This is a genomic window from Bacillus sp. EB V-12, assembly GCF_056158125.1.
Window position 1 is genome coordinate 1 of record NZ_JBUXJL010000018.1, and the last position, 56732, is coordinate 56732.

Here is a 56732-nt window from a genome sequence, read left to right on the forward strand (position 1 = left end):
ACTTGGTCGCTCGTTTGCGACTTCCTTATGTTAACATCTTCGTTAGTTAATGTCAACTAAGTTTTTCAATTTCTTTTTGTCGTTTTCTGCGTTTCCGCATCAGCGACGGTTATTAATTTAACATATACAAACTATTAACGTCAACACTTTTTAATAAAAAATTCTTTTTCTTACATAACGAATACATTCTTCTGTGTTAGCTACTCTCCGGAATAAACAGAAAATGATTTTATATCTTTCTTCCATGGCTTTTTTTACAACTTCATGAATACGCTCATCTTCAAAATCAAATAAAAGTTCCTCTAATTCTCTCTTCAATATGTATTCCATTTCTTTTCTCTCTTCTTTTGTCAACATCAGCCCAAGCAAACAATCACCTCAATAATTCCTTACGCAACAATAAACGTTCCGCTCATTTTCAATTATCACAATCCTATCATCCATTATATCCACTACTTACGATATTAATCCTTTGTTCTCTTTTTTATATTTCCAGCATATATGTAACTGAAAAGGATTGGACAAAGGGGCGTAATATTATGTTTTTCTTTTTTATTACGAGTAAGAGAAATTTTAAACACATTAGCTTAATAGTGATACTTTCCTTATTTACAGCATGGCTACTCTTTTTAAAAACATATTCACATGAATCTGCTTTTTCAACTGCTACAGGCCCTAAAGTAATTTACAAAGGAGACACCGCTAAAAAGCAAGTTGCATTTACGTTTGATATTAGTTGGGGAGACAAAAAAGCAATTCCAATCCTAGATACTCTTAAAGAAAAAGAAATTAAGAATGCAACCTTCTTCCTTTCTGCTGCATGGGCCGAAAGACACCCCGATATTGTAGAGCGAATCATGAAAGATGGACACGAAATCGGTAGTATGGGGTACAATTACACATCCTATACTTCTCTAGAGACAAATGAAATAAGACGAGACCTTTTACGAGCACAAGATGTTTTTACAAAACTTGGTGTAAAACAAGTCAAGCTGTTACGTCCACCTAGTGGCGAATTTAACAAAGCAACCCTTAAAATCGCAGAATCACTTGGATACACCGTCGTGCATTGGAGTAATAATTCAAACGATTGGAAAAACCCAGGTGTAAATAACATCGTTTCCACTGTCTCTAATAATTTGAAAGGTGGAGATATCGTCTTATTACACGCATCCGATTCTGCCCTTCAAACAAATAGAGCTTTACCGCTGCTCCTGCAAAAAATAAAAAGTGATGGATATGAGCAAATATCCGTTTCACAACTTATTTCCAACACAAGTACGAAAAGTGAGGATGTGAAGTAGCTTCTTCCCTACTACTCTTCACGCATAAAAAGCTCTACTACCTTTCAAGAAGGTGGTAGAGCTTTTTTAATCATACCATTTACAACATTATAACTGCTGTTTTATAAAACCTCTCTATTAAGCTGATTTACTTGTTTTTCCGATTAAACGATGTAATACAAGTAATTGATATGCATTACATAACAATAGCGGTATAACCATTAAATATAACCAATCTGTATCATTAATCCGAAGCGCCGGTACCCATTCAAGGATCGTTACAACAACCATAAAGAACAGAGCTGGCACAAATGCTTTTTTATTTGTTTCTTTACTTTTTACATAAGCAACAATTGCTCCAAACACAAATAACATTCCAGCAACAAGTATATTATTCCCTAACGAGACTTCCCCATTTGCAATAAGTACAGATCTTAAATACACAAAATCAAATAATACGAATGCAATAAAGAAGAGCTGGACTGCATTCCATAAAGAAGATGAGCGAAACATCCCTAGTCCAAAACGGTGGATTGTTAAATATGCAAAGAATCCCATTTGACTTATAACACTAAAAATAAATCCTACACCCATCAGCCAGAAAGATACTGCTAAAATCTCCTTACCGTCGAAATTTTGAAAAAATTTATTGTACTTGTCCCACTCCAAAACAAAACCAATAATAACTGTGCTAATCCCACCAAGAAACAACGTCGTTAAAAATAGTCGTACCCACTTGCGGCTATTCACAACACATCCCCCATTATCCTTATATTTCTAATTAAATTGTATCAATGACAATTTCAAAAAGCTAGCCATGTTCATGTATAAATTCCTTAAAGATATTTATATTAAAAAGAGAGAACTGTGCTGAAAGGAGTTCCAACTTATGAAACGGATGCTATTCATTTTCGTTTCTTCTTTTCTACTTATCGCACTTGCAGCATGCGCACAAGGAAAAGAAACGAAATCCGAACTAGATTACGATCAAACAAAGAAAATGATTGTTGATATTTTAAAAACAGATCAAGGTAAGAAAGCTATTCAAGATGTATTAACTGATGAAAAAATGAAACAAGCACTCATACTAGATGAAACAGTAGTAAAGAAAACGATTGAAGATGCCATGGTATCCGATAAAGGGCAACAATTCTGGGAAAAGCTCTTTAAAGATCCTGAGTTCTCATCAAAATTTGCTAAAAGTATGGGGAAAGAACAAACTCAATTAATGAAAACCTTATTAAAAGACCCTGAATACCAAGCAGGCGTTATAGAAATTATGAAAAATCCTGAAGTAGAAAAAATGATGTTACAAACAATGAAGAGTAAAGAATACCGTCAATATCTACAACAAGTACTAACAGAAACTGCTGAAAGTCCACTCTTCCAAGCCAAGATGATTGATATCATTAGTAAAGGTGTGCAAAAAGCTGAAAAAGGCGGATCTGGCAAGAAAGAAGCAGGCGGTGACGGTGGTTCTCAAGGCGAGAAGAAGGAAGAACAGTAAAAAATAATAACTATAATAACGAGTGGACAATTTATATATTGTTCACTCGTTATTACTTTATCTTGCTATTAACAGACAAAATGGACCCCTCTAATTAAGCGAAAGGTTTACTAGCAACAAAAGCCTTATTGTTGTCAGTAACAGGTGAACCCCACTGATTAAAGTTTCACTTTATTTTTGTGTAACAGCTGTTTTATCAATTACTGTTTCAGCTATTTTACTATAAATAATGCCCGTTGTATGTGTATCTTCATATACTGAAGGAGCAAAGTCTTCTTTATTCCAATCGGGTTGTTGCAGTGGAATACGACCAAGAACATTCGTTTGTAATTCGGTAGCTAACTTATCTCCCCCACCTTTTCCAAATACATATTCTTTCTCACCAGTTACCTTACTTTCAAAATATGCCATATTCTCAACAACACCAAGAATACTATGTTCAGTGCGCAATGCCATCGCTCCAGCACGCGCTGCTACAAACGCAGCTGTTGGATGAGGCGTCGTTACAATAATCTCTTTGCAAGATGGCAACATTGAGTGCACATCTAACGCAACATCACCTGTGCCTGGTGGCAAATCTAGTACTAAATAATCTAAATCGCCCCATTCTACTTCTGTGAAGAAGTGGTTTAACATTTTCCCAAGCATAGGTCCTCTCCAAATAACTGGTGCATTATCCTCTACAAAGAAGCCCATTGAGATTACCTTTACACCTAAACGTTCCACCGGAATTATCTTGTCACCTCTTACGATAGGACGTTTTTCTATCCCCATCATGTCTGGCACACTAAAACCGTAAATGTCCGCATCAATAATACCAACTTTTTTTCCTAAACGAGCTAAAGCAACTGCAAGGTTAACGGAAACAGTTGATTTTCCCACGCCACCTTTTCCACTCGCTACTGCTAAGAATGTTGTTTTTGAATTAGGTGACAATAAAGATTCACTTTGCTCTTCTTCTTGTTCCGGTGCAAACTGAGCTAATTCCTCTTCTGTAAATTCTGCAAAACGAAGTCCAACTGTTGCTGCCCCAAGTTCTTTTACTAACTTTACAATTCCAGACTGCAACTGCATTTGTTCCGCTGTACCGGTTTTTACGATTGCAATTTTGACACTCACATGTTCCTTCTCTGGCTTGACTGTTACCTCTTTAATTGCACTTGTTTCTTTTAATGTTTTATGTAAAAACGGATCTACAATCCCTTCTAACGCTTCAACCACTTGCTCTTTCGTTACCATAATTAGCCCAGCCCCCTGTATGAAAAATAACGTAATGTTAATTGAATTTATCTCTGCTTATCCTTGAAATAAATGCGTTTACATTTCCAGTATAACATATTTTCCGAAAACTTCGTTAACGAGAGAAGCTCAAAAAAATCCTCCTTATTCTGGAGGATTTCCTTTTTCCGTGAAATAACGTAATATACCACGGTATATTGCAGCTGCTACCTTTTGCTGATATTTCTCCGAATTTAACATATACCTTTCGTTCACATTCGATAAAAAGCCAGCTTCAATTAAAGCACCTGGTGTTTTAGAATACTTTAATAAATATACATGCGAAATTGTCTTAGCAGAACGATTCGTGTTCTCTAAACTTGTTCTCAATTCAGCCTGTATAAATTTTGCAGCACGTTCATTTTCAATCGAAGAGCGGTAATAGAACGTTTGTGCGCCTTTCGATCCACTACTAGTTAAAGCATTTAAATGAATACTTGCAAAAAAGTCTACATCAGGTTTATTGATGATTTCTACACGTTTTTTTAAATCCTCTGCTTTACGTCTACTATATGACTTTGTATCTTTGTTAGCTAAATCATAATCTCCCTCACGCGTTAAAATAACTAGTGCACCTTGTTCTTGTAAATAGTCTTGTACCTTTTTTGTAATTTCAAGCGTAATATCCTTTTCTATAATATCCTTTCCACCAACAGCCCCTCCATCTGGTCCACCATGCCCAGCATCTAACACAATTACTTTCCCTGATAAGGGTAAATTCCAAGCTCGCCACGATTTTGTAATTTGAAATTCTTGCTTGACTAAAAAAAACAATACAACCGCAGCGAGTGCAAAAGAGATAATTCGAATTCTCTTCATACCTTTCCTCCTCCAGCTAGTCCCTCTAATTACTTATATGGGACAAGAGGAAAGTTTATGCTTGTCTTAATGAAGCTTTAATCGATATCTTCTTTCACCTTTTTCATACCCTTCTTGCCACCACAATCCTATAAACTGCTGACAAGATTCAAAAAGTAACTCCTCATCTTTCAACTTTATTTCTCGCATAGTCATACTCGTTAAAAATTGAAATAGCGTTTCAGTTAATTGTTGTTCTTCTTCTAAAGCTCTATATTTCACATCAAAAAACGATTCACCATAATAACCAAATTTACTGTATCTCGCTCCTAATAAATAAGATTCTATCCCTAATTCAATACAGTAATCTTCATACTGACGATGAAGCTCTTGCATTTGAAAGGCATCACGAATATTTGAACGCAATGTTTTTAATGATAATTCCCGCAACATCTTCCGCTCGTATTTTAACTGCTTTTCTTTTTGTTTTTCTTGTAAGCTGACAATGACATTCATAGTACATATAAACCTCCCTAATACGTATTAGTCTAAACTTCTAAAGAAGAAGCATACGCGTGGCGGGAGCACTAAAATATTCCAAGCTATAAAAATTGCAAAAGAGGAATGAAACATAAAAAACCCCAACCAAAATGGTTGGGGTTTGTAGTTCGCAAAAATTAACGTTTTGAGAACTGAGGTGCACGACGTGCGCCTTTAAGACCGTATTTTTTACGCTCTTTCATACGTGCGTCACGAGTTAATAGACCTGCACGTTTTAATGTTAGACGGTATTCTGGATCAGCTTTTAATAAAGCGCGAGAAATACCGTGACGAATAGCACCAGCTTGACCAGTGTATCCACCACCATTTACGTTTACAAGTACATCGTAGTTACCTAAAGTTTCTGTTGCAACTAGAGGTTGTTTCACTACTTCACGTAATGCAGCAAATGGGATATAGTTTTCAAAATCACGACCGTTAATGATAACGCGTCCTTCGCCTGGAACTAGGCGTACGCGCGCTACTGAACTCTTACGACGTCCAGTGCCATAGTATTGAACCTGTGCCAAAGTAAGCCCTCCTTTAATTAATTATCCGCGAAGTTCGTAAACTTCTGGTTTTTGTGCTTGGTGTGGATGCTCTGCTCCAGCATACACGTTAAGTTTCTTAGAAACTTGACGGCCTAAGCGTCCTTTTGGAAGCATGCCTTTAATTGCAAGCTCTAACATTTGTACAGGGTAGTTTGTACGCATTTCAAGAGCTGTTCTTTGCTTAAGTCCACCTGGGTGGTTAGTGTGACGGTAGTAAATTTTATCGTTTAATTTATTACCTGTTAAATGAATTTTCTCAGCGTTAATAATAATTACATGATCACCCGTGTCAACGTGTGGTGTAAATGTAGGTTTGTTTTTACCACGTAAAATGGATGCTACTTCACTAGCAAGGCGACCTAAAGTTTGACCTTCAGCATCAACCACATACCATTTACGCTCAACTTCGTTAGCTTTTGCCATAAAAGTCGTACGCATGTGTTTCCCTCCTCGTTATCTTTTCCATAGAAAAAATCTATTGTTTATCTTAAACACGATTTCCTTCCGGGGCTAATCGTGGTTTTAGAAACAATACCATATGTTATGATATACTTTTGAGTTTCTAATGTCAAGCAAATGTTACACCAGGATTAGTTGTTATAGTTTACCTCCCATAAGTAAAGCCCATGACCTGGAGCCATCTTTCCAGCAAACTGACGATTTTGTTTCGCTAAAATCTCTGGAATGCTATCAGGATCAAGCTTTCCTTGCCCTACGCTAAGTAACGTACCAACAATAATTCTGACCATATTATATAAAAATCCATTACCTACAAAACGAAAAATTATTTCATCATTTTGTTCAATTAACTCGATTTCATAAATTGTTCGCACTTTATCTTTTTTGTCAGTTTTTGCCGAACAAAAAGAAGTGAAATCATGTGTTCCAATAAAATAAGGAATTGCTTTTCTTATAGAGTTGATTTCGAGCGGGTATGGATATTGATATACGTAATTTCTACGGAATACATCCGCAGTCTTTGATAATAATACACGATAACGATATTCTTTTTTCTCAACACCGTAACGTGCATGAAATTCTTCTGTTTTTTTCTCTACTTGCCTAATAACAATATCATCTGGCAACATTGTGTTTAAAGCATTAATCCATTGCCATTCTTCAAGAGACAAAGGAGTATCAAAGTGTATTACTTGTCCTTTTGCATGAACTGTAGAATCTGTTCTACCAGATGCCTGAACACGAACAAGTTCTCCCTTATGCAATTTCTGCAATGCTTTTTCTATCTCCTGTTGAACAGTACGATGGTTCGGCTGAATTTGATAACCACAAAAATGCATGCCATCATATGCAACCGTACATTTTATTCTATCCATTTCTCTATTCTCCATTACGATCGCACCCATGCCAAAATACAAGCTAAACAAAATAAGCTGACAATCGTTACTGTATCGCTTGTTTTCCAGCGTAGTTGCCTAAATTTAGTACGTCCTTCACCACTTTGATATCCACGAGCTTCCATCGCAATGGCTAAGTCCTCTGCACGCTTAAAAGCACTGATAAACAGAGGAACGAGCAGTGAAATAATAGCTTTCATTCTATCTTTTATCGGTCCCCCGGCAAAATCAATACCACGTGACGCTTGTGCTTTCATTATTTTACTCGTTTCATCCATTAATGTCGGGATAAAACGAAGAGAAATTGACATCATTAATGCGATTTCATGAACAGGAACCTTTATACGCTTCAACGGCTTTAATAACGTCTCCAAACCATCTGTAATTTCAATAGGTGTCGTCGTTAACGTTAATAATGTCGTCATTAAAATAATAACGAAGAATCGTACAGAAATGTATATCCCTTGCTCTAATCCTTTTTCATATATCGAAAACCAACCAAGCTGGAATAGTACATCCCCCTCTTTATTTGTAAAAATATGCAGGAAAAATGTAAAAAGAAAAATCCATAAAATTGGTTTTAAGCCCGAAAGTACATAACGAATCGGCACTTTTGCAAAAAATAAAGCAATGAGTGCATATAAAAATAAAAATCCATATGAAATCGCATTATTTGCTAAGAAAACAACAAATACATATAAAAAGACAATCAGCAGCTTCGTACGTGGATCAAGTTGATGAATAAGTGAATTCCCCGGGATATATCTCCCAATAATCAACTGCTGCATGATTCATGACCACCTTTTCGTAACACCTGCACAACTTCATGAGTAAGATCCTCTAAAGATAAGGTAGCCTTTGGAATTGAAATACCAAACTTCTCTTCAATTGCACGTTTATACTTTAATGACATAGGAAGATCCACACCAATTTTCTCTAGTTCATCAGCATGTGAAAATACTTCCTCTGCACTTCCTTGCAAAAAGACCGTTCCTTTATGCATAACTACAATCTGCTCCGCATACTGAGCAGCATCCTCCATATTATGCGTTACAAGGATGACTGTAAGACCCTTCTCCTTGTGCAGCTTATAAAACATCTCCATAAGTTCGTTCTGCCCTTTTGGATCTAGTCCTGCTGTAGGTTCATCTAATACAAGCACTTCAGGTTCCATTGCCAGTACACCCGCTATAGCAACACGTCTCATTTGTCCACCACTTAATTCGAACGGAGAACGTGCTAACAGTTCTGGTTCTAGCCCTACAAGTTCAATTGCCTTTCTAGCCTTTTGCCTTGCTTCGTCTACAGATACTCCAAAATTAGTAGGGCCGAAACAAATATCTTTCTCCACAGTCTCTTCAAACAACTGATGTTCTGGGAATTGAAAGACAACCCCTACTTTCTTACGTAGTGGCTTTAGCTTTTTTTCTTTCTTTCCTGCCGAAATCAAATGTTCACCAATTTGAACTGTACCATTTGTCGGCTGCAATAAACCATTTAAATGTTGAATCATCGTCGACTTTCCTGAACCAGTATGACCGATAATGGCATAATAGCCCCCACTTGGAAACGACACGTCTACATCATAAAGTGCGCGTCTTTCAAATGGAGTTTTATATTGATAACGATGTTCTACTTTTTGGAATGTAATCTCCAAAGTTCGTTCACCAAGCTTTCCATTGTAAGATGCGTATTTTGCAAGAGAATTTCATTTCTTTTTAATAATTCTGCTATTTTCACCGAAAACGGTACATCTAAGCCAATTTCTTGGAGCATATGAGAGGATTTGAAAATTTTTTCTGGAGTCCCTTCCTCTAATATTTCTCCCTTATTTAAAATAATGACACGATCTGACTGTGCCGCTTCTTCTAAATCGTGCGTAATTGATAACACGGTAATACCTTTTTGAGTAACAAGTTGTCTAACCGTTTCTACTACTTCACGTCTCCCTTGAGGGTCTAACATTGACGTTGCTTCATCTAATATTAAAATAGATGGTTGAAGTGCTAAAACGCCTGCTATTGCCACTCGCTGCTTTTGCCCACCAGATAAGGAATGAGGCTCATCATTAAGAAAATCTTCCATACGGACAAGTTGCAAGGCCTGTTCTAATCTTTCAATCATTTGTTCTCTTGGCATTCCGATATTCTCCAAGCCAAATACAACATCATCTTGCACTGTCGTTCCAACAAATTGATTATCTGGATTTTGAAATACCATTCCAATTTGTTTTCGAACATCCCATACCGTTTCCTCTGATAAAACCATTGTATCATTTACTGTAATAGTCCCTGCTTCTGGCAAAAACAAACCATTCAATAATTTTGCAAGTGTAGACTTTCCTGAACCGTTTTGACCAATAATAGATACCCATTCTCCCTCATATAAGGAAAATGAAACATCTTTTAATGCATAAGTGGCTGCCCCAGGATATTGAAATGATATATTTTCTATCCGAAGTTTCTCTTTTTTCAATAGAAGGCACCCTTTCCTTCGCCAAGTTAGCCTATTTTTATATTTAAAAAAAAGGGCCATGACCAGTTTCTTGAAAAGAACTGTCCTGCCCTTTTAATTATCATTATACTAACTCGATAATTACCATTGGTGCTGCGTCTCCGCGACGTGGACCAATTTTTGCAATACGAGTGTATCCGCCTTGGCGCTCAGCATAGCGTGGAGCTACATCAGCGAATAGTTTTTGAAGTGCATCTTGACCAGTCTCAGCGTTAGCTACTTCATTGCGAATGAAAGCTGCTGCTTGACGACGAGCATGAAGATCTCCGCGTTTACCTAAAGTGATCATTTTTTCCACTACAGAACGAAGTTCTTTTGCACGAGTTTCTGTCGTTTGGATGCGCTCGTTGATAATTAAATCAGTAGCTAAATCACGTAACATAGCTTTACGTTGCGCACTTGTACGGCCTAATTTTCTGTATGCCATTCGTAGTTCCCTCCTTTGTTGATGGGTTTAAATCCTCAGTCGTCTTTACGTAAACCTAAACCTAATTCCTCAAGTTTATGTTTAACTTCTTCTAAGGATTTACGTCCTAAGTTACGAACTTTCATCATATCTTCTTCTGTTTTGTTCGCAAGCTCTTGTACAGTATTAATTCCTGCACGTTTTAGGCAATTATAAGAACGAACAGAAAGGTCTAGTTCTTCGATAGTCATCTCAAGAACTTTCTCTTTTTGATCTTCTTCCTTCTCGACCATAATCTCAGCATTTTGTGCTTCATCAGTTAAACCAACAAAGATATTTAAATGCTCAGTTAAGATTTTGGCACCTAAAGAGATAGCTTCTTTTGGCCCGATGCTTCCATCCGTCCATACATCAAGCGTAAGCTTATCATAATTAGCCACTTGTCCGACACGTGTCTTTTCCACTTGGTAAGTCACACGTGATACTGGAGTATAAATAGAATCAATAGGAATTACTCCTATTGGTTGATCTTCGCTTTTATTTGCATCAGCTGGCGTATACCCACGGCCACGCTTTGCAGTTAAACGCACGCGGAAATGCGCATCTTTTGCTAACGTTGCAATGTGTAAATCTGGATTTAAGATTTCTACATCACTATCGTGAGTAATATCAGCAGCTGTGACAATACCTTCGCCCTGTACATCAATTTCCAACGTCTTCTCTTCTTCAGAGTAGATTTTAAGAGCTAACTTTTTCAAGTTTAAGATGATCGTCGTAACGTCTTCTACTACGCCCTCAACTGTTGAAAATTCATGTAATACGCCATCGATTTGGATAGCAGTAACAGCGGCACCAGGGAGTGAGGATAAAAGAATACGACGTAAGGAGTTACCCAAAGTAGTACCATATCCACGCTCAAGCGGTTCAATTACGAATTTACCATATTTAGCATCTTCGTTAAGTTCAACCGTTTCGATTTTCGGCTTTTCGATTTCAATCATTAACTAAACCCTCCTTCAAAACGTCGAAACCCCGGTTAAACAAAGGTATAACCCCTGTCTAACCGAAAGTCCCCCTTAGGCAGTTCCCGATTGTGCACAACAAGCGATGTTTCTGTACGAAATTTCTCGATAATGCATCATATCCATTATAGACAAAAGGGAAAATTCTATACAGAAAAATTACACACGACGACGTTTTGGTGGACGACATCCATTATGAGGAACTGGAGTAACATCTCTAATTGCTGTTACTTCTAGACCTGCAGCTTGAAGAGCACGAATTGCAGCTTCACGACCAGCACCAGGACCTTTAACAGTAACCTCTAAAGTTTTTAAACCGTGTTCCATTGCAGCTTTAGCAGCAGTTTCAGCAGCCATTTGCGCAGCGAATGGAGTAGATTTACGAGATCCACGGAAACCAAGTGCACCAGCACTAGACCAAGAAAGTGCGTTACCGTGAGTATCTGTAAGTGTTACGATTGTGTTGTTGAAAGTAGAACGAATATGAGCTATACCAGCTTCAATATTCTTTTTCACACGTTTTTTACGAGTGTTTGTTTTACGTGCCATTGTTAGTTCAACCTCCTTTACTTATTATTTCTTTTTATTTGCTACTGTACGACGTGGACCTTTACGTGTACGAGCATTGTTTTTAGAGTTTTGACCACGAACTGGTAAACCACGACGGTGACGAAGACCACGGTAAGAACCGATCTCCATTAGACGTTTGATGTTAAGAGATACTTCACGACGAAGGTCTCCCTCAACTTTAATACGATCGATGATATCACGGATACGTCCTAATTCGTCTTCCGTTAAATCACGAACTCGTGTTTCTTCAGAAATACCTGCTTCAGCAAGAATTTTTTCAGCAGTTGTGCGACCAATGCCGAATACGTAAGTTAAAGAAATAACAACGCGTTTGTCTCGAGGAATATCTACACCTGCGATACGTGCCATTACGAATGCACCTCCTTCTGATTAACCTTGTTTTTGTTTATGTTTAGGGTTTTCACAAATAACCATTACTTTTCCACGTCTACGAATAACTTTACATTTTTCGCAGATTGGTTTAACTGACGGTCTTACTTTCATGTCTCGAACCTCCTTAAAGATTACGGAGTGCTATATTATTTAAAACGGTACGTAATACGACCACGATTTAAATCGTACGGAGATAATTCTACCGTAACTTTGTCTCCTGGTAAAATACGAATGAAGTTCATACGGATTTTACCAGAAACGTGAGCCAATACGACATGCCCATTCTCTAATTCTACTTTGAACATAGCATTTGGCAACGTTTCAAGAACGGTACCTTCGACTTCAATTACATCATCTTTAGCCATTCAATAGTTCTCCCTTCTTCAAATCAGTAACATTTTACACTGCTCTGAAATCCCGGAGAGCCAGCTACTTATAAAGTGGTAAGGATTTCGTATCCTGCTTCTGTAAGAGCAATCGTGTGCTCAAAATGGGCACACCATTTACCATCTACCGTTACCACTGTCCAGTCATCAGATAGTGTTTTTACATATCGTCTTCCTTGATTCACCATCGGCTCAACACAGATGACCATTCCCGGCTTTAATCTAGGGCCTCTATTTGGTGGACCATAGTGCGGGATTTGAGGGTCCTCATGTAAGTCTTGCCCGATTCCGTGACCAACATACTCCCTAACGATCGAGAATCCATTCTCTTCAGCATGGGTTTGAACCGCATGTGAGATATTTGATAATCTCTCGCCTGGTTTTACTTGTTCTAGACCAAGATACAACGATTTTTCTGTGACATCAAGTAGCTTTTGAACAGATTCAGAAATGTTTCCAACTGGATACGTCCATGCAGAATCTCCATGGTACCCATTGTATTTCGCACCAATATCGATACTGATGATATCGCCCTCTTTGAGCTTGCGCTTCCCTGGAATTCCGTGTACAAGCTCTTCATTTACAGAAGCACATATGCTCCCCGGAAATCCGTTGTATCCTTTAAAAGATGGCGTAGCACCATATTTTTGAATCGTCTTTTCCGCTATTTGATCGAGCTCTTTCGTTGTAATTCCTGGAGTAATGTGCTGTTTCAACTCTTGATGAGTCAAAGCAACGATCCTGCCAGCTTCTCGCATGATTTCTATCTCGCGAGGAGTTTTGCAGATTATCATTACGCTAAGCCTCCGATGAGAACATCGATATCAGCAAATACTTTATTGATATCTTGCTCACCATTAATGCTTTGTAAGTAACCAAGCTCTTCGTAGAAATCAAGCAAAGGTTTTGTTTGCTTAATATTTACATCTAAACGATTTGCTACAGTTTCTTCATTGTCATCAGAGCGTTGATATAATTCGCCACCACATTTATCGCACACATCAGCTTTTGCTGGTGGATTGAATTCTAAGTGGTAAGTCGCACCGCACTCTTTACAAATGCGACGGCCTGTAAGGCGTTTTAATAACAACCCTGAATCCACATTAATGTTTAAAACATAGTCGATTTTTTTGCCAAGATCTTTCATAATTTCTTCAAGAGCTGATGCTTGTGCAACAGTTCGTGGGAAACCGTCTAGTAAGAAACCTCTTACGCAGTCGTCTTGACTTAAACGTTCACGAACGATTCCGATTGTAACTTCATCTGGAACAAGTGCACCTTTATCAATAAAAGATTTTGCTTGTAGACCCATTTCAGTTTCAGCCTTCATAGCTGCACGGAACATGTCTCCTGTTGAAATGTGAGGGATGTTATACTTGGCAACAATCTGTTCGGCTTGTGTACCTTTACCAGCACCAGGAAGCCCCATTAAAATTAAGTTCATCCTTGTTCCCCCTCAGAGTACATGAGCATGTAGGGAAGACAATTCTTCCCACTTACTCACTGCTTGATAAACCCTTTGTAATGGCGTTTTACCAGTTGGCTTTCTAGCTGCTTCATTGTTTCTAAAGCAACGCCGACAACGATTAACATACTCGTTCCACCGATCTGTGCAGATGGAGGAAGATTTCCCAATTTCGTAAAGATAACTGGTAAGATTGCAATCGCTGCTAGGAAAATTGATCCTACAAAGGTCAAACGATACAAGATTTTTGTTAGATATTGTTCCGTATTCTTACCCGGACGAATACCTGGAACATATCCACCTTGCTTGTTTAGATTCTCTGACATTTGCTCTGGATTAACCTGAACAAATGCATAGAAATATGTGAAGGCTACAATGAGCGCAACATATATGATCATTCCCACTGGGTGAGAATAGTTAAAGTTTGCAATAATCCACTGCGATACATCATGTTTCGGGAAGAACTGTGCAATAGTCGGAGGCGTAATTAAGAATGAAACAGCAAAAATTACTGGAATAACACCAGCACTATTTACCTTAAGCGGTAAATGTGTGTTTTGTGCTCCAGCATAACCACCATTTCCTCCTGTTACACGCTTCGCATATTGAATTGGGATCTTTCTAACAGCCTGTTGAATGAAAATAACACCCACAATAACTGCTAGCACAGCTAGTAAAATCAATGCAACTTTAACGATACTCATGAACAATTGATCTCCGATATTTTGAAACTGTTGCTGATACACTTGAGATATAACACTTGGGATCGCTGCGGCAATACCGCCAAAGATAAGGATGGAAATACCATTACCTACACCTTTAGCTGTAATCTGTTCACCTAACCACATTAAAAATGCAGTACCAGCAGTCAGTACCGTAGCAATGTATAAATAAGTGCTCCAACCTGGATTCAAAATTAATTGTCCACCTACCATACCGTTAAAACCGATTGACATACCAAACCCCTGAATAAACGCAAGAACAATTGTAAAGTAACGCGTGAATTGCGTTAATTTACGACGGCCCATTTCACCTTGCTTCGACCATTCCGAAAATTTAGGAACAACATCCATCTGCAATAATTGCACGATGATGGATGCTGTAATATACGGCATGATTCCCATCGCAAAGATGGAGAAGTTTTTCAAGGCTCCACCGCCAAATGTATTTAGAATACCTAAAGCATTTAATTGATCTTGTGCCTTCAGTACGTCTCCATTTGTAAATGGCACGGGGATAAACGTGCCAATCCTGAATACGATTAACATCGCTAAAGTGAATAATATTTTACGTCTTATCTCAGCAACGCGCATAAAGTTGGAGATTGTACGAAACATTAGATCACCTCAACTGATCCGCCAGCTGCTTCAATTGCTTCTTTAGCACTTGAAGAGAACTTGTGCGCTTTAACAGTTAGTTTTTTCTCTACTGCTCCGCTTGCAAGAACTTTAACACCGTCGTTTAACTTGCTGATAACGCCAGTTTCCAGCAATAATTCAGGTGTTACTTCTGTACCATCTTCAAAACGATTTAACGTTGATAAGTTTACAATAGCAAACTCTTTACGGTTAATGTTTGTGAAGCCGCGTTTTGGTAAACGACGGAATAATGGAGTTTGACCACCTTCGAAGCCAAGACGAACACCGCCGCCAGAACGTGCGTTTTGTCCTTTATGACCTTTACCAGCAGTTTTACCGTTACCAGAACCGATACCACGACCGACACGGTTACGTACTTTACGAGAACCTTCTGCAGGTTTTAATTCATGAAGTTTCATTCCCAGGCACCTCCTTATATTAATGAGTTATCCTTAAGCTTCTTTTACAGTTACAAGGTGAGAAACTTTGTTGATCATACCAAGAATAGCAGGAGTTTCTTCCTTAACTACAGTTGAATTCAACTTTTTAAGACCTAAAGCTTCTACCGTCGCACGTTGATCTTGTGGACGACCAATTACACTACGAGTGAGGGTAATTTCTAACTTTTTCGCCATTTGTTTTCCCTCCTTAACCTAGTAGCTCTTCTACAGATTTACCGCGTAATTTTGCAACATCTTCAGCGCGCTTAAGTTCGCTTAATCCGTTCACAGTAGCGCGAATCATGTTGATTGGTGTGTTAGAACCAAGAGATTTCGAAAGAATATCTTGTACACCAGCTAATTCAAGGACCGCACGAACAGGTCCACCAGCAATAACACCAGTACCCTCAGCAGCAGGTTTTAAGAATACTTCACCAGCGCCAAAATGACCGTTGATTGTGTGTGGAATTGTTGTACCAACTAATGGTACAGCGATTAAGTTTTTCTTAGCGTCTTCGATAGCTTTACGGATTGCGTCTGGTACCTCTTGTGCTTTACCAGTACCGAATCCAACATGACCGTTTTTATCGCCAACTACAACTAGTGCAGCAAAGCGGAAACGACGACCACCCTTAACAACTTTCGCGACACGATTTATCGTAACTACACGTTCTTCAAGTTCTAATTTACTTGGGTCAATGCGATGCATCAATTTTCCCTCCTTTGACCATTAAAATTGTAATCCAGCCTCACGAGCAGCTTCAGCTAGAGCTTTAACACGGCCATGGTATAAGTAACCACCGCGATCAAATACTACTTCTTTAACGCCTTTCTCTACAGCACGCTTAGCAACTGATTCTCCAACTTTCGTAGCAGCTTCAATATTGCTAGTACCGTTAAGAGCAAGGTCTTTATCAAGAGTAGATGCACTTACTAACGTTACACCATTCACATCATCAATAACTTGAGCGTAAATATGTTGGTTAGAACGGAACACGTTTAAACGTGGACGCTCTGCAGTACCAGTAAGTTTAGCACGTACACGTGCATGTCTTTTCTTACGAGTCGCATTTTTATCAGCTTTAGTGATCATTCTTGTCACTCCTTTCTCTCACCTAACGGGTTTACTTAGCAGTTTTACCTTCTTTACGACGAACAACTTCGCCTTCGTAACGAATACCTTTACCTTTGTAAGGCTCAGGAGCACGTACAGCACGGATGTTAGCAGCGAATTCGCCAACACGTTGCTTGTCGATACCTTTAATTACGATCTTAGTTGGTGCAGGTACTTCAACTTCAAGACCTGCTTCCGGAGTCATTTCTACTGGATGAGAATAACCTACGCTTAATACAAGTTTATCACCTTGTTTTTGAGCACGGTAACCAACACCGACTAATTCAAGTCCGCGTGCGAAACCTTCAGTTACACCTTCAACCATGTTTCCGATTAAAGCACGAGTTGTACCGTGTAATGCACGGTGTTCCTTCTGTTCAGATGGACGCTCAACTGTTAATGTATTCTCTTCAATTTTGATAAGCATATCAGCATTGAAAGTACGAGTTAATTCACCTTTAGGGCCTTTTACTGTTACAGTATTGTCTTCTGCAACTGTAATAGTAACACCTGCAGGGATTTCAAGAATCTTTTTACCAATACGAGACATGTGGTCACACCTCCGTTCGTTTTAAATATATATTACCAAACGTATGCTACTACTTCTCCACCAGTTTGTAATTGACGAGCGTCTTTGTCTGTCATTACTCCCTTAGATGTAGAAACAAGAGCGATACCTAATCCGTTAAGTACACGTGGTACTTCGTCAGCTTTAGCGTAAACGCGTAAGCCAGGTTTACTGATACGTTTTAATCCAGTGATTACACGTTCATTGTTTGCACCATATTTCAGGAAAATACGAAGGATACCTTGTTTGTTATCCTCGATGTATTCTACATCACGAATGAAACCTTCACGTTTTAAAAGTTCAGCGATCTCTTTTTTGATTTTAGAAGCAGGAACCTCTAATTTCTCATGACGTACCATGTTCGCATTACGGATGCGAGTAAGCATGTCTGCAATTGGATCTGTCATCACCATGTGTTTTACCTCCTTCCCATTTGTGGGTTTTACCAACTAGCTTTTTTAACACCAGGAATTTGACCTTTATATGCAAGTTCACGGAAACAAATACGGCAAAGTTTAAATTTGCGGTATACAGAATGCGGACGACCGCAGCGTTCGCAACGTGTATACTCTTGTACTTTAAACTTAGGAGTACGCTTTTGTTTCGCTATCATAGATTTTTTAGCCACGTTTTCGCCTCCTCTACTTAGCGTTGGCTTCCATTATTTTTGGAATGGCATACCGAATTGTGTTAACAGTTCACGAGCTTCTTCATCAGTTTTCGCTGTAGTAACGATTACGATGTCCATACCGCGGACTTTGCTTACTTTATCATAATCAATCTCAGGGAAAATAAGTTGCTCTTTAACACCTAATGTATAGTTTCCACGACCATCGAATGATTTCTTAGAAACACCACGGAAATCACGTACACGTGGTAAAGAAACTGATACTAATTTGTCGAAGAACTCATACATTTGCTCGCCGCGTAAAGTTACTTTCGCACCGATTGGCATACCTTCACGAAGACGGAAACCAGCGATTGATTTTTTAGCACGAGTTACAACAGGTTTTTGACCTGTGATTTGTGTTAATTCTTCTACTGCGTTGTCTAACGCTTTTGAGTTAGATACCGCGTCACCAACACCAGTGTTGATTACGATCTTTTCGATTTTTGGTACCTGCATTACAGATTTATAGTTAAACTTGCTCACTAGAGCAGGAGTAATTTCCTTTTGGAACTTCTCTTTAAGGCGATTCAATGAAGTGACCTCCTTTCTTAAGAAAATTATTTATCTAATAATTCACCAGATTTTTTTGCAATACGAACTTTTTTACCATCTTCTACTTTGAAGCCTACGCGAGTAGGTTCACCTGTTTTCGGATCTAAAATCATAACGTTAGAAACGTGAATAGGTGCTTCTTTAGTAATAATTCCACCTTGTGGATTTAATTGAGATGGCTTAGAGTGCTTCTTAACGATATTGACACCCTCAACGATAACACGGTTTTGCTTTGGGAAAGCCACAAGGATAACGCCTTGTTTTCCTTTGTCTTTACCAGTGATTACCTGTACTTTATCACCTTTTTTTACATGCATCTTAATTCTGCACCTCCTTAGCAAGGCAATACCTTAAATTATAGAACTTCTGGAGCTAAAGAAACGATCTTCATGAAGTTGCTATCACGTAATTCACGAGCTACTGGTCCGAAGATACGAGTACCACGTGGGCTCTTATCGTCTTTAATGATAACCGCTGCGTTTTCATCAAATTTGATGTAAGAACCGTCCGGACGACGAGCTCCGCTCTTCGTACGTACTACTACTGCTTTAACAACGTCACCTTTTTTAACAACGCCACCTGGTGTTGCTTGTTTTACCGTAGCAACGATAATGTCACCAATGTTAGCATATTTACGACCAGAGCCGCCTAATACTTTAATTGTTAAAAGTTCACGTGCACCAGAGTTGTCAGCAACTTTCAAACGAGATTCTTGTTGGATCATGTTATGAAACCTCCCTTCGGACTAAAAATTCCGATTCGTCTATTTAGATAATAACCGCTTCTTCAACGATTTCAACTAAACGGAAACGCTTAGTAGCAGAAAGCGGGCGAGTTTCCATGATTTTAACGATATCGCCAAGTTTCGCTTGGTTTTGCTCATCATGGGCTTTGTACTTCTTAGAATACTTAACACGTTTTCCGTACAAGGAATGAGTTTTGTAAGTTTCAACTAAAACTGTAATCGTTTTGTCCATTTTGTCAGACACTACACGACCAGTATAAACTTTGCGTTGGTTACGTTCGCTCACTATGCAAACCTCCCCTCAATTTATCGATTAATTCCGATCTCTCTTTCACGAACTACAGTTTTCATACGAGCAATTGCTTTACGCACTTCACGAATGCGAGTTGGATTCTCTAATTGTCCTGTAGCAAGTTGGAAGCGAAGATTAAACAACTCTTCCTTTAAAGCTTTAACTTTTGTTTCGATTTCGGCAGTGGTTAATTCACGAATATCATTAGTTTTCATTAGATTCACCACCATTTTCTTCACGTTTTACGAATTTACATTTCACAGGTAACTTGTGAGCTGCAAGACGTAATGCTTCGCGTGCTACCTCTTCAGATACACCCGCGATTTCGAACATAATTTTCCCAGGTTTTACTACTGCTACCCAGCCTTCTGGTGCCCCTTTACCGGAACCCATACGTACTTCTAGAGGTTTTGCAGTGTAAGGTTTAGAAGGGAAAATTTTAATCCATACTTTACCGCCACGTTTCATGTAACGAGTCATTGCACGACGAGCAGCTTCGATTTGACGGTTTGTAATCCATGAAGCAGCTTGTGCTTGTAAACCGAATTCACCGAAAGCAATTTCAGTTCCACCTTTAGCACGACCACGCATTTTACCACGATGCTCTCTACGATATTTTACGCGTTTTGGCATTAACATATTATTTTCCTCCTTCCTCAGAAGCTTTCTTTTTTGTAGGAAGGACTTCTCCACGGTAGATCCATACTTTTACGCCTAATTTACCGTATGTTGTATCAGCTTCAACTGCTGCATAGTCAATATCAGCGCGAAGTGTATGAAGTGGAACAGTTCCTTCACTGTAAGATTCTGCACGAGCGATATCAGCTCCGCCAAGACGACCAGAAACCTGTGTTTTAATACCTTTAGCACCTGCACGCATAGCACGTTGAATAACTTGCTTTTGTGCACGACGGAATGATACACGGTTTTCTAATTGACGAGCGATGTTTTCGCCTACTAATTTAGCGTTAAGATCAGCTCTCTTAACTTCTAAAATGTTGATGTGTACACGCTTGCCTGTTAATTGGTTAAGAGCTTTACGAAGTGCTTCAACTTCAGTACCACCTTTACCAATTACCATACCAGGTTTTGCAGTGTGAATTGTAACATTTACACGATTTGCTGCACGTTCGATTTCTACTTTAGCAACAGCAGAATCTTTTAAGCGTACATTAATGTACTCACGGATTTTGATGTCTTCATGTAATAATGTAGCGTAATCTTTCTCAGCGAACCAACGAGATTCCCAGTCACGGATAACGCCGACACGAAGACCAATTGGATTAACCTTTTGACCCATCGATTATCCCTCCTTCTTTTCTGATACCACAACTGTGATGTGGCTTGTGCGTTTGTTAATTTGGCTTGCACGACCCATTGCACGTGGACGGAAACGTTTTAACGTTGGACCTTCGTCAACGAAAACTTTTTCTACAACTAGGTTGTTAATGTCCATCTCATAATTGTGCTCTGCATTTGCGATTGCAGATTTTAAAACTTTTTCTACAACTGGAGAAGCAGTTTTTGGTGTGTGGTTAAGGATAGCAATCGCTTCACCCACTTGCTTACCTCGGATTAAGTCTACTACTAAACGAACTTTACGAGGAGCAATACGAACTGTTCTCGCTACTGCTTTAGCTTGCATTGAAGTGCCTCCTCTCATTATCTTCTAGTTTTCTTATCGTCAGCAAGGTGACCTTTGTACGTACGAGTTGGTGCGAATTCACCTAACTTATGGCCAACCATATCCTCAGTGATGTACACAGGTACGTGTTTACGACCATCATATACAGCGATTGTGTGTCCGATGAACTGAGGGAAGATTGTTGAACGGCGAGACCAAGTTTTAACAACTTGTTTTTGCTCAGATGCAACTAATTTTTCCATTTTGCTCATTAAGTGATCATCGACAAATGGTCCTTTTTTTAAGCTACGAGCCATTTTGGTGCCTCCCTTCGTGATTGGCGTACGGTTCTAGAAATGAACCGTACTACAATCCCATTATTTTTTACGACGACGAACGATAAATTTGTCAGACGCTTTGTTTTTCTTACGAGTCTTGAATCCAAGAGTTGGTTTACCCCATGGAGACATTGGAGACTTACGTCCGATTGGAGAACGTCCTTCACCACCACCGTGTGGGTGATCAACAGGGTTCATTACAGAACCACGAACTGTTGGGCGTTTACCTAACCAGCGAGAGCGACCTGCTTTACCGATTTTGATAAGTTCGTGTTGTTCGTTACCTACTTGACCGATTGAAGCGCGACAAGCAGATAATACAAGACGTACTTCACCAGAAGTTAAACGTACAAGTACGTATTTACCTTCTTTACCAAGTACTTGAGCAGATGTACCAGCAGAACGAACTAATTGTCCGCCACGACCAGGCTTAAGCTCGATGTTATGAACAACAGTACCTACTGGAATGTTGATTAATGGTAATGCGTTACCGATTTTAATGTCAGCTTCTGGGCCAGACATAACTTCCATACCTACTTCTAAAGATTTAGGAGCAAGAATGTAACGTTTTTCACCGTCAACGTAGTTAATTAATGCGATATTCGCAGAGCGGTTTGGATCGTATTCGATCGTAGCAACGCGTCCTGGAATTCCATCTTTGTTACGCTTAAAGTCGATGATACGGTATTGACGCTTATGTCCGCCACCTTGATGACGTACAGTGATTTTACCTTGGTTATTACGACCAGCCTTCTTGCTTAAAGGAGCAAGTAATGACTTTTCGGGTCTATCAGTCGTGATTTCAGCGAAATCATTCGTAGTCATATTACGACGACCGTTAGTAGTTGGATTATACTTTTTGATTCCCATCTCAATTTCCCTCCTTCTTTAGTAAGAATTAAACGCCTTGGAAGATTTCGATTTCTTTGCTGTCAGCAGTTAGCTTAACGATTGCTTTACGACGACGGCTAGTAAAACCAGCGTGACGACCAACGCGTTTTGCTTTCGGCTTGTAGTTCATGATGTTCACTTTTTCTACTTTAACACCAAAGATCGCTTCAAGAGCATCTTTAACTTCTGTTTTATTAGATTTAACGTCCACATCGAACGTGTATTTTTTTTCAGCCATCATTTCCATAGAACGTTCAGTGATAACTGGGCGCTTAATGATATCACGAGGATCTCTCATTATGCAAGCACCTCCTCTACTTTTTCCACTGCCGCTTTTGTCATGATTAGCTTATCATGATGAAGCACGTCTAAAACGTTTACGCCATCAGCAGTGATTACTGTTACTCCAGGGATATTGCGAGCAGATAACTCTACAGATTCGTTTGCATCAGCAGTTACGATAAGAGCTTTCTTCTCAACAGTTAATCCTTTAAGTACTGCTAGCATGTCTTTTGTTTTTGGTGCATTTAACACTAGGTCTTCAAGAACTACAATGTTGTTCTCAACTACTTTAGTAGCTAATGCAGATTTGATTGCTAAACGACGAACTTTCTTAGGAAGTTTGTACGCATAGCTTCTTGGTGTAGGTCCGAATACCGTACCACCACCACGCCATTGAGGAGAGCGGATAGACCCTTGACGAGCACGTCCAGTTCCTTTTTGACGCCATGGTTTACGACCACCACCGCGAACTTCAGAGCGAGTTTTTACTTTGTGTGTACCTTGACGTAAAGATGCACGTTGCATCATTACAGCTTCGAAAAGTACAGCTTCATTTGGTTCGATACCGAAAATAGCTTCAGCTAATTCGATTTCACCAACCTGTGAACCAGTTTGGTTATATACAGTAACTTTTGGCATTGGAATTCCTCCTTCCTATTGTGAATTATTTGCTAACCTTCACAGCGCCTTGAACAACTACAAGAGATTTCTTAGCACCTGGAACGTTACCTTTTACTAGTAATAAGTTGCGCTCAGTGTCAACTTGAACGATTTCTAAGTTTTGGATAGTAACTTGGTCTCCACCCATACGTCCAGCAAGTTTTTTGCCTTTGAATACACGGTTCGGAGCAACTGGGCCCATTGAACCTGGACGACGGTGATAGCGAGAACCATGAGACATAGGTCCGCGAGATTGTCCGTGGCGTTTGATAACACCTTGGAAACCTTTACCTTTAGAAATTCCTGTTACATCAACGATTTCACCTGTAGCGAATACGTCAACTTTTACCTCTTGACCAACCTCTAATCCGTCCACGTCTGCATCGCGGATTTCGCGAATGAAGCGCTTAGGAGTTGTAGATGCTTTAGCAGTGTGGCCTTGTTCAGGTTTGTTAGTTAACTTTTCACGTTTATCTTCAAATCCTAACTGGATTGCATTGTAGCCATCAGTTTCAGTTGTTTTCTTTTGAAGAACAACGTTTGGATTAGCAGCGATAACTGTTACTGGGATTAACTCACCGTTCTCAGCAAATACTTGAGTCATACCGATCTTTCTTCCTAAGATTCCTTTGGTCATGAGTTACACCTCCTACATTTTTAAGTTATATAAATTATAGTTTGATTTCGATATCTACACCAGATGGTAAGTCTAAACGCATTAATGAATCTACTGTTTGTGGAGTAGGACTCACGATGTCGATTAGACGTTTGTGCGTGCGCATTTCGAATTGCTCACGAGAATCTTTGTACTTATGAACAGCACGAAGAATTGTGTAAACAGTTTTTTCAGTTGGTAATGGGATCGGACCAGAAACTGTTGCCCCAGAACGCTTAGCTGTTTCTACAATTTTCTCAGCTGACTGATCAAGAATACGGTGATCGTAAGCTTTTAAACGGATACGAATTTTTTCTTTTGCCATTATTTTCCCTCCTTCGTTCGCCTATTTCTAAAATAGACCTTCTCCATGGAAATTTCCCCACACCATGCCATGGCAAAGCGGCCGGGTGTGTCAGCAACCTTCCACTTCATCGCAGTCAAAGACCAACATTGTCTATTATACAATGTTATTCGTCTAGATGCAAGCATCTTTTTGTTTGCATCTGCTTTTCTCTACTTTTGCTATTATACATGGCACTTTAAAGAATTTCAAGTTTTCATCTAACAGAATTCATTTTACAGTTTCTGGATTATCTTTTGTCGTTTTTATATTACTATAGAAGAAACTCGTCAAAACAAAAAACACCCTCTTCTTCCTTATATAAACGCAAACAAAAAACCTAAGGGATTTTCCCTTAGGTTTTTTTATATCAGTTAAGATTACTCAACGATAGTAGCAACTACACCGTAACCTACTGTACGTCCACCTTCACGAATAGAGAATTTAGTTCCCTCTTCGATAGCGATTGGAGCGATAAGTTCGATAGTCATTTCGATGTTGTCACCAGGCATTACCATTTCAGTACCTTCTGGTAATTGGATGATACCAGTTACGTCAGTTGTACGGAAGTAGAACTGAGGACGGTAGTTAGCGAAGAATGGAGTGTGACGTCCACCTTCTTCTTTAGATAATACGAAAACTTCAGCTTTGAATTTAGCGTGAGCTTTTACAGAACCGCTTTTTGCAAGTACTTGTCCACGTTGGATGTCTTCACGAGCAACCCCACGAAGTAAAGCACCGATGTTGTCTCCAGCTTGAGCTTGGTCAAGAAGTTTACGGAACATCTCTACACCAGTTACAGTTGTAGAAGCATTTTCTTCAGCAAGACCGATGATTTCTACTACGTCACCAACTTTAACGATACCGCGCTCAACACGACCAGTAGCAACTGTACCACGACCTGTGATAGAGAATACGTCCTCTACAGGCATTAAGAATGGTTTGTCAGTTTCACGTTCTGGAGTTGGGATGTAAGCATCAACTTCAGCCATTAATTCAATGATTTTTGCTTCCCAATCAGCTTCTCCTTGAAGAGCTTTAAGAGCAGAACCTTTGATTACAGGAATGTCGTCGCCTGGGAATCCGTATTCAGATAATAGGTCGCGAACTTCCATTTCTACTAATTCTAATAATTCTTCGTCATCTACCATGTCGCATTTGTTTAAGAATACAACGATGTAAGGAACACCTACTTGACGAGAAAGAAGGATGTGCTCACGTGTTTGAGGCATTGGGCCATCAGCAGCAGATACTACTAAGATACCGCCGTCCATTTGAGCAGCACCAGTGATCATGTTTTTAACATAGTCAGCGTGACCTGGGCAGTCAACGTGTGCATAGTGACGAGTTTCAGTTTCGTACTCAACGTGTGCAGTTGAGATTGTGATACCGCGCTCTCTTTCTTCTGGAGCAGCATCGATTTGATCGTATCCGCGTGCTTCAGCACCACCAGCTTTTGCAAGAACTGTAGTGATCGCAGCAGTTAATGTAGTTTTACCATGGTCAACGTGGCCGATTGTACCGATGTTAACATGGGGTTTAGAACGTTCGAATTTAGCTTTAGCCATTCTAAATTCCTCCTTAGTTTATATAGGTTATTTTATATTTAGACTAGAAAGTGAAACTTACGTCCCACTTTCTAAGCTTACATAAGTAGTTATACTTGAACAATCGATAAAAATCAATTATTCACCTTTATTTTTTTTGATAATTTCTTCAGAAACAGACTTTGGTACTTCTTCATAGTGGTCAAACACCATAGAGAATGTTCCGCGTCCTTGAGTGTTAGAACGTAATGACGTTGCATAACCGAACATTTCAGAAAGTGGAACCATAGCGCGAACAACTTGTGCGTTACCGCGAGCTTCCATACCTTCTACACGTCCACGACGAGATGTTACGTCACCCATAATGTCACCCATGTACTCTTCAGGAATTACAACTTCAACTTTCATCATTGGCTCAAGAATTACTGGGCTACATTTAGAAACCGCAGCTTTAAGTGCCATAGATGCAGCGATTTTGAACGCCATCTCAGATGAATCGACATCATGGTAAGATCCGTCAACTAATGCAGCTTTAATGTCAACTAGTGGATAACCAGCTAGTACACCATTTTTAAGTGCATCTTCAAGACCTGCTCCAACAGCTGGGATGTATTCACGAGGAACTACACCACCGACGATCTTGTTTTCGAATTCGAATCCTTTACCTTCTTCGTTAGGTTCAAACTCAATCCAAACGTGACCGAATTGTCCACGACCACCAGATTGACGAGCGAACTTACCTTCAACTTTCGCAGCAGCGCGGAAAGTCTCACGGTATGCTACCTGAGGAGCACCAACGTTTGCTTCCACTTTGAATTCACGACGCATACGGTCAACGATGATATCAAGGTGAAGTTCACCCATACCAGCGATGATAGTTTGGCCAGTTTCTTGGTCAGTGTGAGCACGGAATGTTGGATCTTCTTCAGAAAGCTTAGATAATGCTGTACCCATTTTATCTTGGTCAGCTTTAGATTTTGGTTCGATAGCTACAGAGATAACTGGCTCTGGGAATTCCATAGACTCAAGGATAACAAGGCTCTTCTCGTCACAAAGAGTATCACCAGTAGTAGTATCTTTTAAACCTACAGCAGCAGCGATATCACCAGCGTAAACTGTTGAAATCTCTTCACGGCTGTTAGCGTGCATTTGTAGGATACGACCTACACGCTCACGCTTACCTTTAGTTGAGTTTTTCACGTATGATCCAGAGTTTAACACACCAGAGTACACACGGAAGAACGTTAACTTACCAACATAAGGGTCAGTCATGATTTTGAATGCTAAAGCTGCGAATGGTTCTTCATCGCTAGACTTACGTTCTACTTCTTCATCTGTATCCGGTAGAGTACCTTTAATAGCAGGTACATCTAGTGGTGATGGAAGGTAGTCGATAACTGCGTCTAACAGAATTTGAACACCTTTGTTTTTGAATGCAGAACCACAGATTACTGGGAAGAATTCTACAGAAGTTGTAGCCTTACGGATACCAGCTTTAAGCTCTTCTACAGTGATTTCTTCACCTTCTAGGTACTTCATCATCATTTCTTCATCAAGCTCAGCTACCGCTTCAATAAGTTTTCCACGGTATTCTTCAGCTAATTCTTTGTGCTCTTCAGGAATTTCAACACGTTGAATGTCTGTTCCTAAATCGTTACCGTACATGTAAGCACACTCTTCAACAAGGTCAATGATACCATTGAACTCATCTTCAGCACCGATTGGTAACTGAATTGGATGTGCGTTTGCTTGTAAACGATCGTGGATTGTTCCTACAGAGTATAAGAAATCTGCACCGATCTTATCCATTTTGTTAACGAATACGATACGAGGTACGCCGTAAGTAGTAGCCTGACGCCAAACAGTTTCTGTTTGTGGTTCTACACCAGATTGCGCATCAAGTACCGCTACAGCGCCATCAAGTACGCGTAAAGAACGTTCTACTTCTACTGTGAAATCTACGTGTCCTGGAGTATCAATGATGTTTACACGATGACCTTTCCATTGTGCTGTAGTTGCAGCAGAAGTAATTGTGATACCACGCTCTTGCTCTTGCTCCATCCAGTCCATCTGAGATGCACCTTCGTGAGTTTCACCGATTTTATGAATACGTCCTGTGTAGTACAGAATACGCTCAGTTGCTGTTGTTTTACCAGCATCGATGTGAGCCATGATACCAATATTACGAGTGTTTTCTAAAGAGAACTCTCTTGCCATTTGGTGTCTTGCTCCTTCCATATATGGATTGGATTTTTTTATTTTAAGTAGCAAAAAAGCCACTTTATATTGTTACACATGTCAGTATGTCCAGTACTCTCATTATGTAAAACGAGCGCCCGATGAAAGGGAGAGGCATTCTCCCTCTCCACACTTCCATAAGCGACAAATAAAGCGGTTTATGCTTACATTTATTTTACGTTGAATCCTACCAACGGTAATGAGCAAATGCTTTGTTAGCTTCTGCCATTTTATGAGTGTCTTCACGTTTCTTAACAGATGCACCAGCGTTGTTAGCTGCATCTAAGATTTCGTTAGCAAGACGCTCTTCCATAGTTTTTTCACCACGAAGACGAGCGTAGTTTACTAACCAACGAAGACCTAAAGTTGTACGGCGTTCTGGACGAACCTCAACTGGAACTTGGTAGTTAGCACCACCAACACGACGAGCGCGTACTTCAAGAACAGGCATGATGTTCTTAAGAGCTTGCTCGAATACTTCCATTGGCTCTTTACCAGTACGTTCGTTTACGATATCGAACGCATTATAAAGAATTGTTTGAGATTTACCTTTTTTACCGTCAACCATCATTTTGTTGATAAGGCGTGTTACTAGCTTCGAATTGTACATTGGATCTGGTAACACGTCACGTTTCGCAACAGGTCCTTTACGAGGCATATTGAGTTCCTCCTTTCATTTTAAAGTTATTATTTTTTAGCAGGTTTTGGTCTCTTAGTACCATATTTAGAACGTCCTTGCATACGTTTGTCAACACCAGCTGTGTCAAGCGCACCACGAACGATGTGGTAACGTACCCCCGGTAAATCCTTTACACGACCACCGCGAATTAATACTACGCTATGCTCTTGTAGGTTATGACCGATACCTGGGATGTAAGCTGTAACCTCGATACCGTTTGTTAAACGTACACGAGCGTATTTACGTAACGCTGAGTTAGGTTTCTTTGGAGTCATTGTACCAACACGAGTACATACACCACGTTTTTGAGGTGCAGAGATATCAGTTGATTTTTTCTTTAAAGAGTTAAAACCTTTGTTTAACGCAGGTGATTTAGATTTCCATACTTTATCAGTACGACCATTTCTCACTAATTGGTTAATAGTAGGCATTTGATTATCCTCCCTTCGCATGTTTGTATGACCACATATCCAGGTGGTTCATTATTAGTTGAAAACAAAGTTTTTGCAAGGAAGAGCAAATGCTCTCTCCTCACAAAAACAGTTTTAACTTATTATTCCTATTGCTGAAGCTCCCACTTGAATCCCCGAAGCTTTACCAAGCTTACGAACTGATTCAACTTTTGTTATGGGCACGTTATATTGCATTGCAACACGAATGATAGCATGGGTTAACCGCATGTCAGCATCCTCTGCGATGACAACTTCTTTAACTGTACCATTTTTGATTGCCTCCAATGTACGTTTATGACCAACGACTACATTTTCAGCAGTTGATACTTTTTGATAAGACATATAAATATCCTCCAAAGCATCGTTCAGGAGCAACCTTGATTATAGTAACATTTTGACTCATACAATGTCAACTAAGATTAATTGTTTTTATACAAAATTTATGCCGGAAAATTTTACTGTTCCACATAAACCTCATCGTTTTCTACATTCATGTCATCTTGTGTTGTTTTTACAAGATCCACTTTGCGATAACGATTCATACCTGTTCCAGCAGGAACAAGTTTACCGATAATAACATTTTCTTTTAACCCTAGAAGTTCATCGCGTTTACCCTTAATTGCTGCATCAGTTAAGACACGAGTTGTTTCTTGGAACGATGCTGCAGATAAGAATGAATCTGTTTCAAGTGAAGCTTTTGTAATACCAAGTAGAACAGGTCTAGCTGTTGCTGGTTGCTTACCTTGCAGTAAGACCTTAGCATTCGCATCAGTGAACTGATGGATATCTAGTAATGTTCCTGGTAATACATCTGTTTCACCTGCATCACTTACACGAACTTTACGTAACATTTGACGTACCATTACTTCTACGTGTTTGTCACCAATTTCTACCCCTTGCATACGGTATACTTTTTGAACTTCACGTAATAAGTATTCTTGAACCGCCGTAATGTCCGTTACTTTTAGTAATTCTTTCGGATCAATAGAACCTTCTGTTAACTCTTTACCGTGGCTAATTGGCTGTCCTGGAGTTACTTTCAGACGAGCACCGTAAGGAATAGCATACGTACGAGCTTCAACTTCACCCTGTACAACTACTTCTTGGCGATCTTTAACGTCGTTGATCGCTGCGATAACACCGTCGATTTCACTGATAACTGCCTGACCTTTCGGATTACGAGCTTCGAAGATCTCTTGGATACGAGGTAAACCTTGAGTAATATCATCTCCGGCAACCCCACCTGTATGGAATGTACGCATCGTTAACTGTGTACCTGGCTCACCGATAGATTGAGCTGCGATAATACCTACCGCTTCTCCTACTTCTACGTCTGTTCCAGTTGCTAAGTTACGACCGTAACACTTCTTACATACACCGTGGCGAGTGTTACACGTAAACGCTGAACGAATGTTTACAGTTTCAACACCCGAATTTTCAACGATATGAGCGATATCTTCAGTAATTAATTGATTTTCAGCAACTAATACTTCACCTGTTTCAGGATGTTTTACAGTTTTTCTTGCAAAACGTCCAACAAGACGATCATATAATGACTCGATAACTTCATTACCCTCTTTAATCGCACCAATTAATAAACCGCGATCTGTTCCACAATCATCTTCACGAACGATTACATCTTGTGCAACGTCAACAAGACGACGTGTTAAGTAACCAGAATCGGCAGTTTTAAGTGCTGTATCGGCAAGACCTTTACGCGCACCATGCGTAGAGATGAAGTACTCAAGTACTGTTAAACCTTCACGGAAACTCGATTTGATTGGAAGTTCGATGATACGACCAGATGGATTGGCCATAAGACCACGCATACCAGCAAGCTGAGTAAAGTTAGATGCGTTACCACGGGCACCTGAGTCACTCATCATGAAGATTGGGTTGCGTTTATTCAAGGATTTCATCAGTTTTCCTTGGATAACATCTTTTGCATTACTCCAAATAGAGATAACGCGATCGTAACGTTCTTCTTCCGTGATTAAACCGCGACGGAATTGTTTAATTACATTATCTACTTTTGCTTGTGCTTCGTGGAGAATTTCATCTTTTTCGCCTAATACAAGAATGTCAGATACCCCAACTGTAATACCAGCTTTTGTAGAGTACTTGAATCCTAAGTTTTTCATACGGTCAAGCATGCGAGACGTTTCTGTAATTTGGAAACGTTTGAACACTTCCGCAATGATGTTACCAAGGATCTTCTTGCTAAATGGCGCCACTTCTTCGCGACTAGCAATAATTTCTTTAATGTTCGCACCTTTTTCAACGAAATATTTCGCTGGTGTTTCTTTTTCAAGGTTTGAATTTGTTGGTTCATTAATATAAGGGAACGACTCTGGTAAGATTTCGTTAAATATTAATTTACCAACTGTTGTTAATAGAAGCATACTCTTTTGCTCTTCAGTAAATGTTGCGTTGTTTACTGCACTTGCAGCTACTGCAACACGTGTATGAAGATGAACATATCCATTTTGATATGCAAGCAATGCTTCATTTGCATCTTTGAAGACCATACCTTCACCGATTGCACCTTCACGCTCAAGTGTTAAGTAATAGTTACCTAATACCATATCCTGAGATGGAGTAACAACTGGTTTACCGTCTTTCGGGTTCAAGATGTTTTGTGCCGCTAACATAAGAAGACGAGCTTCAGCTTGAGCTTCTGATGATAAAGGTACGTGAACGGCCATTTGGTCACCGTCAAAGTCCGCGTTGTATGCAGTACATACAAGTGGGTGAAGACGGATTGCGCGACCTTCTACTAATGTAGGTTCAAACGCCTGGATACCAAGACGGTGAAGTGTTGGTGCGCGGTTTAGAAGTACCGGATGTTCTTTAATCACAGACTCTAAAACGTCCCAAACTTCAGGTTGTACACGCTCGATTTTACGTTTCGCACTCTTAATGTTATGTGCTAATCCTTTTTCAACTAACTCTTTCATTACGAAAGGTTTGAACAGTTCAAGCGCCATTTCTTTTGGTAATCCACATTGATACATCTTTAAGTTCGGTCCTACAACGATTACAGAACGACCAGAGTAGTCAACACGTTTACCTAATAAGTTTTGACGGAAACGTCCTTGTTTACCTTTAAGCATGTGAGATAGTGATTTTAATGGACGGTTACCTGGCCCAGTAACTGGACGGCCACGACGACCATTATCGATTAATGCGTCTACAGCTTCTTGTAACATACGTTTTTCGTTTTGAACGATGATGCTTGGTGCACCTAAGTCCAATAGACGTTTTAAACGGTTGTTACGGTTAATTACACGACGGTATAAGTCGTTTAAGTCAGAAGTAGCAAAACGTCCACCGTCTAACTGTACCATTGGGCGTAGTTCTGGTGGGATTACTGGTAGAACATCTAGGATCATCCAAGACGGTTCATTTCCAGAGTTACGGAATGCTTCTAATACTTCTAGACGTTTAATAGCACGAGTACGGCGTTGTCCTTGTGCTGTTTTTAATTCTTCTTTTAAGAAGTCTACTTCTTTATCTAAATCGATGTCTTGTAGTAGCTTTTTAATTGCTTCTGCACCCATAGCAGCTTGGAATGTGCTACCATATCGATCACGATATGCACGGTATTCTTTTTCAGAAAGTAATTGCTTCTTATCAAGTGGTGTATCTCCACTTTCTGTTACAACATAAGAAGCGAAATAAATTACTTCTTCAAGCGCGCGAGGGGACATGTCTAAGACAAGTCCCATGCGGCTCGGGATACCTTTGAAATACCAAATATGAGATACAGGAGCAGCTAATTCGATATGACCCATACGTTCACGACGTACTTTTGCACGCGTTACTTCAACGCCACATCGATCACAAACTACACCTTTATAACGTACACGTTTGTATTTTCCGCAATGACATTCCCAGTCCTTTTGTGGTCCGAAAATACGCTCACAGAACAAGCCATCTTTTTCAGGCTTTAACGTACGATAGTTAATAGTTTCTGGTTTCTTAACTTCACCGTATGACCAAGAACGAATCTTGTCAGGTGAAGCAAGTCCAATCTTCATATATTCAAAGTTATTTACATCTATCAAGGGGCCTACCTCCCTTTTAGTCTACAGGTTATCCCAATTATTCCTTAGTTGTCTCAACTTCGACATTCAATTTATCTGCTGATTGATGATCATCGTCATCTTCTGTATCACGCATTTCAATTTCTGTATCGTCGCTAGACATCATTTTAACGTCCATACCTAAACTTTGCAGCTCTTTAATCAATACTTTGAATGATTCAGGAACGCCTGGTTCTGGAACATTTTCGCCTTTAACAATTGCTTCATAAGTCTTAACACGTCCAACAACATCATCAGACTTCACTGTTAAGATTTCTTGAAGAGTATAAGCAGCACCGTAAGCTTCAAGTGCCCAAACCTCCATCTCACCGAAACGCTGTCCACCGAACTGAGCTTTACCTCCAAGAGGTTGCTGCGTTACAAGTGAGTATGGTCCAGTAGAACGAGCATGAAGTTTATCGTCAACCATGTGCGCAAGTTTGATCATATACATGACACCAACAGATACGCGGTTATCGAATGGTTCACCAGTACGTCCGTCATACAGGATTGTTTTCGCGTCATTTGCCATACCAGCTTCTTCAATTGTGCCCCAAACATCTTCCTCACGAGCACCATCGAATACTGGTGTTGCAATGTGAATGCCAAGGTATCTTGCTGCCATACCAAGATGAAGCTCTAATACCTGACCGATATTCATACGAGATGGTACCCCTAATGGGTTTAACATGATATCGATTGGCGTACCGTCTGGTAGGTAAGGCATATCTTCTTCTGGTAAAATACGAGAAATAACACCTTTGTTACCGTGACGTCCGGCCATCTTGTCACCTTCAGAAATTTTACGTTTTTGAACGATATATGCACGTACAAGTTGATTCACGCCTGGTGGCAATTCATCGCCATCTTCACGGTTGAATACTTTTACGTCTAAGATAATACCGCCACCACCGTGTGGTACACGTAGTGATGTATCACGTACTTCACGCGCTTTTTCTCCAAAGATAGCATGTAATAGACGTTCTTCAGCTGTTAATTCTGTTACACCTTTAGGTGTTACTTTACCAACAAGTAAATCTCCATCTTTTACTTCAGCACCAACGCGAATGATACCGCGCTCGTCAAGGTTACGTAATGCGTCTTCTCCAACGTTTGGAATGTCACGTGTAATTTCTTCTGGTCCAAGCTTCGTATCACGAGCTTCTGATTCATATTCTTCAATATGAATAGAAGTGTACACATCATCTTTTACAAGGCGCTCACTCATGATGATCGCATCCTCGTAGTTATAACCGTCCCAAGTCATGAAGCCAACAAGCACGTTACGTCCAAGTGCTAGTTCACCTAATTCCATAGAAGGACCATCCGCAAGGATTTCACCTTTTACAACTTCATTTCCAACACTTACGATTGGACGTTGGTTGTAACAAGTTCCTTGGTTAGAACGAATGAATTTTTGCATTTTGTAGCGATCTAAGTCGCCTTTTACTGTTTGACCGTCAACTTCTACATAGCGACGTACCCAAACTTCACGTGCTTCTACGCGCTCAACAACACCAGGATGTTTACAGATTACTGCAGCACCTGAGTCTTTTGCTGATACGTACTCCATACCTGTACCTACAATCGGAGATTCCGGATTCATTAACGGAACCGCCTGACGTTGCATGTTCGCTCCCATAAGTGCGCGGTTAGAGTCATCGTTTTCTAAGAACGGAATACAAGCTGTCGCTGCCGACACTACTTGTTTTGGAGATACATCCATGTAGTCGATGCGTTCTCTATTTGTGACAATGTTTTCACCACGGAAACGAGCTACGATATCTTCACTTAGGAATTCACCTTCGTCAGATAATTTCATATTCGCTTGGGCTACAACATAGTTATCTTCTTCATCTGCTGTTAAGTAATCAACATGCCCTGTTACAAGACCAGTTTCTGGGTCAACACGACGGTATGGTGTTTCAATGAAACCAAACTCATTTACTTTCGCGAACGAAGATAATGAGTTAATCAAACCGATGTTTGGTCCCTCTGGTGTTTCAATCGGACACATACGACCGTAGTGAGAGTAATGAACGTCACGCACTTCAAAGCCTGCGCGCTCACGCGTTAAACCACCAGGTCCTAATGCAGATAGTCTTCGTTTGTGAGTTAACTCTGCTAATGGGTTTGTTTGGTCCATAAACTGAGATAACTGAGAACTTCCGAAGAACTCTTTAATAGATGCAATAACAGGACGAATATTAATTAGTGCCTGTGGTGTAATTGCATTTGTATCTTGGATCGACATTCTCTCACGAACAACACGTTCCATACGAGAAAGACCGATACGGAATTGATTTTGTAACAGTTCTCCAACAGAACGCAGACGACGGTTTCCTAAATGGTCAATATCATCTGTATCCCCTACTTTGTATAGTAGGTTGAAGAAGTAACTGATAGAAGCAAGGATATCACCTGGTGTGATGTGTTTCACATCACGAGTAATGTTTGCATTACCAATTACATTAATTACGCGTTCGCCTTCCGACTCAGGAGCATAAATCTTAATAGATTGCAGCTCAACATCGCCTTCTACCACTCCACCCATTGGTTTCGCTGTTTTGAATCCAATGTTTTTCTCTAAGTAAGGTAAAATGCGATCAAGTGTACGACGATCTAAGATTGTTCCTTCTGCCGCTAAAATTTCACCAGTTTCTGGATCCACTAATGTTTCAGCTAAACGTTGATTAAACAATCTGTTTTTAATGTGTAACTTCTTGTTGATCTTATAGCGACCTACATTTGCTAAATCGTAGCGCTTTGGATCAAAGAAACGAGACACAAGTAAGCTCTTAGCATTTTCTACTGTTGGTGGTTCACCAGGACGTAGACGCTCATAAATTTCAAGCAATGCTTTTTCTGTGCTATCTGTGTTGTCTTTTTCTAATGTGTTGCTTAAGTATTCGTTATCACCTAAAAGCTCGGTGATTTCTTGATCAGAGCCAAACCCTAATGCGCGTAACAAAACAGTTACAGGAAGTTTACGCGTACGGTCAATACGCACATATACAACATCCTTAGCATCTGTCTCATACTCTAACCAAGCTCCGCGGTTTGGAATTACAGTAGCAGTAAAACCACGTTTTCCGTTTTTATCCACTTTGCCACTATAGTATACGCTTGGAGAGCGAACTAACTGGGAAACGATAACACGTTCTGCACCGTTAATTACGAATGTTCCAGTCTCTGTCATGAGTGGGAAATCTCCCATGAACACATCTTGTTCTTTTACTTCACCAGTTTCCTTGTTGATTAGACGCACTTTTACACGAAGTGGTGCTGCATACGTCACATCACGCTCTTTGCATTCGTCTACAGAGTATTTAGGTTCACCTAAGCTGTAGTCGATAAATTCAAGCGATAGATTTCCCGTAAAGTCTTCAATCGGAGAAATGTCTTGGAACATTTCTCGCAAACCCTCATCAAGAAACCACTGATAAGAAGAGGTTTGAATTTCGATAAGATTTGGTAACTCTAATACTTCACTAATACGGGCATAACTTCTTCGTTGGCGGTGGCGTCCGTATTGAACTAGTTGACCTGTCAACTGCTTCACCCCTCAAATCATGAGTATTATAAATGCACAAAAAAATTTGTGCAAAATCACAAATAAATACAACTACTGCTATTAGCGTAGTCTCTTTCTCTTAAAGATAAATACGTTGAGTCTTTCTACCTGCTCAAAAAAGAAAAATGGCTTCTATAAGAAAACCATCATTCTGTTTCATAATCTGCTGATTTTACTATCTTTTCCAAGAGAAACAAAAATATACATCTTTCTCAACGCAGAAAATCATATATTGGCATTGTATAATGTTAACATAGCCAAAAATAACCGTCAACGTTTTTTTGATTTTATGATATAATATCCTTTTTTCTTTTCTACAACCTCAACTTCAGAAAATACTTCTTCTAGTTTTTTTAGCGCAGACGGTGCACCTTGTTTCTTTTGAATAACAATCCAAAGCTCTCCATCTGGAACTAAATACTCCACAGCTTTTTCTAAAATCTCATGTACGATATCTTTACCCGCACGAATCGGAGGGTTAGATAGAATAGCAGCATACTTACCATCTACATTTTCATAGACGCTACTTTGAAAAATACGTATATTCTCGATTTTGTTATTAGCGGCGTTTTCTTTCGCAAGCCCAAGTGCCCTCTCGTTCACATCCACCATGTGAACTTCACGACCTTGAAACTCTTTCGCTAACGACAAACCAATAGGACCGTATCCGCAACCTACGTCTAATATATTACCTTTAATATCTGGCATTTGAAACGCTTCAATTAAAAGACGGGAACCAAAGTCCACTTCGTTTTTCGAGAACACCCCATGATCAGATAAGAAAGTAAATCGAGATCCACGAAGGGCAAACTCCCATCGCTTACGATCACTTTTACTAGAAGGGTCGTTAGAAAAATAATGGTCTGCCATATGGCCACCTCTTTTCTTTACAGTTAAAAAAAAAGCTCGCATGAGAGCGAGCTTTTTTTAAAGCATCAAAAGTTAATTACTTAACTTCTACAGCAGCGCCAACTTCTTCAAGTTTAGCTTTGATTTCTTCAGCTTCTTCTTTAGCAGCAGCTTCTTTGATTACTTTTGGAGTGTTGTCAACTAATTCTTTAGCTTCTTTTAAGCCAAGACCAGTGATTTCACGAACAACTTTGATAACTTTGATTTTTTGTGCACCAGCGCTAGTTAGTTCCACATCAAATTCAGTTTTCTCAGCAGCAGCTTCTCCAGCGCCACCAGCAACAGCTACAGGAGCAGCAGCAGTTACGCCGAATTCTTCCTCGATAGCTTTTACTAAGTCGTTAAGTTCTAATACAGTCATAGATTTAACTGCTTCAATGATTTGTTCTTTAGTCATTGTAAATATCCTCCCTTAAATAGGTTTGTATTGTTTTATCGATAATACGTAATTATCTTTTAAAAAATTAAGCGCCTTGCTCTTCCTTTTGGTCTGCAACTGCTTTAGTAGCAAGTGCAAGGTTACGGATTGGAGCTTGAAGAACGCTAAGAAGCATAGAAAGTAAGCCTTCACGTGATGGAAGAGTAGCAATTGCTTTAACCTCATCAAGTGTTACAAGTTTACCTTCGATTACGCCCGCTTTAATTTCTAAAGCTTCATGATCTTTAGCGAAGTCGTTTAATACTTTCGCAGGAGCAACTACATCCTCGTTACTGAACGCGATTGCGTTTGGTCCTGTTAAGAATTCATTTAACTCAGCCATTTCAGCAGATTCTGCAGCACGACGAGTTAGAGAGTTTTTGTAAACTTTGAACTCAACGCCAGCTTCACGTAATTGCTTACGTAATTCTGTTGCTTCAGAAACTGTTAAACCACGGTAGTCAACAACGATTGTAGATTTACTAGCGCGAAGTTTGTCCGCGATTTCAGTTACAACTTGTTGTTTAGTTTCGATTACTTTGCTCATGTTATTACACCTCCTGTAGATTATATAGAAGATGTACCGAAAGTGCACTAAAAACCTCCATGCCCAACTTGTAGACATGGAGGCATATAGTCACAGAAAAAAGATTCCGCTTCGTATATTAACACCTAGGTAGGAAATTAAGTCTATTGACACCTACTGTCTACGGTACACTAATTAAATTCACAACATAAATGATTATATTAAAACTTCTTTATGAAGTCAACTTCCAAAATTTACGCTAATGTAGAAACGTCTACACGTACGCCAGGTCCCATTGTAGAAGCAACTGTTACGTTCTTCATGTAAGTACCTTTTGCAGCAGCTGGCTTAACTTTTTGTAAAGTGTCAGCAATTGTTTTGAAGTTTTCTACTAATTTAGCATCTTCGAAAGATACTTTACCGATTGGAACGTGGATGTTACCAGCTTTATCAACGCGGTATTCAACTTTACCAGCTTTGATTTCGTTAACAGCTTTAGTTACATCGAAAGTAACTGTTCCAGTTTTAGGGTTTGGCATTAAACCTTTAGGTCCTAATACGCGACCAAGTTTACCAACTTCACCCATCATGTCAGGAGTTGCTACTACTACATCGAAATCGAACCAACCTTGTTGGATTTTACCGATGTAATCAGTATCGCCTACGAAGTCAGCTCCAGCAGCTTCAGCTTCTTTAGCTTTTTCACCTTTAGCAAATACTAATACACGTTGTACTTTACCAGTACCGTGTGGAAGAACAACTGCACCACGGATTTGTTGGTCAGCTTTCTTAGGGTCAACACCTAAACGGAATGCAGCTTCTACAGTTGCATCAAATTTAGCTGTGTTTGTTTTCTTTACTAATTCTACTGCTTCTGTTGCAGAGTAAGCAGCTGCACGATCAACAAGCTTTGCAGCTTCTACGTACTTTTTACCTCTTTTAGCCATTTTTATTTCCTCCTCGAATGTGGTTTTAGCGGAATAACCTCCCACGTTTACGCCTGTTTTCAGGTATAACCTGAGGATGAGCGCCATCCATTTATTTAAAAACGATAATCATTTACGATAATAAAGGTTGCGAATTGGAATTCCAGACCCGCAACCTTTTTTAAAAACAAATCGAATTAGTCTTCGATAACGATGCCCATACTGCGTGCAGTACCTTCAACCATACGCATTGCAGCTTCTACGCTAGCAGCGTTTAGGTCAGGCATTTTAGTTTCAGCGATTTCGCGTACTTTATCACGCTTAACAGTTGCCACTTTATTACGGTTTGGTTCACCAGAACCAGACTCAATACCAGCTACTTTCTTAAGAAGAACAGCAGCAGGAGGAGTTTTAGTAATGAAAGTGAATGAACGGTCCTCAAATACCGTAATTTCAACAGGGATGATAAGACCAGCTTGATCTGCTGTACGAGCGTTAAACTCTTTACAGAAGCCCATGATGTTAACACCTGCTTGTCCTAATGCTGGACCAACTGGTGGAGCTGGGTTAGCTTTACCTGCAGGAATTTGAAGCTTTACCATTTTAATTACCTTTTTAGCCACGAGACACACCTCCTTAAGTCCGTGATGTGGTCAATTGGACAGTGATTTGCCCTCCCACGTCATATTTTATCTGTAAGGATAAAATCTTTCAAAAAACGTCTCCGATAACGAAGACGTACTGACTTAAAAGATATTATCACTTTTTACAATTCATTTCAAGTTTCATTTTATAATTTTTCAATTTGATGGAAGTCAAGTTCAACTGGAGTCTCGCGACCAAACATGTCCACAAGCACGCTAACCTTTTTCTTCTCCACATCAATTTCTTCAATAGCACCTGTATAATCTGCGAATGGCCCCTCATTTACACGTACTGTCTCATGAAGTTCAAAGTCGAAATCAACCACTTCGTTGTCCATTCCCATATGTTTCATAATGGTAACAACTTCCTCTTCTAATAGAGGTGATGGTTTAGATCCAGAACCAGAAGAACCAACGAACCCAGTTACACCCGGCGTGTTACGTACAACATACCAAGAGTCATCAGTCATGATTAATTCTACTAATACATAACCTGGGAACACTTTTCTTTTCATTAATTTTTCTTTTCCGTTTTTCATTTCTACTTCTACTTCTTCCGGGACAACAACACGGAAAATTTTATCTTGCATACCCATTGATTCTACACGTTTCTCTAGGTTTGCTTTTACTTTATTTTCATATCCAGAATAAGTATGGACAACATACCAACTTTTTTCCATTCATTTAGGACGAGCGTCCTTCCCTCCCTGACGTACATTTTTTTGCGCAAATGAAAAAACCCGTTCACCGGGCTTTTACACAGTTCTTATAAATAACATTATATCATGGATAAGTGCTTCTTATTCAAGAATTAACCAAGAATTAACCGAATTAAAGAAGAAATGCCCATATCAACTACTGCGAAGAAAATCGCAAAGAACACAACTGTAGCAACAACAGTCGCTGTTGAGCGGAGTAATTCATCTTTTTTAGGCCAACTTACTTTTTTCATTTCGCGACCTACATCGCCGAAAAAGTTCGTTAAACGCATCTGCGGGACCTCCAGTGTATTATTTCAATTATTTATTTTGTTTCCTTGTGAACTGTATGCTGATTGCATGTTTTACAAAACTTTTTTATTTCAAGTCGCTCTATTGAGCTCGTATCTTTCATAGTAGAGTAGTTTCGATTTTTACACTCTTCACATGAGAGTACAACTTTTTTCCTCATTAGTTACACCAACCTTGTAACATTATGTCCCTAAAAATGTATCATACAATAAAAGACAATGTCAATGACATGCATTTTGTACTCTCTACAAAAGAAAACAGGTGATTTATTTTACACCTGTAGCACTTGTTACTTCTTATGAATTTAAAGTTGTACTTTCTCTCATTTCCATATATCGTTCCAATTTCCTCTTTACTCTTTGTAAAGCGTTATCAATAGATTTCACATGCCTGTTTAACTGTTCTGAAATCTCTTGATAAGAACGACCATCTAAATATAAAGAAAGCACTTTTCTTTCTAAATCGCTTAATAATTCAGATATTTTTGATTCTATGTCTGTATATTCTTCCTGGCTAATGATCATCTCTTCAGGATCAGTCACCTTCGCTTCAGAAATAACATCCAATAACGTTCGATCAGATTCCTCATCGTAAATCGGCTTATCTAAAGACACATACGAATTTAAAGGAATATGTTTTTGTCTTGTTGCCGTTTTAATAGCGGTAATAATTTGTCGAGTGATACATAGTTCAGCAAATGCTTTGAATGAAGACAGCTTGTCCTCTTTATAATCACGAATTGCTTTAAACAACCCTATCATACCTTCTTGAACAATGTCTTCTCGATCGGCACCCACTAAAAAGTAAGATCTTGATTTCGCACGAACAAAGTTCTTATACTTGTGAATTAAATATTCTAGAGCGTCAGTATTACCTTTTCGAACTAACTCAACGATTGCCTCATCCTCTAAATCACGAAATGTAACGTCGCCTATACTTACGAAGCCTGCTTCCACCTTGATCCCTCCGACCGCTATTTATTTAGCAATATTATACAGTAAAAAGATAAAGAGCGTCAATGCTTCAACGCTCTCCTCTTCTTAATTTTTCTAATTTTTCTGTAATATCTTTACTGAATATCTTTCGCATGGCGGGCTGCTGTTCTTTCGTGTCTTTTGTACGCCTTCTTACTTGTTGTTCCATCGCTTGTACTTCCAACTCTAATTCACGCGCAGATTTTCGAAGGGCACCTTGCCCAAATATAACCCATTGTTCTGTATAATCAGAAGTCGCAACATATATTTGTGTATTTATATTTCTAAGCTCTATCGCAAGTTGCTCTATCTTTTCGTCTGCAGTTTGATTCTTTCGTGTGAATATTACTTCTACACGAGATTGTTTCATCTTTTTTTCAATACCATGGACTGTATAGGCATCAAAGACTATCATCACTTTTGTGCCTGTATAACCTTGATAATCCGCCATCTTATCAATAAGCGCATCTCTTGATGATTGTAAATCTACATCCCGCAGTTTCTTCAAATCTCCCCAAGCTCCGATAATGTTGTAGCCGTCAACGATTAAAATATCGTTCATTTTTTATTTACCAATTTCGTGACGTTTACGATATACCTCATACATTAACAAACTTGCGGCTACTGAAGCATTTAAGGATGTAACTTTACCAACCATCGGTAGAGTGATTAAGAAATCACACTTTTCACCAATAATACGACTCATACCTTTTCCTTCACTACCAATTACTAATCCAATCGGCATTGTACCATCTAAATTACGGTAATCCGTTTTCCCTTTGGCATCTGTACCAGCAATCCAAAGTCCACGCTCTTTTAATTCATCAATTGTACGAGATAAGTTTGTTACGCGCGCAACAGGAATGTATTCAATCGCTCCTGTTGATGCTTTCGCAACTGATGCGGTAAGTCCCACAGCTCTTCTCTTCGGAATAATAATTCCATGAGCTCCTGTTGCATCAGCAGTACGCATAATAGAACCTAGGTTATGCGGATCTTCAATCTCATCTAAAATCAAGAAGAATGGATCTTCATTACGTTTTTCTGCCACTTTGAATAAATCTTCTAACTCTGCATACTGATATGCAGCTACTTGAGCAATTACACCTTGATGATTACCCTCAACTAATTGATCTAACTTTTTCTTTGGTGCATGTTGTAAAATAATCTTATTTTCTTTCGCTAATGCTAGTACAATTTGTACTTGTCCTTTGGCAGCACCTTCTGCGATCCAAATTTTATTAATATCTCTCCCTGATCTTAACGCTTCAATTACAGGGTTACGTCCGATAATATATTCACTAGTCATGATGATGTGCCCCCTTCCTTTTCTTCTAAAACTGCTATTGCCTTATATACAATTTCGTCTAATCTTTCACGATTATTTAATAAATGATGGTAACCAATTAGCGCTTCAAAGGCTGTACTATGTCGATATGTTTGTACATCCGTATTTTTCGGAACTGTACCTGAATTTGCATTACGCCCTCTTCTTAATACCGCCTCTTCTTCCTCTGTCAAAAATGCCGTCTCTAATAAATGATAAACAACTTTCGCCTGTGCTTTTGCTGAAACAAAGCTCGTCCCTAAGCGGTGTAATTGATTAGGTCGAACTTTTCCTTTTTGAAGGAGGTGATAGCGGATATATTGTTCATATACCGCATCACCCATATACGCTAACGCCAAGCTGTTTAATTGCTTTGCATCGATCATCCTTATCCTCTTTTCCATCTTGTACCTTGAGCGGTATCTTCTAAAATAATATTACGTTCTTTTAAATCGTCACGAATTTGATCAGACAATGCAAAATCACGATTTTTACGAGCTTCAATGCGCTTTTGGATAAGCTCTTCAATTTCTTCATCCAGTAATTCTTCTTTTGATAATTCTAATCCTAAAATATCAAATAACGTTTCCAGTTGTTTTACGTATGCTTCAATCACAACTTTAGATGTATGCTCTTCAAGTAAATATTGATTTGCATGATTTGCTACGTTGTATAATTCGGTAATTGCATTTGCAGTGTTAAAGTCATCATTCATTGCCTCTTCAAATGCAGTCTGGAATTTCTCTATTTCAGCTAACCATTTCTCATTATGGTCCGTTAAATCCGTACTACTCTCCATACGATGCTTTAAGTTTCCATAAGCTGTTTTAATTCTTTCCAGTCCATTATTCGTACTTTGTAATAACTCTTCACTAAAGTTAATCGGGTGACGATAGTGTACTGATAACATAAAGAATCTAATTAACTGCGGGTCGTATTGCTTAATAATATCGTGAACTAAAATAAAGTTACCCAGCGATTTAGACATCTTCTCATTGTTAATATTAATATATCCATTATGCATCCAGTAACGTGCAAACGTTTTTCCAGTCAATGCTTCTGACTGCGCAATTTCATTTTCATGATGTGGGAATGCCAAGTCTTGACCACCAGCATGAATGTCAATTGTATCCCCTAAGTACTTACGCGCCATTGCTGAGCATTCAATATGCCATCCTGGACGTCCTTGCCCCCAAGGGCTTTCCCAGAAGATTTCTCCTTCTTTCGCAGCTTTCCATAAAGCAAAATCAAGAGGGTCTTGTTTCTTTTCCCCTACCTCAATACGAGCACCGTGACGTAAATCTGCGATTGGTTGATGTGATAATTTACCGTAACCTTCGAATTCCTTCGTCTTAAAGTACACATCACCCTCTGATTCATATGCATACCCTTTATTCACAAGTTCTTGAATAAATTCAATAATGATATCCATATTTTCTGTTACACGAGGATGAACTGTTGCGTGTTTGCAACCTAGTGCTGTTACATCTTCAAAGTACGCTTCAACAAAGCGATCAGCAATTGTCGGTACATCTTCACCTAATTCATTTGCCGCTTTAATTAATTTATCATCTACATCCGTAAAGTTAGATACATATTGCACATCGTATCCTTTGTATTCTAAATAACGACGCACTGTATCGAATACCATAGGAGGCCTTGCATTCCCAATATGAATGTAGTTATAAACTGTAGGTCCGCATACATACATCTTTACCTTATTTTCTTCTAATGGAACAAACTCTTCTTTTTGACGTGTTAACGTATTATAAATGTGAATAGTCATTTTTATCCTTCCTTTCTACCTTTAATTCCAATTGTTTCTTCAATTTATCAAGTTCTACTTCCATAGCCTTTAATTTATCAAAAATCGGATCCGGAAGGTCAGAGTGATTTAATTCTTGACCAATCTTTACTCCATTTTGAATAACGACACGGCCAGGTATACCTACAACTGTAGAATGTGCAGGAACTTCTTTTAATACGACAGACCCTGCTCCGATTTTAGAATTCTCTCCCACAGTAATAGAACCAAGAACTTTAGCACCCGTCGCAATTAATACATTATCCTGAATTGTTGGATGCCTCTTTCCTTTTTCTTTTCCTGTACCACCTAATGTAACCCCTTGATAAATCGTTACATTATCACCAATTTCACAAGTTTCTCCGATTACAACTCCCATTCCATGATCTATAAAAAAACGTCGACCAATAGTTGCTCCTGGATGGATCTCAATGCCAGTAAAAAAGCGGCTCACTTGTGAAACAAAACGTGCAAGAAAGAAAAAATTTCTTTTATAAAAAGCATGTGCAATTCGATGGGCCCAAACTGCATGTAATCCAGAGTAAGTTAAAATGACTTCGAAATAACCTCTTGCCGCTGGATCCTGTTCAAAAACGACTTCAATATCTTCCCGAAGCCTCTTAAACATCGGTGTTCCCTCCCCTTTATGGGCTGCTTTTTTGTCGAGCGAACTAACTCCCCTAACTCATCACTTCTCCCCTAATTCTTTATATAAGGAGATAAATTCTATATTCATACCTATTTACACGGTATAAAAAAAAGGCGTCTCTGTCATATTGACAGAGACGCCTTTTAAGCGCGGTTCCACTCTGTTTAGGCTTAAAAAAGCCTCAAACTCATCCATGATAACGGTGTACACCGCTTCTGCTTACTTTGCGGCCTAAGACATCCCACGAAGCAATTCGCTGTTCAGCAGAAGACTCGAAGGGGCATTTCAAAAATCCGCTTATAAACCACTCCCAGCCTAAAGGTGGTTCTCTCTGTAAAAAGCCTGATTTTCTACTTCTCCTTCTCGTCGCTTTTCCTTATTAGGTTTTAGGTATACTTATTATATTTCTAAACCTAGAAAATGTTAACCAATTACTTTTTGAAGACGATTTAAAACTTTTTCTTTTCCAAGAAGTGCAATAGCATTCGGAAGCTCTGGACCATGCGTTTGTCCTGTAGTTGCAACACGGATTGGCATAAATAAATTTTTACCTTTATGTCCTGTTTCCTTTTGAACTGCTTTAATCGCTGCCTTAATTGCTGCTGGCTCCATTGCTTCTAGAGCTTCTATTTGACCAGCAAATGCACGAAGTACTTCAGGTACTTGTTCACCATTTAGTACTTCTTGTCCTTCTTCTTCATAATCAACATGATCTTTAAAGAACATTTCAGAAAGCTCTACAATTTCAGCTCCAAAACTCATTTGTTCATGGTATAAAGCAATTACATCACGAATCCAAGCTTGGTCTTGTTCGCTTAAAGTTTCTCCCACACGTCCAGCTTTCACTAAATGCGGTAAGCTTAACTCTACAACCGTATCTAAATCTTGCTTTTTCATATACTGGTTGTTCATCCATTTTAGTTTTTGAGAATCAAATAATGCAGGTGATTTTGATAAACGAGCTGCATCGAACATTTTGATAAACTCATCTTTAGAGAAGATTTCTTCTTCTCCTACCGGAGACCAACCTAGTAGTGCAATAAAGTTAAAGATTGCTTCTGGAAGATACCCAAGCTCTTTATATTGCTCAATAAATTGAATAATAGATTCATCACGCTTACTTAACTTTTTACGACTTTCATTAACAATTAGAGTCATATGACCGAATTGTGGAATATCCCAGCCGAAAGCTTCATAAATCATCATTTGTTTCGGTGTATTTGAAATATGATCATCACCACGAAGTACATGTGTAATTTCCATTAGATGATCATCTACTGCTACTGCAAAGTTATAAGTTGGAATTCCATCCTTTTTCACAATAACAAAATCACCGAAATCATTTGAATGGAACGCAACTTCATCTTTTACAATATCTTTGAATGTGTAGTCACGATCAGCTGGTACACGGAAACGAATACTTGGAATACGTCCCTCAGCTTCAAATTCTTTCACTTGTTCTTCAGTTAATTCACGGTGGTTACCTGCGTAACGAGGTGTTTCACCGCGAGCGATTTGTCCTTCACGCTCTGCTTCTAGCTCTTCTTCTGTCATATAACATTTATAAGCTAGACCACGCTCTAATAAATCTTCATATAATTTTTTATAAATATCTAAACGCTCTGTTTGGCGATATGGTCCAAATTCACCACCAACATCAACACCTTCATCCCAGTCCATACCGAGCCATTTCAAGTATTTTAATTGGCTTTCTTCTCCACCAGCCACGTTACGTTTTACATCAGTATCTTCAATACGAATAATAAATTTGCCATCTAAATGACGAGCAAATAAATAATTAAATAATGCCGTACGCGCATTTCCGATATGTAAGTGTCCTGTTGGACTTGGCGCGTAGCGCACTCTCACTTGCTTTTCCATAATTGGTACACCTTCCATTCTTAATGTCAACACATTCTATAATTGTACACCAAAAAAATGTGATTATCCATCTTACGAATTAAAAACCATTATTTTTTCTGTAATAAAACAACCGCTTGAGAAGCAATCCCTTCTTCTCTACCTGTAAATCCTAATTTTTCTGTTGTTGTTGCCTTTACATTAATGTTATCGATAGACGTTTCTAACAGTTCACTAATGCGCTTACGCATACTCTCAATATGTGGTGCCATTTTTGGTTTTTGAGCAATAATTGTACAATCTAAATTTCCTAACTCGTAACCTTGTTCACGCACAAATTCCCAAACTTTTTGTAACAATACAGCTGAATCTGCATCTTTAAAAGCTGGGTCTGTATCAGGAAAATGCTTTCCGATATCTCCTGCTGCAATCGCACCTAAACATGCATCAGCAATCGTATGTAACAATACATCTGCATCTGAATGACCGATTAATCCTTTCTCGTGTGGAATTGTAATTCCACCGATAATCAACGGGCGCCCTTCCGCAAATTCATGTACATCAAAACCTTGTCCAATTCGAAACATCCTTACTTCCTCCTTAAGCTAAACTACTGAGCTTTATGACTCTATATTATATCGCTATCCTTATAAAGAAAAGCCCGGCTGTTGCCGAGCTTTTCTTTATTAACACGTCATCAATGTTATTTCTTCTGAACACGTAGGAAACTTTCAGCAATTAATAGATCTTCCGGAGTCGTCACTTTAATATTATAGTAACTCCCCTCTACTACACCTACTTGCTTCCCCACACGTTCTACGAGACTTGCATCATCTGTGCCAAGAAAACAACTTTGCTTTGCGCTTCTATGAGCTTCTAGCAAAAGAGAAACAGAGAATCCTTGTGGTGTTTGTACAGCGTTAAGTTGAGATCGCTCTACCGTTTCTACAACAACACCCTTCTCTACTTTCTTAACAGTATCTTTTACTGGCACTGCACAAATGGAAGCTCCATATTTTTCTGCTGCAGTTAATACATCGCGAATCACTTTATTCGTTACGAACGGGCGCGCCCCGTCATGCACAAGAACATATTCGACACCACTCGCATACTGAAGTGCGTTATAGACGCTATCTTGTCTTTCGGCTCCACCCTGAATGAATTGTACGTGCTTTTCAATCTGGTACTTCTGCATTAACTCTTCAAAATACGGGCGTTCTTCTTCGTTAATTGCCATAATAATACTTTTGCACGCTTTATCTTTTTCAAAAGCACGCAATGTGTGCACAATAATTGGTACTTCATCTATAAGTAAAAATAACTTATTTTTACCAGCACCCATTCGTTTTCCTTGGCCCGCTGCCGGAATAATTAATGTATACATATTAATAATCCTCTACTTATAATGCTTTTTCTAGCAATTTACGTTTTGCGAAAATCATACGACCAGCCGATGTTTGTAATACGCTAGTAACAAGTACGTCAAGTTGTGAACCCACATACTCTCTACCATCTTCTACTACAATCATCGTACCATCATCTAAGTATGCAACACCTTGATTTTGTTCTTTACCATCTTTCACAACATAAACACTTAATTCTTCACCAGGGAGTACGACTGGTTTAATCGCATTAGCTAAATCATTAATGTTTAACACCGTAACCCCTTGTAATTCAGAAACTTTGTTTAAATTGAAATCGTTTGTTACTACAGTTCCACCAGTGATTTTTGCCAACTTTACAAGCTTGCTATCTACTTCTTGGATATCATCGAAATCGCCTTCATAAATTTCTACCGGAATTGGCATCTCCTTTTGAATACGATTTAAAATGTCTAGCCCTCTGCGGCCACGATTACGCTTTAAAGCATCTGAAGAATCGGCAATATGCTGAAGCTCTTCTAATACGAATTGCGGAATGACAATTGTTCCTTCTAAAAACTTTGTTTGGCAAATATCTGCAATACGTCCGTCAATAATTACACTCGTATCGAGAATTTTCCAATGAGTCGTAGATTTTTCTGCTTCGACCTCTACCTCTTCATTCTCACTATTGTTTTTCTTCTTACCTCCGCGTTGGGGTAATGTAAATAATCCTAGCAATTCATTCCTCTTTTTAAATCCTACTTGGAATCCTAAATATCCAAGTAAAAGGGTGAAGAACACTTGCAACACCGTACTAATAACTGGAATTGTAAATTCACGAATTGGTATCAAAATTAAATATGCAACAATAAGACCAGAGATTAATCCTAATGTACCAAATAAAACATCTGCTACAGGCGCCTTTACAAGAGCCTCTTCAATATGCTTAATAAGTTGAACAATATAATCTACAAGCCAAAATGTTGTTAAAAATAAAATAATTGCACCAATAATTGCACGAACATACGATCCTTCCAACAAAGGAACCGCACCGATATCTAATACATTAATAATTTTTGGGATTAAGTAAATCCCTAACGCTCCCCCGATCACTAAAAAGAAGAGCTGTACAATCCGTTTTAACATCCAACCACCTCCTACTCATTATTAACCATTGTTTCGCTAATCAAAACGCCGAATGCAAAAGCGGACGTGTTTTTTTTGTAAATAGTTTTATTTACCAATATATCATATCATATACCAAAAATGTTCTAGTGTCGTTATATTATAGAATCAATGTAATATTCTTAATTGTGTCTACTCATATAGAGATGCTCTTGAATTCTTTTTAGACCTTCTCGTATTTTCTTCGCTCTCACTTCTCCAATTCCTTCCACATCATCCAATTCATTAATAGTTGCTCGGCAAACACCTTGCAATGTTTTAAATCGATTAATTAAATTCTCGATAATAAGTGGCGGAACACGAGAAATCTTGCTTGTGATTCGGTACCCTCTAGGTGTCACACTTTCTTCTAAACTTGTTTGTCCTGGATAGCCAAGCAATTTAACTAAATCACTATCCTCTAAAAGTTGTGTATTTGCAAGATCTTGTAACTTTTTCAATATTTGATGATGGTCTTGTGTTTTCTCCTGGTGATAATCTTTAATTAACAATGCTGCCTCTGCCTCTAAATCAGCTAGTAATTCTGTAAGCTGTAAACGAATTAACCTACCTTCTGTTCCTAACTCATGAATATAGCTCAATATTTCATTTTTAATACGCAGCACCATTTCAACACTATGTAAAACGTGAACCACCTCGGACATTGTAACGACCTCTTCAAATTCTAGAATACCCAAATTCGTAATGCCGTCATTCCATACAGCCTTATATTTTTCTAGCGTTTGAATTGCTTGATTTGCCTTCGTTAAAATGACACCTATATCTTTTAATGTATAACGTAAGTTCCCTTGATATAGCGTAATTACATTACGTCTTTGTGAAATGGCCACAACAAGGCTGCCCGTCTGCTTTGCTACACGCTCTGCTGTTCGGTGACGCATACCTGTTTCAATAGAATCAATAGATGAATCCGGAACTAACTGTGCGTTTGCAATTAAAATTTTACTTCCAGTTTCATTTAAAATAAGTGCTCCATCCATTTTTGCTAATTCATATAAACTAGCAGGAGAGAATGCGCAATTAATATGAAAACCACCATCAACAATGCTTTTAATCTGCTCATTATACCCAAGAACAATTAGTCCCCCTGTTTGTGCGCGAAGTACATTATCTATCCCTTCGCGCAGTGGTGTTCCCGGGGCCACGAGCTGTAAAATATTAATTATACTTTTGACACGTTGCTTATTTTCTTCCATAGCCTAGCCTCCTAATGTCAAACGAAGCGCTTCTCCTAAATTAGAAACACCTACAACCTCAATCCCCTCTGGAATTGTCCACCCCCCTAAATTTTTTCTAGGAATGATAGCACGTTGAAATCCTAATTTAGCTGCTTCTTGTACACGTTGTTCGATTCTTGATACTCTTCTTATTTCTCCAGTTAATCCAACTTCTCCTATTACCGCATCAGTTGGTGCCGTAGATTTATCTCTAAAACTTGAAGCTATACTTAAGGCAACAGCTAAATCAATTGCCGGTTCATCTAATTTCAAACCACCAGCTACTTTTAAATACGCATCTTGATTTTGTAATAGTAAACCTGTTCTTTTCTCTAGTACCGCCATAATAAGCGAGACACGATTATGATCAATTCCTGTCGCCATTCTTCGAGGATTTCCAAAACTAGTAGGGGAAATTAATGCCTGTATTTCTACTAAAACTGGTCTTGTTCCTTCCATTGAGGCAACTACTGTTGAACCTGCAACTCCAACTGGTCTTTCCTCAAGAAAAATTTCAGAAGGATTTAAGACTTCTGCAAGGCCAAGTTCTTTCATTTCAAAGATACCCATTTCATTCGTAGAACCAAAACGATTCTTTACAGCTCGTAAAATACGATATGTATGGTGTCGATCTCCTTCAAAGTAAAGAACTGCATCGACCATATGTTCTAGCATACGCGGTCCCGCAATTGCACCTTCTTTTGTCACATGCCCTACGATAAAAATTGGGATTCCCTTTGTTTTTGCAAGTTTCATTAATTCTGCTGTACATTCACGTACTTGCGCCACACTACCAGGAGCTGATGTCACTTCAGGTAAATGTATCGTTTGAATAGAATCAATAACAACAAAAGCAGGATTCATCTCTTCAATATGTGCTGCAATACGCTGTAAATCTGTCTCTGATACAACAAATAGATTACTACCATTTACATGTAAACGATCTGCACGAAGTTTAATCTGCTTTGCTGACTCCTCACCTGATATATACAATACATCATATGAAGCATCTGCTAATTGCGAGGAAATCTGTAATAATAACGTTGATTTTCCAATCCCAGGGTCCCCACCAATAAGTACTAAAGATCCATCTACAATTCCGCCACCTAGTACACGGTTAAACTCCTGAAATTTTGTTTCAATACGTGCCTCAGACTTTGTTTCTACTTCTGTAAGACGTCTTGGTTTTGTTACTTCTGTTTGAATTGCATTTGCATAATTTAGGCGTCTGGATGATACAACGGGTTCCATCTCTTCAACAAGCGAATTCCATTGACCACACCCTGGACATTTACCCATATATTTTGGTGATTGATAACCACACTCTTGACATGTGAATTTTGTTTTCTTTTTAGCCATATCTTTTTATATTTCACTTCGCTTTCATCTATAAACATTTGACCTTCTCGTACAAGAAAGAGGGCTATCTCGTAGCCCTCTTAGTTTGTCTATACTTATTTTACCTTTTCAGCACTATGAATGACAAATGTTTCCCCTTCTACATCAAAGATAACTTTTTGCCCTTTCTCAATAGCACCTTTTAAAAGTTCTTCCGATAGTCTATCTTCTACATGCTTCTGAATTGCTCTACGTAGTGGACGAGCACCATATTCACGATCAAACCCTTTATCAGCAATAGCTGCAATCGCCCCTTCTGTTAATTGCAATTCAATTTCTTGTTCTTTTAAGCGATTCACTAACTGATTTACCATAAGAGTCACAATTTCTTGAATATGTTTTTTCTCAAGCATATGGAATACGATAATTTCATCAATACGGTTTAAGAATTCTGGACGAAATGCCTTTTTCAGCTCATCCATTACTTTACCTTTCATATCCGAATAATCACGGCTTTCATCTTGTACGTTAAATCCAAGATGTTTGTTACGTTTTAACGCCTCAGCACCAACGTTAGACGTCATAATAACAATCGTATTACGGAAGTCAACTGTACGTCCTTTAGAATCAGTTAAACGACCATCTTCCAATACCTGTAGTAAAATATTAAATACATCGGGATGCGCCTTCTCTACTTCATCTAATAGGACAACTGAATACGGCTTACGACGAACCTTCTCTGTTAATTGTCCGCCTTCTTCATACCCAACATATCCTGGAGGAGAACCAACTAAGCGAGAAGTTGAATGTTTCTCCATATACTCAGACATATCAATGCGAATCATTGCATCCTCATCACCGAACATAGATTCTGCCAATGCTCTTGCTAATTCTGTTTTACCTACACCTGTTGGCCCTAAGAAAATAAATGAACCAATTGGACGTTTCGGATCTTTCAATCCTGCTCTTGCACGACGAACAGCTTTCGCTACAGCCACTACCGCTTCATCCTGGCCGATGACACGATCATGAAGAATGGATTCTAAGTTTAATAATTTATCAGTCTCTGTTTGTGCAAGTTTAGAAACAGGGATACGTGTCCATGTAGAAACGACATTTGCAATATCTTCTACCGTAACCTCTGAATTTTCTTTTCCTTGTTGCTCTTTCCACTGACGCTTTGTATCTTCCAATTTCTCACGTAAGCGTTGTTCCATATCACGTAAGGAAGCAGCCTTTTCAAACTCTTGACTTTGTACAGCTGCATCTTTTTCTTTTCGAATTTCCTCAAGCTTCACTTCAAGCTCTTTTAAGTTTGGTGGTGTTGTATAAGAGCGTAAGCGAACCTTTGAAGCAGCTTCATCAATTAAATCAATTGCTTTATCCGGTAAGAAACGATCCGTAATATAACGATCAGAAAGTTTTACAGCTGCATCAATTGCATCATCTGTAATAGACACACGGTGATGCGCCTCATAACGATCGCGTAAACCTTTCAAGATTTGAGTTGATTCTTCTAGACTCGGCTCATCAACATGAATTGGCTGGAAACGTCTCTCTAAAGCTGCATCCTTTTCAATATATTTACGATACTCATCTAAAGTTGTCGCACCAATACATTGTAATTCTCCGCGTGCTAAAGATGGTTTTAAAATATTTGATGCATCGATTGCACCTTCTGCTCCACCTGCACCGATTAATGTATGAAGTTCATCAATAAATAGAATAATATTCCCTGCTTGACGTATTTCATCCATTACTTTCTTTAAACGATCTTCAAACTCACCACGATATTTCGTCCCAGCTACCACTGTTCCCATATCTAGTGTCATAACACGCTTATCTCTTAACGTTTCAGGAACTTCATTATTTACGATTTGCTGTGCTAACCCTTCAGCAATTGCTGTTTTACCTACACCAGGCTCTCCAATTAACACTGGATTGTTTTTTGTTCTACGGCTTAACACTTCAATTACACGTTGAATTTCTTTACTACGTCCAATAACAGGATCCAAACGATTCTCACGTGCAACAACTGTTAAGTCGCGTGCTAAACTGTCTAGTGTCGGTGTATTGGCATTTGTCGATGAACCACCTTGGTGACCTGAACTTGCTTCGTTACTTCCAAGAAGTTGTAATACTTGTTGTCTTGCTTTGTTGAGGCTTACGCCTAAATTATTTAAAACACGTGCCGCTACACCTTCACCTTCACGGATTAAGCCAAGTAAAATATGTTCTGTTCCAACGTAAGAATGTCCTAGCTTACGCGCTTCATCCATAGACAATTCAATAACTTTTTTAGCACGAGGTGTATAATGTACAGTTTGAGAAGCTTCTGTTCCACGTCCAATTAACGCTTCTACCTCTTTTTGCACTTTTTCCGGGCTCAATCCAAGAGCAATTAACGCTTTTGCTGCAATTCCTTCACCTTCGCGTACAAGCCCAAGTAAAATATGTTCTGTTCCAATATTATTATGCCCAATGCGAATTGCTTCCTCTTGAGATAAAGCTAATACTTTCTGTGCTCTTTCTGTAAATCTTCCAAACATCATAGAAATCGCCTCCTACTTGCGCTTAGTTTTTTTCAATACGTAATCGCTCACGGATTAAGGTTGCTCTTCGATAATCTCTTTCTTCCGGTCCTAAAGGTCCTCCTGCATATTGTTGTAAAATACCTGGTTGCGTAAGAACCATTAGCTCAGTCAAAATATTTCTCGATATACCTTTTATATATCCTAGATCAATACCAAGTCGTACATCCGATAAGCAAGTTGCCGCTTCTGCAGATTGAATTAAACGACTGTTTGCTAGTATACCGTAAGAACGATAAACCTTATCTTCAAGCTCAATGCTCGAATTTTGTACAATTAATTCTCTGGCCAATTTTTCTTGTTGTATAATTTGCTGCATGACACTCTTTAAATCTGCAATAATATCTACTTCGGATTTCCCTAGCGTCATTTGATTTGATACTTGAAATATATTACCTAACGCTTCGCTACCTTCACCGTATATTCCTCTTACTACTAACCCTAATTTTTGAATTACTTGTATAATACGGCTAATTCTTTTTGTTAAAACCAGCCCTGGTAAATGAATCATTACAGAAGCTCTTAATCCTGTACCAACGTTAGTAGGACAACTCGTAATATATCCAAGTGATTCATCAAAAGCATATTCAACCTCTTTCTCAATCCAATTATCTATTTGATTAGCGCTTTGAAGCGCCTTTGATAACTGTAGCCCTGGAAATAGGCACTGAATCCTAATGTGGTCTTCCTCATTAAGCATCACACTAATGTGTTCGCTTTCTGATAACAGACATGCTCCATATTCGGTCCCTGCGAGATTTGGACTAATTAAATGCTTTTCGACTAAAACTCTCCTTTGAAGAGGCGTTAATTCA

72 protein-coding genes and 2 other annotated features (1 of these 74 running past the window's edge) are annotated in these 56732 nt (G+C 39.0%); of the genes, 2 read left to right on the plus strand and 70 right to left on the minus strand.

Features of this window, described 5'->3' with window-relative positions; genetic code table 11:
• Positions 1-150: 150 nt before the first annotated feature.
• Complete coding sequence (locus tag ACZDYH_RS27895; protein ID WP_000901147.1) at positions 151-369, minus strand: hypothetical protein; 219 nt, start codon at positions 367-369, stop codon at positions 151-153.
• Between the two features lie 170 nt (positions 370-539).
• On the opposite strand from ACZDYH_RS27895, the gene pdaB reads away from it, so the two are divergent.
• Entirely contained in the window at positions 540-1304 is a 765-nt protein-coding gene (gene pdaB, locus ACZDYH_RS27900; protein ID WP_000464703.1) for a polysaccharide deacetylase family sporulation protein PdaB, read from the plus strand.
• A gap of 117 nt (positions 1305-1421) precedes the next feature.
• On the opposite strand, the gene kbaA is transcribed toward pdaB, so the two are convergent.
• Complete coding sequence (gene kbaA / locus ACZDYH_RS27905; RefSeq protein ID WP_001088527.1) at positions 1422-2033, minus strand: KinB signaling pathway activation protein KbaA; 612 nt, start codon at positions 2031-2033, stop codon at positions 1422-1424.
• Positions 2034-2172: 139 nt separating this feature from the next.
• Here kbaA and gerD point away from each other — a divergent pair, with 139 nt between their 5' ends.
• Positions 2173-2790: a spore germination lipoprotein GerD gene (gene gerD, locus ACZDYH_RS27910; protein ID WP_000827295.1), complete on the plus strand. Its 618-nt coding sequence runs from the start codon at positions 2173-2175 to the stop codon at positions 2788-2790.
• A gap of 171 nt (positions 2791-2961) precedes the next feature.
• On the opposite strand, the gene ACZDYH_RS27915 is transcribed toward gerD, so the two are convergent.
• The 68 genes from ACZDYH_RS27915 to ACZDYH_RS28250 all read right to left on the minus strand — a co-directional run.
• On the minus strand, positions 2962-4029 hold the full coding sequence (locus tag ACZDYH_RS27915; protein ID WP_000256628.1) for an Mrp/NBP35 family ATP-binding protein: 1068 nt from the start codon (positions 4027-4029) through the stop codon (positions 2962-2964).
• A 144-nt stretch (positions 4030-4173) separates the two neighbouring features.
• On the minus strand, positions 4174-4887 hold the full coding sequence (gene cwlD / locus ACZDYH_RS27920; protein ID WP_000822439.1) for an N-acetylmuramoyl-L-alanine amidase CwlD: 714 nt from the start codon (positions 4885-4887) through the stop codon (positions 4174-4176).
• A gap of 66 nt (positions 4888-4953) precedes the next feature.
• On the minus strand, positions 4954-5382 hold the full coding sequence (locus tag ACZDYH_RS27925; RefSeq protein WP_001101005.1) for a DUF2521 family protein: 429 nt from the start codon (positions 5380-5382) through the stop codon (positions 4954-4956).
• 161 nt (positions 5383-5543) lie between these two features.
• The gene (gene rpsI, locus ACZDYH_RS27930; protein WP_000079986.1) at positions 5544-5936 is read right to left on the minus strand and encodes a 30S ribosomal protein S9; all 393 of its coding nucleotides are present in this window, start codon (positions 5934-5936) and stop codon (positions 5544-5546) included.
• A 21-nt stretch (positions 5937-5957) separates the two neighbouring features.
• Complete coding sequence (rplM, locus tag ACZDYH_RS27935; RefSeq protein ID WP_001260793.1) at positions 5958-6395, minus strand: 50S ribosomal protein L13; 438 nt, start codon at positions 6393-6395, stop codon at positions 5958-5960.
• A 152-nt stretch (positions 6396-6547) separates the two neighbouring features.
• Positions 6548-7291, minus strand: a complete 744-nt coding sequence (gene truA / locus ACZDYH_RS27940) for a tRNA pseudouridine(38-40) synthase TruA (protein WP_002098927.1) — start codon at positions 7289-7291, stop codon at positions 6548-6550.
• A gap of 14 nt (positions 7292-7305) precedes the next feature.
• Positions 7306-8100 carry an energy-coupling factor transporter transmembrane component T family protein gene (locus ACZDYH_RS27945; protein WP_001186526.1) on the minus strand — a complete coding sequence of 265 codons (795 nt, stop codon included), beginning with the start codon at positions 8098-8100 and terminating at the stop codon, positions 7306-7308.
• Entirely contained in the window at positions 8088-8969 is an 882-nt protein-coding gene (locus ACZDYH_RS27950; protein ID WP_000406533.1) for an energy-coupling factor ABC transporter ATP-binding protein, read from the minus strand. The genes ACZDYH_RS27945 and ACZDYH_RS27950 overlap by 13 nt, the downstream gene beginning before the upstream one ends.
• The gene (locus ACZDYH_RS27955) at positions 8945-9787 is read right to left on the minus strand and encodes an energy-coupling factor ABC transporter ATP-binding protein (RefSeq protein WP_000711757.1); all 843 of its coding nucleotides are present in this window, start codon (positions 9785-9787) and stop codon (positions 8945-8947) included. Before ACZDYH_RS27955 ends, ACZDYH_RS27950 begins: the two co-directional genes overlap by 25 nt.
• Before the next feature lie 103 nt (positions 9788-9890).
• Positions 9891-10253: a 50S ribosomal protein L17 gene (gene rplQ, locus ACZDYH_RS27960; protein WP_000331490.1), complete on the minus strand. Its 363-nt coding sequence runs from the start codon at positions 10251-10253 to the stop codon at positions 9891-9893.
• A 35-nt stretch (positions 10254-10288) separates the two neighbouring features.
• Positions 10289-11233 carry a DNA-directed RNA polymerase subunit alpha gene (locus ACZDYH_RS27965; protein ID WP_000569643.1) on the minus strand — a complete coding sequence of 315 codons (945 nt, stop codon included), beginning with the start codon at positions 11231-11233 and terminating at the stop codon, positions 10289-10291.
• A gap of 180 nt (positions 11234-11413) precedes the next feature.
• Positions 11414-11803 carry a 30S ribosomal protein S11 gene (gene rpsK / locus ACZDYH_RS27970; protein WP_000101798.1) on the minus strand — a complete coding sequence of 130 codons (390 nt, stop codon included), beginning with the start codon at positions 11801-11803 and terminating at the stop codon, positions 11414-11416.
• Between the two features lie 24 nt (positions 11804-11827).
• Positions 11828-12193: a 30S ribosomal protein S13 gene (gene rpsM, locus ACZDYH_RS27975; RefSeq protein ID WP_000090788.1), complete on the minus strand. Its 366-nt coding sequence runs from the start codon at positions 12191-12193 to the stop codon at positions 11828-11830.
• Between the two features lie 21 nt (positions 12194-12214).
• Positions 12215-12328 carry a 50S ribosomal protein L36 gene (gene rpmJ, locus ACZDYH_RS27980; protein ID WP_000868344.1) on the minus strand — a complete coding sequence of 38 codons (114 nt, stop codon included), beginning with the start codon at positions 12326-12328 and terminating at the stop codon, positions 12215-12217.
• Between the two features lie 35 nt (positions 12329-12363).
• Complete coding sequence (gene infA, locus ACZDYH_RS27985) at positions 12364-12582, minus strand: translation initiation factor IF-1 (RefSeq protein WP_001029884.1); 219 nt, start codon at positions 12580-12582, stop codon at positions 12364-12366.
• A 68-nt stretch (positions 12583-12650) separates the two neighbouring features.
• Positions 12651-13397, minus strand: a complete 747-nt coding sequence (map, locus tag ACZDYH_RS27990; protein WP_000582539.1) for a type I methionyl aminopeptidase — start codon at positions 13395-13397, stop codon at positions 12651-12653.
• On the minus strand, positions 13397-14047 hold the full coding sequence (locus ACZDYH_RS27995) for an adenylate kinase (RefSeq protein ID WP_001048989.1): 651 nt from the start codon (positions 14045-14047) through the stop codon (positions 13397-13399). Before ACZDYH_RS27995 ends, map begins: the two co-directional genes overlap by 1 nt.
• A 56-nt stretch (positions 14048-14103) precedes the next feature.
• The gene (secY, locus tag ACZDYH_RS28000; RefSeq protein WP_000490117.1) at positions 14104-15405 is read right to left on the minus strand and encodes a preprotein translocase subunit SecY; all 1302 of its coding nucleotides are present in this window, start codon (positions 15403-15405) and stop codon (positions 14104-14106) included.
• Entirely contained in the window at positions 15405-15845 is a 441-nt protein-coding gene (gene rplO / locus ACZDYH_RS28005; protein WP_000766081.1) for a 50S ribosomal protein L15, read from the minus strand. The genes secY and rplO overlap by 1 nt, the downstream gene beginning before the upstream one ends.
• Positions 15846-15878: 33 nt before the next feature.
• Complete coding sequence (rpmD, locus tag ACZDYH_RS28010; RefSeq protein WP_001085234.1) at positions 15879-16061, minus strand: 50S ribosomal protein L30; 183 nt, start codon at positions 16059-16061, stop codon at positions 15879-15881.
• 13 nt (positions 16062-16074) lie between these two features.
• Positions 16075-16575, minus strand: a complete 501-nt coding sequence (rpsE, locus tag ACZDYH_RS28015) for a 30S ribosomal protein S5 (RefSeq protein ID WP_000554646.1) — start codon at positions 16573-16575, stop codon at positions 16075-16077.
• A gap of 21 nt (positions 16576-16596) precedes the next feature.
• Entirely contained in the window at positions 16597-16959 is a 363-nt protein-coding gene (rplR, locus tag ACZDYH_RS28020) for a 50S ribosomal protein L18 (RefSeq protein WP_000628816.1), read from the minus strand.
• A gap of 31 nt (positions 16960-16990) precedes the next feature.
• Positions 16991-17530, minus strand: coding sequence for a 50S ribosomal protein L6 (gene rplF / locus ACZDYH_RS28025; RefSeq protein WP_000086558.1), 540 nt, complete (start codon positions 17528-17530; stop codon positions 16991-16993).
• A 32-nt stretch (positions 17531-17562) separates the two neighbouring features.
• Positions 17563-17961 (minus strand): 30S ribosomal protein S8, encoded by a 399-nt coding sequence (gene rpsH / locus ACZDYH_RS28030; RefSeq protein ID WP_000245511.1) that lies wholly within the window; start codon positions 17959-17961, stop codon positions 17563-17565.
• A gap of 29 nt (positions 17962-17990) precedes the next feature.
• Entirely contained in the window at positions 17991-18176 is a 186-nt protein-coding gene (gene rpsN / locus ACZDYH_RS28035; protein WP_001085700.1) for a 30S ribosomal protein S14, read from the minus strand.
• Between the two features lie 33 nt (positions 18177-18209).
• On the minus strand, positions 18210-18749 hold the full coding sequence (gene rplE, locus ACZDYH_RS28040; protein WP_001080831.1) for a 50S ribosomal protein L5: 540 nt from the start codon (positions 18747-18749) through the stop codon (positions 18210-18212).
• Positions 18750-18775: 26 nt separating this feature from the next.
• Positions 18776-19087, minus strand: a complete 312-nt coding sequence (gene rplX, locus ACZDYH_RS28045) for a 50S ribosomal protein L24 (protein ID WP_000558200.1) — start codon at positions 19085-19087, stop codon at positions 18776-18778.
• 38 nt (positions 19088-19125) lie between these two features.
• Positions 19126-19494 carry a 50S ribosomal protein L14 gene (gene rplN, locus ACZDYH_RS28050; protein ID WP_000615912.1) on the minus strand — a complete coding sequence of 123 codons (369 nt, stop codon included), beginning with the start codon at positions 19492-19494 and terminating at the stop codon, positions 19126-19128.
• Positions 19495-19537: 43 nt separating this feature from the next.
• Positions 19538-19801, minus strand: coding sequence for a 30S ribosomal protein S17 (rpsQ, locus tag ACZDYH_RS28055; RefSeq protein ID WP_000004106.1), 264 nt, complete (start codon positions 19799-19801; stop codon positions 19538-19540).
• Between the two features lie 20 nt (positions 19802-19821).
• Entirely contained in the window at positions 19822-20022 is a 201-nt protein-coding gene (rpmC, locus tag ACZDYH_RS28060; protein ID WP_000855718.1) for a 50S ribosomal protein L29, read from the minus strand.
• Positions 20012-20446: a 50S ribosomal protein L16 gene (rplP, locus tag ACZDYH_RS28065; RefSeq protein WP_000928969.1), complete on the minus strand. Its 435-nt coding sequence runs from the start codon at positions 20444-20446 to the stop codon at positions 20012-20014. The genes rpmC and rplP overlap by 11 nt, the downstream gene beginning before the upstream one ends.
• A 1-nt stretch (position 20447) precedes the next feature.
• On the minus strand, positions 20448-21107 hold the full coding sequence (rpsC, locus tag ACZDYH_RS28070) for a 30S ribosomal protein S3 (RefSeq protein ID WP_000529956.1): 660 nt from the start codon (positions 21105-21107) through the stop codon (positions 20448-20450).
• 3 nt (positions 21108-21110) lie between these two features.
• Complete coding sequence (rplV, locus tag ACZDYH_RS28075) at positions 21111-21452, minus strand: 50S ribosomal protein L22 (protein WP_001148024.1); 342 nt, start codon at positions 21450-21452, stop codon at positions 21111-21113.
• 17 nt (positions 21453-21469) lie between these two features.
• On the minus strand, positions 21470-21748 hold the full coding sequence (gene rpsS, locus ACZDYH_RS28080; RefSeq protein WP_000124454.1) for a 30S ribosomal protein S19: 279 nt from the start codon (positions 21746-21748) through the stop codon (positions 21470-21472).
• Positions 21749-21808: 60 nt separating this feature from the next.
• Complete coding sequence (gene rplB / locus ACZDYH_RS28085) at positions 21809-22639, minus strand: 50S ribosomal protein L2 (RefSeq protein ID WP_000511583.1); 831 nt, start codon at positions 22637-22639, stop codon at positions 21809-21811.
• A 28-nt stretch (positions 22640-22667) separates the two neighbouring features.
• The gene (gene rplW, locus ACZDYH_RS28090) at positions 22668-22958 is read right to left on the minus strand and encodes a 50S ribosomal protein L23 (protein WP_001205558.1); all 291 of its coding nucleotides are present in this window, start codon (positions 22956-22958) and stop codon (positions 22668-22670) included.
• Complete coding sequence (gene rplD / locus ACZDYH_RS28095; protein ID WP_001127258.1) at positions 22958-23581, minus strand: 50S ribosomal protein L4; 624 nt, start codon at positions 23579-23581, stop codon at positions 22958-22960. The genes rplW and rplD overlap by 1 nt, the downstream gene beginning before the upstream one ends.
• Before the next feature lie 25 nt (positions 23582-23606).
• Complete coding sequence (gene rplC / locus ACZDYH_RS28100; protein WP_000160207.1) at positions 23607-24239, minus strand: 50S ribosomal protein L3; 633 nt, start codon at positions 24237-24239, stop codon at positions 23607-23609.
• A gap of 34 nt (positions 24240-24273) precedes the next feature.
• Positions 24274-24582, minus strand: coding sequence for a 30S ribosomal protein S10 (gene rpsJ / locus ACZDYH_RS28105; RefSeq protein WP_001040596.1), 309 nt, complete (start codon positions 24580-24582; stop codon positions 24274-24276).
• A gap of 398 nt (positions 24583-24980) precedes the next feature.
• Positions 24981-26168, minus strand: coding sequence for an elongation factor Tu (gene tuf / locus ACZDYH_RS28110; protein WP_001029614.1), 1188 nt, complete (start codon positions 26166-26168; stop codon positions 24981-24983).
• A gap of 117 nt (positions 26169-26285) precedes the next feature.
• Positions 26286-28364, minus strand: a complete 2079-nt coding sequence (gene fusA, locus ACZDYH_RS28115) for an elongation factor G (RefSeq protein ID WP_000090370.1) — start codon at positions 28362-28364, stop codon at positions 26286-26288.
• A 208-nt stretch (positions 28365-28572) separates the two neighbouring features.
• Positions 28573-29043: a 30S ribosomal protein S7 gene (gene rpsG / locus ACZDYH_RS28120; RefSeq protein ID WP_001137491.1), complete on the minus strand. Its 471-nt coding sequence runs from the start codon at positions 29041-29043 to the stop codon at positions 28573-28575.
• 29 nt (positions 29044-29072) lie between these two features.
• On the minus strand, positions 29073-29495 hold the full coding sequence (rpsL, locus tag ACZDYH_RS28125) for a 30S ribosomal protein S12 (RefSeq protein ID WP_001142341.1): 423 nt from the start codon (positions 29493-29495) through the stop codon (positions 29073-29075).
• 114 nt (positions 29496-29609) lie between these two features.
• Positions 29610-29858 (minus strand): 50S ribosomal protein L7ae-like protein, encoded by a 249-nt coding sequence (locus ACZDYH_RS28130; RefSeq protein WP_000121837.1) that lies wholly within the window; start codon positions 29856-29858, stop codon positions 29610-29612.
• Between the two features lie 113 nt (positions 29859-29971).
• A complete protein-coding gene (gene rpoC / locus ACZDYH_RS28135; protein ID WP_000567939.1) occupies positions 29972-33583 on the minus strand; it encodes a DNA-directed RNA polymerase subunit beta' in 3612 nt (1203 codons plus the stop codon).
• Positions 33584-33620: 37 nt separating this feature from the next.
• A complete protein-coding gene (gene rpoB, locus ACZDYH_RS28140) occupies positions 33621-37154 on the minus strand; it encodes a DNA-directed RNA polymerase subunit beta (protein ID WP_000147553.1) in 3534 nt (1177 codons plus the stop codon).
• 291 nt (positions 37155-37445) lie between these two features.
• A complete protein-coding gene (locus tag ACZDYH_RS28145) occupies positions 37446-38045 on the minus strand; it encodes a class I SAM-dependent methyltransferase (RefSeq protein ID WP_000763265.1) in 600 nt (199 codons plus the stop codon).
• Between the two features lie 76 nt (positions 38046-38121).
• Positions 38122-38481 carry a 50S ribosomal protein L7/L12 gene (gene rplL, locus ACZDYH_RS28150; protein WP_000159736.1) on the minus strand — a complete coding sequence of 120 codons (360 nt, stop codon included), beginning with the start codon at positions 38479-38481 and terminating at the stop codon, positions 38122-38124.
• Positions 38482-38548: 67 nt separating this feature from the next.
• Positions 38549-39049 (minus strand): 50S ribosomal protein L10, encoded by a 501-nt coding sequence (gene rplJ / locus ACZDYH_RS28155; RefSeq protein ID WP_000048716.1) that lies wholly within the window; start codon positions 39047-39049, stop codon positions 38549-38551.
• 39 nt (positions 39050-39088) lie between these two features.
• Positions 39089-39233: a sequence feature (ribosomal protein L10 leader region), on the minus strand.
• Positions 39234-39282: 49 nt separating this feature from the next.
• Complete coding sequence (gene rplA / locus ACZDYH_RS28160; protein ID WP_001987630.1) at positions 39283-39975, minus strand: 50S ribosomal protein L1; 693 nt, start codon at positions 39973-39975, stop codon at positions 39283-39285.
• A gap of 176 nt (positions 39976-40151) precedes the next feature.
• The gene (gene rplK / locus ACZDYH_RS28165) at positions 40152-40577 is read right to left on the minus strand and encodes a 50S ribosomal protein L11 (RefSeq protein WP_001085872.1); all 426 of its coding nucleotides are present in this window, start codon (positions 40575-40577) and stop codon (positions 40152-40154) included.
• A gap of 167 nt (positions 40578-40744) precedes the next feature.
• Positions 40745-41278 carry a transcription termination/antitermination protein NusG gene (gene nusG / locus ACZDYH_RS28170; protein WP_000415794.1) on the minus strand — a complete coding sequence of 178 codons (534 nt, stop codon included), beginning with the start codon at positions 41276-41278 and terminating at the stop codon, positions 40745-40747.
• Positions 41279-41409: 131 nt separating this feature from the next.
• Positions 41410-41589 carry a preprotein translocase subunit SecE gene (secE, locus tag ACZDYH_RS28175; RefSeq protein WP_001241323.1) on the minus strand — a complete coding sequence of 60 codons (180 nt, stop codon included), beginning with the start codon at positions 41587-41589 and terminating at the stop codon, positions 41410-41412.
• 32 nt (positions 41590-41621) lie between these two features.
• Positions 41622-41768: a 50S ribosomal protein L33 gene (gene rpmG, locus ACZDYH_RS28180; RefSeq protein WP_014481927.1), complete on the minus strand. Its 147-nt coding sequence runs from the start codon at positions 41766-41768 to the stop codon at positions 41622-41624.
• 136 nt (positions 41769-41904) lie between these two features.
• Positions 41905-42564 (minus strand): RNA polymerase factor sigma-70, encoded by a 660-nt coding sequence (locus ACZDYH_RS28185; RefSeq protein WP_000387193.1) that lies wholly within the window; start codon positions 42562-42564, stop codon positions 41905-41907.
• 67 nt (positions 42565-42631) lie between these two features.
• Positions 42632-43144 carry an NYN domain-containing protein gene (locus ACZDYH_RS28190; RefSeq protein WP_000997886.1) on the minus strand — a complete coding sequence of 171 codons (513 nt, stop codon included), beginning with the start codon at positions 43142-43144 and terminating at the stop codon, positions 42632-42634.
• 3 nt (positions 43145-43147) lie between these two features.
• Positions 43148-43891: a 23S rRNA (guanosine(2251)-2'-O)-methyltransferase RlmB gene (gene rlmB / locus ACZDYH_RS28195; RefSeq protein ID WP_000200237.1), complete on the minus strand. Its 744-nt coding sequence runs from the start codon at positions 43889-43891 to the stop codon at positions 43148-43150.
• Positions 43888-44295: a Mini-ribonuclease 3 gene (locus tag ACZDYH_RS28200; RefSeq protein WP_000564261.1), complete on the minus strand. Its 408-nt coding sequence runs from the start codon at positions 44293-44295 to the stop codon at positions 43888-43890. The genes rlmB and ACZDYH_RS28200 overlap by 4 nt, the downstream gene beginning before the upstream one ends.
• Before the next feature lie 2 nt (positions 44296-44297).
• A complete protein-coding gene (gene cysS, locus ACZDYH_RS28205) occupies positions 44298-45695 on the minus strand; it encodes a cysteine--tRNA ligase (protein ID WP_000152276.1) in 1398 nt (465 codons plus the stop codon).
• On the minus strand, positions 45676-46341 hold the full coding sequence (gene cysE, locus ACZDYH_RS28210; protein ID WP_000476497.1) for a serine O-acetyltransferase: 666 nt from the start codon (positions 46339-46341) through the stop codon (positions 45676-45678). Before cysE ends, cysS begins: the two co-directional genes overlap by 20 nt.
• Positions 46342-46491: 150 nt before the next feature.
• Positions 46492-46738, minus strand: a binding site (T-box leader).
• A gap of 47 nt (positions 46739-46785) precedes the next feature.
• Positions 46786-48243 carry a glutamate--tRNA ligase gene (gene gltX, locus ACZDYH_RS28215; protein ID WP_000415143.1) on the minus strand — a complete coding sequence of 486 codons (1458 nt, stop codon included), beginning with the start codon at positions 48241-48243 and terminating at the stop codon, positions 46786-46788.
• A gap of 89 nt (positions 48244-48332) precedes the next feature.
• The gene (ispF, locus tag ACZDYH_RS28220) at positions 48333-48809 is read right to left on the minus strand and encodes a 2-C-methyl-D-erythritol 2,4-cyclodiphosphate synthase (protein WP_000488386.1); all 477 of its coding nucleotides are present in this window, start codon (positions 48807-48809) and stop codon (positions 48333-48335) included.
• Between the two features lie 116 nt (positions 48810-48925).
• A complete protein-coding gene (ispD, locus tag ACZDYH_RS28225) occupies positions 48926-49606 on the minus strand; it encodes a 2-C-methyl-D-erythritol 4-phosphate cytidylyltransferase (RefSeq protein WP_000288283.1) in 681 nt (226 codons plus the stop codon).
• Positions 49607-49622: 16 nt separating this feature from the next.
• Positions 49623-50732, minus strand: coding sequence for a PIN/TRAM domain-containing protein (locus ACZDYH_RS28230; RefSeq protein WP_000919677.1), 1110 nt, complete (start codon positions 50730-50732; stop codon positions 49623-49625).
• 161 nt (positions 50733-50893) lie between these two features.
• Positions 50894-51967 carry a DNA integrity scanning diadenylate cyclase DisA gene (gene disA / locus ACZDYH_RS28235; RefSeq protein ID WP_000392158.1) on the minus strand — a complete coding sequence of 358 codons (1074 nt, stop codon included), beginning with the start codon at positions 51965-51967 and terminating at the stop codon, positions 50894-50896.
• Between the two features lie 3 nt (positions 51968-51970).
• Positions 51971-53347, minus strand: coding sequence for a DNA repair protein RadA (radA, locus tag ACZDYH_RS28240; RefSeq protein ID WP_001085202.1), 1377 nt, complete (start codon positions 53345-53347; stop codon positions 51971-51973).
• 95 nt (positions 53348-53442) lie between these two features.
• Complete coding sequence (gene clpC / locus ACZDYH_RS28245) at positions 53443-55878, minus strand: ATP-dependent protease ATP-binding subunit ClpC (protein ID WP_000971184.1); 2436 nt, start codon at positions 55876-55878, stop codon at positions 53443-53445.
• A gap of 22 nt (positions 55879-55900) precedes the next feature.
• Positions 55901-56732: the 3' portion of a protein arginine kinase gene (locus tag ACZDYH_RS28250; RefSeq protein WP_000050843.1), read on the minus strand. The gene runs 233 nt beyond the window's last position; the window shows 832 of its 1065 coding nt (coding positions 234-1065); the start codon falls outside the window, past its right edge — the gene reads right to left on this strand; it ends in the stop codon at positions 55901-55903.

Excerpts from the sequence above, each read along its gene's own strand:
- disA (WP_000392158.1), bottom strand. The coding sequence starts at position 51,967 with ATGGAAGAAAATAAGCAACGTGTCAAAAGTATAATTAATATTTTACAG.
- rpsL (WP_001142341.1), bottom strand. The coding sequence starts at position 29,495 with ATGCCTACTATTAACCAATTAGTGAGAAATGGTCGTACTGATAAAGTA.
- gerD (WP_000827295.1), top strand. The coding sequence starts at position 2,173 with ATGAAACGGATGCTATTCATTTTCGTTTCTTCTTTTCTACTTATCGCA.
- rplW (WP_001205558.1), bottom strand. The coding sequence starts at position 22,958 with ATGAGAGATCCTCGTGATATCATTAAGCGCCCAGTTATCACTGAACGT.
- rpsM (WP_000090788.1), bottom strand. The coding sequence starts at position 12,193 with ATGGCACGTATCGCAGGTGTAGATATTCCTCGAGACAAACGCGTTGTT.
- ACZDYH_RS28130 (WP_000121837.1), bottom strand. The coding sequence starts at position 29,858 with ATGTCTTATCAAAAAGTATCAACTGCTGAAAATGTAGTCGTTGGTCAT.
- ispD (WP_000288283.1), bottom strand. The coding sequence starts at position 49,606 with ATGTATACATTAATTATTCCGGCAGCGGGCCAAGGAAAACGAATGGGT.
- rpsK (WP_000101798.1), bottom strand. The coding sequence starts at position 11,803 with ATGGCACGTAAAACAAACACTCGTAAAAAACGTGTGAAAAAGAATATT.
- ACZDYH_RS27925 (WP_001101005.1), bottom strand. The coding sequence starts at position 5,382 with ATGAATGTCATTGTCAGCTTACAAGAAAAACAAAAAGAAAAGCAGTTA.
- rpmC (WP_000855718.1), bottom strand. The coding sequence starts at position 20,022 with ATGAAAACTAATGATATTCGTGAATTAACCACTGCCGAAATCGAAACA.
- clpC (WP_000971184.1), bottom strand. The coding sequence starts at position 55,878 with ATGATGTTTGGAAGATTTACAGAAAGAGCACAGAAAGTATTAGCTTTA.
- rplO (WP_000766081.1), bottom strand. The coding sequence starts at position 15,845 with ATGAAACTTCATGAATTAAAACCTGCAGAAGGTTCTCGTAAAGTACGT.
- rplA (WP_001987630.1), bottom strand. The coding sequence starts at position 39,975 with ATGGCTAAAAGAGGTAAAAAGTACGTAGAAGCTGCAAAGCTTGTTGAT.
- tuf (WP_001029614.1), bottom strand. The coding sequence starts at position 26,168 with ATGGCTAAAGCTAAATTCGAACGTTCTAAACCCCATGTTAACATCGGT.
- ACZDYH_RS28190 (WP_000997886.1), bottom strand. The coding sequence starts at position 43,144 with ATGAACGATATTTTAATCGTTGACGGCTACAACATTATCGGAGCTTGG.
- rpsG (WP_001137491.1), bottom strand. The coding sequence starts at position 29,043 with ATGCCTCGTAAAGGACCTGTTGCGAAACGTGACGTGTTACCAGATCCA.
- rplF (WP_000086558.1), bottom strand. The coding sequence starts at position 17,530 with ATGTCTCGTATTGGTAAAAAGATTCTTGAAATCCCTGCAGGTGTTACT.
- rplX (WP_000558200.1), bottom strand. The coding sequence starts at position 19,087 with ATGCATGTAAAAAAAGGTGATAAAGTACAGGTAATCACTGGTAAAGAC.
- ACZDYH_RS28200 (WP_000564261.1), bottom strand. The coding sequence starts at position 44,295 with ATGATCGATGCAAAGCAATTAAACAGCTTGGCGTTAGCGTATATGGGT.
- infA (WP_001029884.1), bottom strand. The coding sequence starts at position 12,582 with ATGGCTAAAGATGATGTAATTGAAGTCGAAGGTACCGTTCTTGAAACG.
- cysS (WP_000152276.1), bottom strand. The coding sequence starts at position 45,695 with ATGACTATTCACATTTATAATACGTTAACACGTCAAAAAGAAGAGTTT.
- rplL (WP_000159736.1), bottom strand. The coding sequence starts at position 38,481 with ATGACTAAAGAACAAATCATTGAAGCAGTTAAATCTATGACTGTATTA.
- rpsC (WP_000529956.1), bottom strand. The coding sequence starts at position 21,107 with ATGGGTCAAAAGGTTAATCCAATTGGTCTTCGTGTCGGCGTTATCCGT.
- rplP (WP_000928969.1), bottom strand. The coding sequence starts at position 20,446 with ATGTTAATGCCAAAACGCGTAAAATATCGTAGAGAGCATCGTGGTAAA.
- rlmB (WP_000200237.1), bottom strand. The coding sequence starts at position 43,891 with ATGACTAGTGAATATATTATCGGACGTAACCCTGTAATTGAAGCGTTA.
- secY (WP_000490117.1), bottom strand. The coding sequence starts at position 15,405 with ATGTTTCGTACAATCTCCAACTTTATGCGCGTTGCTGAGATAAGACGT.
- gltX (WP_000415143.1), bottom strand. The coding sequence starts at position 48,243 with ATGGAAAAGCAAGTGAGAGTGCGCTACGCGCCAAGTCCAACAGGACAC.
- rplC (WP_000160207.1), bottom strand. The coding sequence starts at position 24,239 with ATGACCAAAGGAATCTTAGGAAGAAAGATCGGTATGACTCAAGTATTT.
- rpmJ (WP_000868344.1), bottom strand. The coding sequence starts at position 12,328 with ATGAAAGTAAGACCGTCAGTTAAACCAATCTGCGAAAAATGTAAAGTT.
- radA (WP_001085202.1), bottom strand. The coding sequence starts at position 53,347 with ATGGCTAAAAAGAAAACAAAATTCACATGTCAAGAGTGTGGTTATCAA.
- rpmD (WP_001085234.1), bottom strand. The coding sequence starts at position 16,061 with ATGGCGAAAAAGTTAGAAATTACCCTCACTCGTAGTGTAATTGGTCGT.
- ACZDYH_RS27965 (WP_000569643.1), bottom strand. The coding sequence starts at position 11,233 with ATGATTGAAATCGAAAAGCCGAAAATCGAAACGGTTGAACTTAACGAA.
- nusG (WP_000415794.1), bottom strand. The coding sequence starts at position 41,278 with ATGGAAAAAAGTTGGTATGTTGTCCATACTTATTCTGGATATGAAAAT.
- rplR (WP_000628816.1), bottom strand. The coding sequence starts at position 16,959 with ATGATCACTAAAGCTGATAAAAATGCGACTCGTAAGAAAAGACATGCA.
- fusA (WP_000090370.1), bottom strand. The coding sequence starts at position 28,364 with ATGGCAAGAGAGTTCTCTTTAGAAAACACTCGTAATATTGGTATCATG.
- rplV (WP_001148024.1), bottom strand. The coding sequence starts at position 21,452 with ATGCAAGCTAAAGCAGTAGCGAGAACAGTTCGTATTGCTCCTCGTAAA.
- rplJ (WP_000048716.1), bottom strand. The coding sequence starts at position 39,049 with ATGAGCAAAGTAATCGAAACTAAACAACAAGTTGTAACTGAAATCGCG.
- ispF (WP_000488386.1), bottom strand. The coding sequence starts at position 48,809 with ATGTTTCGAATTGGACAAGGTTTTGATGTACATGAATTTGCGGAAGGG.
- ACZDYH_RS27995 (WP_001048989.1), bottom strand. The coding sequence starts at position 14,047 with ATGAACTTAATTTTAATGGGGCTTCCTGGTGCTGGTAAAGGTACACAA.
- ACZDYH_RS28230 (WP_000919677.1), bottom strand. The coding sequence starts at position 50,732 with ATGTTAAAACGGATTGTACAGCTCTTCTTTTTAGTGATCGGGGGAGCG.
- rpmG (WP_014481927.1), bottom strand. The coding sequence starts at position 41,768 with ATGAGGAAAAAAGTTGTACTCTCATGTGAAGAGTGTAAAAATCGAAAC.
- ACZDYH_RS28145 (WP_000763265.1), bottom strand. The coding sequence starts at position 38,045 with ATGGCAGACCATTATTTTTCTAACGACCCTTCTAGTAAAAGTGATCGT.
- rpsE (WP_000554646.1), bottom strand. The coding sequence starts at position 16,575 with ATGCATCGCATTGACCCAAGTAAATTAGAACTTGAAGAACGTGTAGTT.
- rpsH (WP_000245511.1), bottom strand. The coding sequence starts at position 17,961 with ATGGTGATGACAGATCCAATTGCAGACATGCTTACTCGCATCCGTAAT.
- rplD (WP_001127258.1), bottom strand. The coding sequence starts at position 23,581 with ATGCCAAAAGTTACTGTATATAACCAAACTGGTTCACAGGTTGGTGAA.
- rpsS (WP_000124454.1), bottom strand. The coding sequence starts at position 21,748 with ATGGCTCGTAGCTTAAAAAAAGGACCATTTGTCGATGATCACTTAATG.
- cwlD (WP_000822439.1), bottom strand. The coding sequence starts at position 4,887 with ATGAAGAGAATTCGAATTATCTCTTTTGCACTCGCTGCGGTTGTATTG.
- cysE (WP_000476497.1), bottom strand. The coding sequence starts at position 46,341 with ATGTTTAAGAGGCTTCGGGAAGATATTGAAGTCGTTTTTGAACAGGAT.
- pdaB (WP_000464703.1), top strand. The coding sequence starts at position 540 with ATGTTTTTCTTTTTTATTACGAGTAAGAGAAATTTTAAACACATTAGC.
- truA (WP_002098927.1), bottom strand. The coding sequence starts at position 7,291 with ATGGATAGAATAAAATGTACGGTTGCATATGATGGCATGCATTTTTGT.
- secE (WP_001241323.1), bottom strand. The coding sequence starts at position 41,589 with ATGCGTTTAACGAACTTTTTCGGCGATGTAGGTCGCGAAATGAAAAAA.
- rplQ (WP_000331490.1), bottom strand. The coding sequence starts at position 10,253 with ATGGCATACAGAAAATTAGGCCGTACAAGTGCGCAACGTAAAGCTATG.
- ACZDYH_RS27915 (WP_000256628.1), bottom strand. The coding sequence starts at position 4,029 with ATGGTAACGAAAGAGCAAGTGGTTGAAGCGTTAGAAGGGATTGTAGAT.
- rplB (WP_000511583.1), bottom strand. The coding sequence starts at position 22,639 with ATGGGAATCAAAAAGTATAATCCAACTACTAACGGTCGTCGTAATATG.
- map (WP_000582539.1), bottom strand. The coding sequence starts at position 13,397 with ATGATAATCTGCAAAACTCCTCGCGAGATAGAAATCATGCGAGAAGCT.
- rplN (WP_000615912.1), bottom strand. The coding sequence starts at position 19,494 with ATGATCCAACAAGAATCTCGTTTGAAAGTTGCTGACAACTCTGGTGCA.
- rplM (WP_001260793.1), bottom strand. The coding sequence starts at position 6,395 with ATGCGTACGACTTTTATGGCAAAAGCTAACGAAGTTGAGCGTAAATGG.
- rpsJ (WP_001040596.1), bottom strand. The coding sequence starts at position 24,582 with ATGGCAAAAGAAAAAATTCGTATCCGTTTAAAAGCTTACGATCACCGT.
- ACZDYH_RS27945 (WP_001186526.1), bottom strand. The coding sequence starts at position 8,100 with ATGCAGCAGTTGATTATTGGGAGATATATCCCGGGGAATTCACTTATT.